This window comes from Rhizobium laguerreae (assembly GCF_002008165.1).
GTDB lineage: Bacteria > Pseudomonadota > Alphaproteobacteria > Rhizobiales > Rhizobiaceae > Rhizobium > Rhizobium laguerreae.
Genome location: NZ_MRDM01000017.1, coordinates 1 through 56,676, shown reverse-complemented (window position 1 = coordinate 56,676; position 56,676 = coordinate 1). Strand labels below are relative to the sequence as shown.

Genomic DNA, 56,676 nt, shown 5'->3' with positions numbered 1-56,676 from the left:
TCAACACACATTTCATGCTCACCAACGAGATGCCGCATGGCGGCCTCAAACAGTCAGGCTACGGCAAGGACATGTCGGTCTACGCTCTGGAAGATTACACCGCCGTACGCCACGTGATGATCAATCACGGCTAACCGGCAAAAGGGCAGAATATTCCGTGGATATAAGGTGCGCCGATAGCAACCAGGCAACTTTTGTTGAAACGGAACATTCAGCCGATAAATATCGCCTGCTATTGTCTTATTTTGTTGTTGCGGCAATACGGGCACTCCATAGTCGACCTCCGGCTCGAAAGCCGGGTCGGCAATAGCTTCGGTCAGGCAGTCTTTGTTCATGGCGACGCGCATCGATATCCCCGAGCTCGAAAAGGCCATGGACGGATTGCTGGAATCCGCCCTCGTCCCGGAAAGATGGGCCGGCACGCTGGAAGCGATCTCTCGGGCGACCGGCTCGGTGGGCGCCCACATCATGCCGGCGGCCGGCAAGTTTTCTCCGGGGTTCCTGACAACGCCAAACCTGCTCGAACCTTTCGACGTCTATTTCGCCGAAGACTGGTACAAGCGGGATTTCCGCGAGCGCGGGATTTCGGTCGCGCTTGCCAAGGGCATCGTCATCGAGCACGACATCGCCTCGGAAGACGAGTTCCGGCGCCAGGAATTCTACACCGAATTCCTCGCTCGCTTCGGTCTGCGTTATTCCGTGATGATCGGCTTTACCTCGGGTGATACGCTGCTCAGCCTCAACCTGCAGCGCCGCGTCGACGATCATCCTTTCGACCGGGAGGAGGAGCGGATCCTACTTGCCATGCGATCGAAGCTGACCGCCTCGGCCGAGATCATCCGCTCGCTGCAAGCTGCAAAGATCGAAAGCATGAGCGAGGCCTTCGAGCTCAGCGGCACCGCCTCGGTCTTCTTCGACCGCACCGGCCGCGTCAGCCATCTGAACAGTCGCGCCGAACGGCTGCTCGACGGCGATATCCGCATCGTCGATCGCGAACTCACGTCCGCCAGCCAGGAGGAGACCGGCCTGCTGCGACGGCATCTGAAGGCGGTCTCGGCGGCGACACCTTCCTCAGTCCTGCCGTGTCGACGCCGGTGCTGTTCTCACGCCCCGGCAAGGCACCGCTCGTCATTCGTGCCCAGCTCCTGCGAGGCCTGCCGGCGGATCTCTTCGCCCATTCGCACGCTGTTGCAATCGTTACCGACCTTTCCGAACGCGCAAGAGCGGACGGCGATCTTCTGCGGCGGCTCTTCGCCCTGACGCCGCAGGAGGCGACCGTCGCACGCCTGCTGATGGAAGGTTCCTCCCCTCGCCAAATCGCCGAGATCTGCGGCCTAACCTATGAAACGGCGCGCGGCTACGTCAAGAAGGTGCTCTCCAAGACCGGAACGCAGCGCCAGTCGCAGTTGATCTCGCTTCTCTTTGGCCTGAAGATCTAATGGGAATATCTCAGACCGTGTGGCCGGAAATCGTATGCTGGTCCAGAAAGGCCAGCATGATGACGGAGCTTTCATCGATGGGGCAAATCGATAGTTCCTTGAAACAGATCATGCGGGTTTTGAAGACCTGCACTTCTTCCGCATTTCTCCGAATTGAACGCCATCCCGTTTCAAACGATCTGGAACAATTTCCCGGTTGCCGCGTCTTTCTCAGGCAACCGCAAAGGATGACGTCATGCTGAAATGGGCTCTGATATTTTTCGTGATTTCGATCATCGCCGGCTTCTTCGGTTTCTCCGGCGTCTCCGCCGCCACCGCGACGATCGCCCGCGTTCTCTTCGGCATCGCCCTGGTGATCTTCCTGATCTTCCTCGTCCTTGCGCTGATGGCCGGCCAGGCGATCTTGTGAACCGTTGCGGACCGCGGCGTGCAGCCTGAAGCATGTCGCGCAAAACTGTGGAGCAGTTTTGCGAACACGACATGTGGAAAGCGAGGACCTGAACGTCGCAAGAGAGTGTAAGAGATCGCGACGCTTTTTCGGCCCTTTGCGACACACGATTCGGAGAGGTTGAGATAGGCGGCGCGGCCCCTCGCCCCTTCTACTCGGCCTTCCGGTAATGGGCGGCGACCCGTTTGATCCCGGATATTCCATATGCCACCGTAATTAGTTCTCTCACCAAGGCAACCTGACCGCGGTGCATATTCACGACAACACCGCCCTGAGCCAGGGAGGCATTTTGTTCGTTCGCTTTCTCAGTAGCTTGTCGATCGATATCGATCCCGCACCCGAAGCAGCCAGGACGAACATGCCGCCGGCAATCGCCAGGTCCTTCTCGAAATGCAGCAGTTCGTTCTGGCTCGCTAAATTTGTGTGAAAGAGCAAGGCGGTCGCCAGGCAGAAGAGTGCCAGCGCCAATGCGCCAAGCCGGCTGAGGAAGCCTGCCGCAACGGAAAGGCCGGCGCCGATCTGAAGGGCAATGGTGGCAAGCGCCACCGGCGCCGATAGCCCCAGTTTTGCGAAAATGTCGACGGTCGCCGTGATATCTGCCGCGAGCGACCAACCTTCGTGCAGGAAGATCAGCGACAGCAGAAGCCTGCCGAGGAGAAGAATGAGATCGGCCAGTCGGGGCCGGCTTGAGGCGCTTTCCATCATATCCTCCGGTTTGAAAAGCAGGCAGTTAGCCGCTCATGGCAAGATGCATTATAGCAGGCTCGCCCCGACATTGATCGCCAGCGCCAGGATCGTCGTATTGAACAGGAACGACAGCACGGCATGCAACAGCGTCAGCTTGCGCATGCTGGTCGAACTGACCGCGACATCCGCCGTCTGCGCGGCAACGCCGATGGTGAAGGAGAAATAGAGGAAATCCCAGTAGCCCGGCTCTTCGATCCCGTCGGGAAACTTCAGCCCGCCCTCCTCTTCCGCCCCGCCGTAGAAATAGTGGGCATAATGTATGGTGAAAAGCGTGTGCAGGAAGATCCAGGAGATCAGGATCGTCAGAACCGCAACACCTGCCCGCGCCAGCGCGACGTCGGGTGCCGCCTCCTTGATCGAATGAAGCTCGAGGCCGATCCCGGCAATGCTGGCAAGTGCCGCACCGATCGAAAGAGCCAGCAGGACGGTGTCGGAGAAATCGAGATCCTCCGAACGTTTCCGGATGCTATCAACCGTCGCCCGCAGCATTTTGCGCCAGCTGAGCGCGACAAAAACGCCGGCGCTGACATTCCAGCCGAACAGGATATTGCCGGCGCTGACTTCGCGCGAGGTCAGCGCCAAGAAGACCACCAGTCCGGCAACAACGGCGAGGATGAAGCTCGCATGCTTGTAGGCAAATGCCGCAAGCGAATTTGCCCGTTCCTCATCCGCCATATCGGTCTCCGACAGCATATGCCCTTGATAACAGCATGAAAAAGGCGCGCCTGCCAGCCGGCAGCCGCGCCTCCGATTGTGGCCGAGCCTTATCAGGCGGCGGCGAGCTGCAGTTCCTTCTGCACCATGGTGCGCAGCGTTCCGAGATCCTTGGCGAAGGCGCGGATGCCTTCGGCGAGTTTTTCCGTCGCCATCGCGTCTTCGTTCATCATCCAGCGGAAGGTCTTCTCGTCGACGGACACCTTCGGATCCGGCTTGCGGCTGTCCGGCGACAACTTGCGCTCCAGCTTGCCTTCATCCTTGGCGAGCTCGTCGAGCAGGTTCGGGCTGATGGTCAGGCGGTCGCAGCCGGCAAGAGCTTCGATTTCTCCGGCGCTGCGGAAGGAGGCGCCCATGACGATCGTCTTGATGTCGTTGGTCTTGTAGTAGTTGTAGATTTCACGGACGGAGATGACGCCCGGATCTTCCTCGGGGGTGAACTCCTTGCCGGTCGACTTCTTATACCAGTCGAGGATGCGGCCGACGAAGGGCGAGATCAGGAAAACCTTGGCGTCGGCGCAGGCGATCGCCTGGGCCTTGCTGAAGAGAAGTGTCAGGTTGCAGTCGATGCCTTCCTTCTGCAGCACTTCCGCGGCGCGGATGCCTTCCCAGGTGGAAGCGAGCTTGATGAGGATGCGGTCCTGGCCGATGCCGCGATCCTTGTAGGCGGCGATGATCGCGCGCGCCTTGGCAAGCGAAGCCTCGGTATCGAAGGAAAGGTCGGCGTCGACTTCGGTCGAGACGCGGCCAGGAACGAGTCTCACCAGCGCTGCACCGACGGAGATGGCGAGGCGATCGGCAACGGCGGGAGCAACGGCTTCGGGATTGCCGCCCTGCTTCTTGCCCCAGGCGACGGCTTCCTTGACTGCGTCGGCAAACATCGGCGTACCGAGAGCCTTGAGCACGATGCTCGGGTTCGTCGTGCAATCGACCGGCTTTAGGCGGGCGACGGCTTCGATATCGCCGGTGTCAGCGACAACAGTGGTAATCTCGCGGAGTTGGTCAAGCTTCGATGTCATGGTCAATAATCCTTGTTGAACTTGGGCTGCGACCGGCGCGAGTTCCGCCGGGCAAAGGTGATCTACCGACAGGTTGTTTGCTGCTGCAGGCGAAAATGCGCCCATCCGTCACGGATGATTCATAAACGTGAAGGACATTGGCCGTGTTCCGGCCGCGAACGAACGGCTGCTCGCACACAAGCGATACCGCTTGCGGCTGGAAGGCCGGTCGTGACTTTCGGCATGCCCGCACTATGTCCTCCTCGGACGGACAAGAACGACGTGTGTCACCCGGACTATCGCCATTCGCCTTGCGAAAAGTCAAGGACATTTGTGCATTTCAATTGACATAAGTGTCACACCCGTCATTATCCCCGGCAACAAAAGTGTCGCTAAGGCCTTCATCCCATGAGGGATCTAGGGCAGGAAATCGTGCGGAGGAGATGTGGTCAAGCTCAAACGCGGCACGCACACGGCCTATTCGGAGGCATCCTCGCTGCGGCTAAGGGCGGCATGGCTCTATTACAACGAGGGCCTGACCCAGAAGGACGTCGCCGAACAGCTCGGCATCAGCCGCACGACGGTGATCCGCCTGCTCGACGAGGCGATGAAACGCAGCGAAGTCCAGATCTGGATCAACGATTCGATCGGCGACTGCGTTGAACTTTCGGTGAAGCTGGAGCGCGCCTATGGCCTCGACGAGGCGATCGTCGTCCCTGCGCCGGTCACTGGCGACGTCAATTCATTGGCTAAAAATGTCGGTCTGGCGCTTGGCCAGTTCCTCTCCGAAGCCATCCCCGACGATTACACCATCGGCGTCGGCTGGGGCCGCACCATGACCGCCTCGCTGTCGAGCTTCCGGCCGCCGCGCCGCGCCAATTGCAAGGTCGTCTCGCTGCTCGGCGGCATCGTTGCCGTGCATCAGACGAACCCGATTGATTACACATGGCGGCTGGCAAACCAGCTTGGCGCCGAATGCTACATGTTCCTGGCGCCGCTTCTCGTCGATTCCATCGAGACCAAGCGCAACCTCATCGAGAAATGCGGGCTGGACACGATTTATCGTCTCGCCGAAAACCTCGATCTGGCGATCGTCAGCTGCGGCGATATCGGCCCGCATTCGACCTCGCTGTCGGAGGGCTGGATCTCGAAGGCCGAGCTGCAGGAACTGATCGATGCCGGCTGCGTCTGCGACACGATGTTCAACTTCCTCGACAAGGACGGCAATTCGGTCGACCACTCGATCAATCGGCGCGTCATGTCCGTCGATCTCGACACGCTGAAGGAGGCAAAACACATCGTGCTCTCCTCCGGCGGCGCCCATCGGGCCGTGGCGATCCGTGCGACGATCAAGCGCATCGGCTGCAACACGCTGATCACCGATGAAAGTGCTGCACGCGCATTGCTGGAATTGGCAGAAGCCTCGCCGCCCGTCTCTTCTCCCCAGCGGGGAGAAGTGCCGGAGCGATGAGCGGCGACCACGCCGCTCCGTCCTGGAAACCCCTCAGGCGTGCGCCGATTCCCAGCCGAGCATCGCCCGCTTGCGGGTGAGGCCCCAATGGTAGCCCGTCAGCGCGCCGTTCTTGCCGAGCGCCCGATGGCAGGGCACCACGAAGGAGATCGGGTTTGCCCCGACCGCCGCACCTACGGCGCGCTGCGCCGTCGGCCGGCCGATATCGTTGGCGATATCGGAATAGGTGACGGCCTTGCCGAACGGGATTTTCAGCAGGCTCTCCCAGACGCGCACCTGGAAGTCCGTGCCGATCAACACGACGCGCAGCGGCTGGTCCGAAGACCACTTGCCGGGCTCGAAGATGCGCGCGGCATAGGGAACCGTCGCCTGCAGGTCTTCGACATAACAGGCGTTCGGCCAGCGGCAGGTCATATCCTCGAGGCAGGCCCTCTCGTCGCCGGAATCGCTGAAGGCAAGGCCGGCAAGGCCGCGGTCGGTCACCATGATCAGGGCCACGCCGAAGGGGCAGATGTGGAAGCCGTAGCGGATGGTGAGGCCGCCGCCCTTCGCCTTCCATTCGCCGGGCGACATCGCCTCATGGGTGACAAAAAGGTCGTGCAGGCGGCTCGGCCCGGAAAGGCCGACCTCGATCGAGGTCTCGAGCAGCGGCATGTCTTCCTTGCGCAGCAGCCGCTTGGCGTGGTCGAGCGTCACCGCTTGCAGGAAGCCCTTGGGCGATAGTCCTGCCCAGCGGGTGAAGGTCTTCTGCAGCTGGGTCGGCGACTGGTTGAGCCGCGCCGCGATCGCCTCCAGCGAAGGCTGGTCGCGGTAATCCTCGGTGATGAGTTCGATCACCCGACGGACAATGTCATAATCAGGGCCGTCAGGCGTGATGTCTGTCTGCAGGTTGGCAATCATATTCATCGTCTTTCTCCTTGTAACAAGGAGATAGTCAATAGGGGGTGAGCAAACCACCCGATTCTTGCGTAGCCGCTGGATAGAGCGATGCCAGGCAAAGCGCGAAGCGCTTTTGCCGGGAATTGCGTAAAAACAAAAGCTGGAGCGGTTCTGCGCTTCCGTTAAAAGCTGAACCGCTCTAGTTCAGATCCGCTGCTTGACCGTCGCCAGCGCCCCCTTGAAGGCCTTGGCGAAGCTTTCGCGATCATCGGGATTGAGGAAGGAGCCGATATCCGTGCGCCGGCCTTCGCCGAAGATATGCATGGAAAGAATACCGATCTCCTGGTGCCGGCGAACAAGGAAGCGCGTCCAGAACGGATTGAAATGATGCTCCACCATCCGTCCCGAGGGCGCAAACTTGCGCACCGACACGTCCGTGCGCGATACCGTCACCTGTTCGCGCGCTTTCCCGGAGCGGTAATTCAGCCAGAAGGCGCCGTAGAGAAGCAGAAAATCCACTCCGAAGAACAAGCCGATCGGCCAGGCCCCCGTCGCGATGAAGAACGTGCCGTAAAGCAAGCAGACGGCACCGGATAGGATAAGCAGCACCTTGAAGCCCCGGCGGCCGAGCGATCGGTGGGGAAAGAGCTCGGCAGCGAAAACAGGCTGCTCGTTGAAGCTGTCGGCGTTGCTTTCCATCATGGCTGCTGAGTATAGAGTTTCCATGGCGAATCCGAAACTCAAATCCGTTACCAAGACGCCGCAGGACGCGAATGTGATCGCCCGCCGCAAACCGGCGGGAGCGGTGCGCACGGCCTATTCGCTGGCCGAGCGCGAGGAGATCTTCCGCCGCTTCTCGGTACAGCGGCCGGAACCGAGAGGCGAACTCGAGCACACCAACCCCTTCACGCTCGTCGTCGCCGTGGCACTTTCGGCGCAAGCGACCGATGTCGGCGTCAACAAGGCGACGCGCGCGCTCTTCAAGGTCGCCGATACGCCGGAAAAGATGCTCGACCTCGGCGAAGAGCGGCTGCGCGATTACATCAGGACGATCGGCCTCTACCGCAACAAGGCGAAAAACGTCATCGCGCTCTCACAGATGCTGGTCGACCAATTCGGCGGCAAGGTGCCGGAGACGCGCGACGAACTGGTGAGGTTGCCGGGCGTCGGCCGCAAGACCGCCAATGTCGTGCTTTCCATGGCCTTCGGCCAGGCGACGATGGCCGTCGACACGCACATCTTCCGAATCGCCAATCGTATCAGGCTTGCCCCCGGCAAGACGCCCGATGAGGTCGAGGCGCGGCTGATGAAGGTGATCCCCAGCCATTACCTCTATCACGCCCATCACTGGCTGATCCTGCATGGCCGCTACACCTGCAAGGCGCGCCGCCCCGAATGCGAGCGCTGTATCATCGCCGACCTCTGCAAATCGCCTGAGAAGAGTTGGGATGTGCCGGCGCCGCTGATCGAGCTACCGCCGCAGGTGATCGGCGAGGCCGTCGAGTAGGACAGCGATCACCTGCTCGTAATGCCGCCTTTCAGCGCCCGCTTCGATCGCGATCGCCGCGCGATCGAAGGCCGCCGATAGCAGCGACGTCAGCGGTTCGAGCATAGCGCCGGCCTCCGGAAGCATCGCTGCAAGCCCTGCCCGCAGCGTCGCTTCCGCATTCTCTGCATCGATCGCCGCACTCGCCAGCGGGCCGAGAACGGCAGGTGCCTCGATCAGCAGCAGCCTCGTGCGCCCTTGCGCCATCATCGCATCGAAATAGGCCGAGGCACCGGCGATCAGCATGGCACGCGCGTCGTAGGATGCCGAGCGCGCCTCGATTGCCGCGGCCACCGCGCGCGCCTCGCATTCGATAACCGCCCGAAAAAGCGCCTTCTTGTCTTCAAAATGATGGTAGAGCGCGCCACGCGTCACTCCCGCCGCCGTGACGATCTCCGGCGTCGCGGTTTCGGCATAGCCTTTCTCGACGAAGAGACGTCGACCGGCATCGATCAATGCCTGTCTCGTCTGCTCCGTTCTCTCGCGATTGCTGCGGCTCATGCACGCCTCTTTACATACAAACAGAATGTATGTTAATAGCCAAAAACATATACATTGTATGTAGACAAAAGGAGGAAAACGAGATGAAATCGACGAGCTATTATCCTGTCATCATGACCGACGACGTTGACGGCACCGCCAGCTTCTATTGCACGCATTTCGGCTTCAAAGCTCTGTTCGAAAGCGACTGGTATGTTCACCTGCAATCGGCAGAGGAAGAGCATATCGCGCTTGCCATCCTTGACGGCAGCCATGAGACCATCCCGGCCATAGCCCGCGGCAGGGTGTCCGGCCTGCTCCTCAATTTCGAGGTCGCCGATGTCGATGCGATCTATGCAGCCTGCCGGAGCGCCGGCTTGCCAATTCTCAGAGAAATCCGCGACGAGGATTTCGGCCAGCGGCATTTCATCACCGCCGATCCGAACGGCGTGCTGATCGACATCATCAAGCCGATCCCGCCGAGCGCCGAATTCGCGGCGATGTATGACGCCTCCGCCCTGCCCGCTTGAGCCTCACAACCCGGGATCCTTGGCGGAGACCAGCTTGTGCAGATGCACCATCATGCCGGCGGCAAAAAGCGGCGTCAGAAGATTGACGATCGGGATCGCCAGGAAAAGGGCGATCATCAGCCCGCCGAGAAAGACGGTGGAGGCATGCTTGGCGCGAAAGAGCCGCGCCTCATCCGGCGAACGGAAGCGCATGGCGGCGAATTCGAAAAATTCCCGTCCGAGCAGATAGCCGTTCACCAGAAAGAACGCGACCAGATTGACGCCGGGGATGAACAGCAACAGCAATGCCACTATATTGCCGAGAATCACCACACCGAGGAACTTGATCGAGCTTGCCATCGCCGGACCGAGCGGCATGGCGGTGCCCGGCGTGTCCTTGGGATAGTCGCGCTTTTCGATGACATCGGCGACGTCGTCGAGAAACAGGCCGGCGATCAGCGCCGTCACCGGCGACAGCAGCAACGCCAGCATGAGGGCAAGGCCGATACCGGCAAGAATTGCGAAGATGAGAGCGAACCACCCCGCCCAATCCGGCATATCGGGAAAGAAGCTCGTGAGCCAGGGAAGGAGAAAGGTCATGAAGGCTCCGCGCAGCGCGAACCAGAGGCCGACAAGCACGAGGATCGTCAGGCCGAGCACCTTCCAGAAGACAGAACGCGTTTCCGATGCGAACAGGTTGGCGAGCGAAAGTCGAGCGGCGTCAAGAATCATGTCTCAGGCGTCTCCGGGTTGCGCCGAAGATGTAGGAAAGATGGAGGCCACCGACAAGAGAGAATAAAATTGCATTCAGTAATAGAAAACTTGTCGAAAACTAAATACTAATATAATATTGTGACATACATGAAATACGCACAGGCCTGAGAAGCAGCTTCCGAAATAGTTGCAAAGACAAGGGGTCGCAACAGCGCATCCACGGAACGCCTCTGAGGAACACGGGGGAGGCTGACGTGGAAGACTTTGTGCAAAAACTCAGGCAATACGCAAAAACCGGCACACCGGCCGAGCGACGTATCGCGAAATATTTTACCGAACATCTGAACGACCTGCCGTTCGAGACGGCTGCGTCCGTTGCCGACAGGCTGGATCTCTCGCCGATGACCGTCGGGCGCTTCCTGCGCTCGCTCGGTTATCAGGGATTGGACAGCGTCAAGGTGGAGATTCGCGAGACCGTGACGACATCGCCGGCGCAATTGCAGAGCGCCATGAGCGAGCTGCATGCCGACGCCGCGGAGGGCAAACCGCTCGCCGTGCTGGTTGCCGAACAGATCCAGGCCCTCCATCATATCTATCATCTGACGGCGCAGCCGCACTGGTCGGAAGCCGTCGGCTTGATCAGCACTGCCCGCGAAGTGTCGATCGCCACTCATGCGCGGCTCGCAAGCCTGGCCAATCATTTCTGCCAGCGGCTGACACAAGCCCGCGACGGCGTGCGCACGCTCGACGCCGCCGACAACCGTTTTGCGGAACTCTTCGCCCGGCTGGCGGTCGACGACGCGCTGCTCGTCATCATCGATTGCCGCCGCTTCGCCAAGGCACGGCTGCTTGCCAGAACGGCGCGGCGCTACGGCTATAAGGTGGTACTCATTTCGCCGCAGCAGGCGGACTGGATGGCGGACCAGTCGAACGTCATGCTGTCCTTGCCGCCCGCGCGCGCCCCCGATCTCGACAATCTTCCGCCGCTGATCGCGCTGCTCGATTGCCTGTCGGAATCCGTCATCCTCCAAGTCGGAGAGGAGGCGGCACTTCGCCGCCGCCGCATGATGGAATTCGCGACCGTCCTCGGCGAGACCGCCAGTCACTAAAGCATGTCGCCCAAAACGGCCGGCGGTTTTGCGACAAGGACATGCGTAAAACCAAAATCTATTGCATCGATTCCAATTCGACGCGGTGCCGGTGCATGGCGAGAAGACGGCGGTAGTCGCGGTCGTAGAGCGCCTGCTTCGCCTTGTCGGGAAGCCGTTCGTCGGCGCCCGGATACATCGCCTCGCCGGCCGCCGCCAGATCCTTGTACAAGCCACAAGCGACGGATGCTGCGATCGCGGTACCGAGCAGCACCGCCTCGTTCATCTTCGGCACCACGACCTTACAGCCGGTCGCATCGCTATAAAGCTCCATCAGTACCGGGTTTTTCACGTGCCCGCCGGCGATATGCAGCGTATCGGTCATGTAGCCGTATTCCTTCATCATTTCCAGGATATGGCGGATGCCGAGCGCAATCCCCACCGCAGAGCGCCAATAAAGCGCGCAGAGCCCGTCGAAGGACGTATCGAGCGTCAGTCCGCTGACGACGCCGACCGCATGCGGATCGGCGAGCGGCGAGCGGTTACCATGGAAATCCGGCAGCACGAAGATCCGCGCACCGAAGGCATCGCCCTCCTCGGCCCGCAATTCGGCGATCCGCGCGACGATCCTCTGATGCAGCGGCGCCGTCGGCTCACCGCCTGCCGCATGCATGCGAACGATGTGGTCGAGTAGCGCGCCGGTCGCCGATTGCCCGGCCTCCACCAGCCAGGATTGCGGGAAGACAGCCTCGTAATAGGGACCCCACATGCCATGGCTCGGCTTGCGCTCCCGCGAGAAGGTAACGATGCAGCTCGATGTGCCGGCAATCAGCGCCAGCTGGTGCTCGCGTTTCACAGGATCAGCGGCATAACCGCCGAGCGCGCCGAGTGCGCCGGCATAGGCGTCGATCATCCCGGCAGCGACGCGGCAGTCCACAGTCAGCCCCAGCGCTTCCGCCGCTTCCTCAGTCAGCCGGCCGACGCTGTCTCCGACAGGCGTGGTCTCATCCGGCAGGTGGCCGCGCGCCTGGAGGTCCTCAAGGCCGATCCGCTCCAGGAAGTCCTGCTGCCAGCCCTTTTCGAGATGGGCGAGATAATTCCACTTCGCCGTCAGCGTGCAGCGCGAACGGGCGGGCGATCCGGTCGATTTCCACGTCATGAAATCGGCGAGATCGAAGAAGAAGCCGGCCTTTTCCCATGTGACGGGCAGCTTTTTCTTCAGCCACATCAGCTTCGGCATTTCCATTTCCGGCGACATCACCTGGCCGGAATGTTCGAGCACCCTGTGCCCGGTCGCCGTGCAGAAATCGGCTTCCTTCAGCGCCCGGTGATCGAGCCAGACGATCGTGTCGAAACGCCTCTCGCCGCCTGTGGAAACGCTGAGCTGCCGACCCTCGAGGTCACGGACGACGAGCGAACATGTGGCGTCGAAGCCGATCGCTCCGACCGAGGCGGCGGCGATGCCGGATTGCTCCAGCGCCCTGCGCACCGCCGTGCAGGCGGCCGACCAGATGTCTTCGGAATCATGCTCGGCATGGTTTTCGCGCGGCCGGTTCATCACGATCGGATGCTCGGCCTTGGCGAGCAGACGGCCGCGTGCATCGAAGACGCCGGCGCGCGCGCTGCCCGTGCCGATATCCACCGCAACCACATGATCACGCATCAAGTCTTGGTCCCGTCCAGCTTATGGTCGCGGACAAGGTGTATCAAATCCGGCATGGCGTCAAACACCACTTCCGGCGAAAGGCGGTCGAGTTCGGCACGATATCCGGCGAAATTCGCGTGTGATCCACCGGTGAAAGCAAAGACCGTCATGCCTGCCGCCTTGGCGGCGGCAATGCCGGCCGGGCTGTCTTCGACGACAAGGCAATGAGCCGGCTCGACTTGCATTTCACGCGCCGCATGCAGGAAGAGATCGGGCGCCGGCTTGCCGCGCTTGACCATCGTTGCGCTGAAGATGTCGGGCAGCCTGTCGAGAAGCCCGGTCACCGACAGCGACAACCGGATTCGCTCCATCTGGCTGGAGGAGGCAACGCAGCAGCGAACGCCCAGCCCGTCGATCGCCGCGGCGATACCGTCGATCGGCTTCAGTTCCGTGCGAAAACGAGCGTAGAGTTCGATGCGGATACGCTCGAGGAATTCCTCGTCGGCATGGACGTTGAATTCGGTTTCCAGCGTATCGATGAGGGTCGACAGGCTGCGGCCGAGAAAACGCTCATAGGCCTGGTCCTCGGTGATCGAGACCCCGAGATCGTTCATTGCCCCGACGAGCACGCTGATTGAGATCGGCTCGCTGTCGACGAGTACGCCATCGCAATCGAAGATCACCAGCCGTGTTTCAGCATCAGCCATGCAAGACCCAACCTGAGTTCAATTCGGACGCTTACCGTCCCGCTCCACTCGCAAGGCCGGATGAATGGCGGCAGTAGAGACCGCCATCCGGATTCCTTACACTGCGAGCTTGCCGTCGAGATAGAGCTGCAGCGTCTCTCGCGTGCCCTTTTCCCACAGGGTTTTGAGAGCATGGGCGAAACGCTTGCGGAAAAGTTCGGATTTTGCCACGTCGCCGAAAATGTCGTCGAAGACGAGGAAGGCCGACGGATCGTCCTTGGCTTTCAGCGCTGCCGCATGCAGGCGCTCTGCGCTCGCGTCGTTGAAGACGATATCCTTGCCGCTGTCGGTCGTGCCGGCGAAATAACGGCACCAGAGTGCTGAAACCAGCGCCAGACCGACCACGTCTCTGCCCTGACGCAGATTGTCGAGCGTCGACGGCAGGATGAATTTCGGTTGGCGGTTCGAGCCGTCCTGCGCCAGCCGCGGAATGGTGTCGGCAATCTTCGGATTGAGCAGGCGATGTTCGATCAGCGCAAAATAATCCGCCAGCGACGTGTTCGGCACCGGCGGCACGATCGGGATGATTTCGTCTTTCTCGAGTTTGGCGAGGAAGGCGCGGATCAACGGGTCTTCCATGGAATCATGAACGTAATGAATGTCCATCAACGCCGCCGGATAGGCGATCGCGGCATGTCCGCCGTTGAGGATGCGGATCTTCATATGCTCGTAAGGCGTGACATCGGCAACGAAGGTGACGCCGACCTTTTCCAGCGCCGGCCGGCCGGCGGTGAACTTATCCTCAAGCACCCATTGCTTGAATTCCTCGCAATAGACCGGCCAACTGTCCTCGATCTGGAAATTGTCCCTGAGGAAATCGATCTCGCGCTGGCTGGTCGCCGGCGTGATGCGGTCGACCATGGCGTTCGGGAAGGCGACATTCACCCGGATCCAGTCGGCAAAGGCGGGGTCCGAAAGTGCCGCCGTGCCGACGACGGCATTGGCGGTGACGATGCCATTATGGGGAATATTGTCGCAGGACATGACGGTGAAGGGGCCGATGCCCTTGTCCTTGCGCGCCTTCAAGCCGGCAACGATCAGGCCGAACACCGTCTTCGGCGCCTTGGGGTTTTCTCCGTCTGCGGCGATCGCCGGATGGGCAGGATTGAACGTGCCTGATGCATCAATGAAATAACCGCCCTCGGTGATCGTCATCGAAACGATGCGGATCTCGGGATCGGCAAGCTTGGCGATGATCGCAACGGCATCGCCGACCGGCAGGATGTCGATCATCGGTGCGGTGACGCGCGCCGCCGTCTTGTTGTTGTCCTGTTCGACCACCGTCGTCAGGAAATCCTGCGCCGCAAGCTTTTCGCGCATCGCGGCATCCGACGGCAGCACGCCGGCGCCGACGATCGCCCAGTCGTGATCCGTGCCGGCGTTGAAGAGATCGTCGAGATAGATCGCCTGATGGGCACGGTGGAAATTGCCGACGCCGAAGTGCACGATGCCGGCTTTCAGCGACGCCCTGTCATATCCAGGGATGGCAGCAGTGCGCGCCACATCCGAAAGCGTTGCCAGCGATAGTTTGCACGTCATGTTTCAGTCCTCTTGAAGGTCTTGCCGAGACGGCCGGGCGATATCGTCCGGCTCGCATGCCTGCCCCCAGCCCGGCCGCCTGCCTCAGATGGCAAGGCCGCCCTCGTTGAATTTGTGAATACGCGAACGGTCCGGCGTCAGGAAGACCGTATCGCCCGCTTTGGCGGCGAAATCGCCGCTTCCGCGCGCCGTCAGCATGCCGATGCCATCAGCATCGATATGCAGGAAGGTGTCGGAACCGAGATGTTCGGCGACCACGACCCTGCCCTTCCAGTCGCCGCTCTCCATCGACAGCAGCACATGTTCTGGCCGGACGCCGATGGTATGAGCGTTGAGCGCGGCGGCGTTTTGGCCGGTGATGAAGTTCATCTTCGGCGATCCGATGAAGCCGGCGACGAAGAGGTTGCGGGGACGGCTGTAGAGTTCGAGCGGCGATCCGACCTGCTCGATATTGCCCCGGTTCAGGACGACGATCTTGTCGGCCATGGTCATCGCCTCGACCTGATCGTGGGTGACGTAGACCATCGTCGTCTTCAGCTGCTGATGCAACTCGCTGATTTCGAGGCGCATGTTGACGCGGAGAGCGGCATCGAGGTTCGACAGCGGTTCGTCGAACAGGAAGGCCGAAGGCTGGCGCACGATGGCGCGGCCGATCGCCACGCGCTGGCGCTGGCCCCCGGACAGCTGGCGCGGCTTGCGCTCGAGATAGTCGGTAAGGTTCAGCACCCGGGCGGCATCGCTCACCTTGCGGTCGATCTCCGCCTTGTCGATGCCCGCCATCTTCAGCGGGAAGGCGATGTTGTTGCGCACGCTCATATGCGGATAAAGCGCATAGGACTGGAACACCATGGCAAGGCCGCGCTCGGACGGCGCCTTTTCGGTGGCGTCCCTGCCGTCGATGACGATCTTGCCGCCGGAGACATCCTCGAGCCCGGCGATCAGCCGGAGCAGCGTGGACTTGCCGCAGCCCGACGGGCCGACGAAGACGACGAACTCGCCGTCCTTGATGTCGAGATCGATCGAAGGGATGACCTTGGCTTCGCCGAAGACCTTGGAAACCTTCTGAAGGGTAATGCTGCCCATGTTTCTCTCCCTTTTATGTTATTTCACAGCGCCGAAGGTCAGGCCGCGGACGAGTTGTTTCTGGCTGAACCAGCCAAGGATCAGGATCGGCGCGATCGCCATCGTCGATGCCGCCGAGAGCTTGGCGTAGAACAGGCCCTCGGGGCTGGAATAGGAGGCGATGAAGGCCGTCAGTGGTGCTGCCTTCGAGGCGGTGAGGTTGAGCGTCCAGAACGCCTCGTTCCAGGCAAGGATGATGTTCAAGAGCAGCGTCGAGGCAATGCCGGGCACCGCCATCGGCGTCAGCACATAGATGATTTCCTTGGCAAGCGACGCCCCGTCCATGCGGGCAGCTTCGAGGATCTCGCCGGGGATTTCCTTGAAGTAGGTGTAGAGCATCCAGACGATGATCGGCAGGTTGATCAGCGTCAGCACGATCACCAGGCCGGTGCGCGTGTCGAGCAGGCCGAAATTGCGGAACATCAGATAGATCGGGATCAATGCGCCGACCGGCGGCATCATCTTGGTCGACAGCATCCACATCAGCACGTCCTTGGTCCGCTTGGTCGGCGAAAACGCCATCGCCCAGGCGGCAGGAATGGCGATGATCAGGCCGATCAGCGTCGAGCCGAAGGAGATGATTACCGAGTTCATGAAGTGGCCGAGATAGTTTGACCGGCTCTGCACCTCCGCGTAGTTCTCCGTCGTCCAGTGGAAGAACAGGAACTGCGGCGGCGAGGCGATGGCGTCGGCTTCCGACTTGAAGCTGGTGAGAAACGTCCAGAGAATCGGGAAGAAGATCAGGATACCGAGCGTCCAGGCGATCGCGGTGACGATGAGCTTGCGCTTGGTTGTGACTTTTCTGGCCATCTCAAGCCTCCAGATTCTTGCCGACGAGGCGCACGAGGAAGATCGCGACGATATTGGCGAGGATAACAGCCACGATCCCACCGGCCGATGCGCCGCCGATATCGAACTGCAGCAGCGCCTGGGCATAAACGAGGTAGGTGAGGTTGGTGCTGTCGGTGCCCGGCCCGCCATTGGTGGTGACGAGGATTTCGGCAAAGACCGAAAGCAGGAAGATCGTCTGGATCAGGATCACCACGGTGATGGCACGGGCCATGTGCGGCAGTATGATGTAGATGAATTTCGAGATCGGCCCGGCGCCGTCCATCTCGGAGGCTTCCTTCTGCTCCTCGTCGAGCGACTGCAGCGCCGTCAGCATGATGAGGGTGGCAAACGGCAGCCACTGCCAGGCGACGATCAGAATGACGGAAAACAGCGGCGCATTGGCCAGCCAGTCGATCGGCTGCAGGCCGAGCGCCTTGGCAAGATGGGCAAACAACCCGTTGACCGGGTTCATGAACATGTTCTTCCAGACGAGTGCTGCCACCGTCGGCATGACGAAGAACGGCGCAATCACCAGGATGCGCACGATGCCCTGGCCGTACATCGGCTGGTCGAGCAGCAGCGCAAAGGCGATGCCGCCGATGACGGTGATCAACAACACGCCGGCGACAAGCAGCAGCGTGTTGATCAGCGCGGCGAAGAAGGCCGGATCCGTCAGGAAGTACTGATAATTCAGAAAACCGACGAAGCTTTCCATGCCGGGGCTGAGCAGATTGTAGTTCAGCAGCGAGAAATAGATCGTCATCGCCAGCGGGACAATCATCCACGCAAAGAGCAGCAGCACGGAGGGCGCAATCATCAGGCGCGCGGAGGAGCGGGTATGTAAGGTTGCCATGGCAATCACCGATCTGGACTGAAGCGGGGAGCGGCCGCAAGGCAGCTTTGTCTGGAAAAAAGCGGCCGCCGATGCAGTTCGGGCAATCGGCGGCCCAGAGGGGCGGATTGTCAAGGATCCGCCTCTTGCTCAGGAGGTTTTATTTAATGTAGCCGGCCTTGGTCATTTCGCGGGTGGCCAGCTGCTGTGCGCTCTGCAACGCCTGATCGACCGAAAGCTGGCCGGCAAGGGCTGCCGAGAACTGCTGACCGATCGCCGTGCCGATACCCTGGAATTCCGGGATCGCCACGAACTGGACGCCGACATAGGGGACCGGCTTGACGGTCGGCTTGCTTGGATCGGCCGAGTTAATCGAGTCGATCGTCGTCTTGGCGAAGGGAGCCGCCTTCTGGTATTCCGCATTCGCATAGAGCGAGGCGCGGGTGCCCGGAGGTGCGTTCAGCCAGCCGTCCTTCTCGGCGACGAGGTTGGTGTAATCCTTGCTCGTGGCCCACGCGACGAACTTCTCGGCGGCTTCGGCCTTCTGCGAACCTGCCGGGATGGCAAGGCTCCAGGCCCACAGCCAGTTGCCGCGTTTGCCGAGACCCTTGTCGGGAGCGAGCGCAAAGCCGACCTTGTCGGCGACGGTCGATTCCTTCGGGTTGCTGACGAAGGATGCGGCAACGGTGGCATCGATCCACATGCCGCACTTGCCGGTCTGGAAGAGCGCCAGGTTCTCGTTGAAGCCGTTGGAGGAAGCGCCCGGAGGGCCGGCATCCTTCATCAGCTTGACGTAGAAGTCGAGCGTGTCCTTCCATTCCGGCTGGTCGAACTGCGGCTTCCAGCTTTCGTCGAACCAGCGGGCGCCGAAGGAGTTGGACATCGCCGTCAGGAATGCCATGTTCTCGCCCCAGCCGGCCTTGCCGCGCAGGCAGATGCCGTAGACTTCCTTGTCCTTGTCGGTGATCTTGCGGGCAGCGTCGGCAATGAAGTCCCAGGTCGGGGCGTCCGGCATCTTCAGGCCGGCAGCGTCGAACAGGTCCTTGCGGTACATGACCATCGAGCTTTCGCCGTAAAACGGCGCCGCATAAAGCTTGCCGTCCATGGTCAGGCCGCTGCGGATCGCCGGCAGCAGGTCGTCGACGTCGTAATTGGCGCCGAGATTGTCGAGCGGCACCAGCCAGCCCTGCTTTGCCCAGATCGGAACTTCATAAGTGCCGATCGTCAAGACGTCGTACTGGCCACCTTTGGTCGCGATGTCGGTCGTGACCTTCTGGCGCAGTACGTTCTCTTCCAGGGTTACCCATTCAAGGTCGATACCGGGATTCTTCGCCTTGAAATCATCCGTCAGCTTCTGCATCCGGATCATGTCGCCGTTATTCACGGTCGCAATCGTCAACGTTTCGGCCGAAGCCATACCGGCAAACGCCATTGCTGAGCAGGCGCCCAGCAGAAAAGTTCTCAATGTCATAATCTTCCTCCCAGAAGATGGGGTGTGAGCATTCGCTTCGCTCATGGGCAATTACTCAACAAACAACAAAGAATGTCAATCGACAATCGTTGCTGCGATGCCGAAGGCGACAGTCATCCATTTGATTTTATTAGAATATTTTTTGCTCAATTCCTGAGCAAAAACTCAGCCGTCTCTTCATCGGTGATCAAAGCATTAATTTGATGGCCGACAACGGCAGCCCTGATCGCTTTGAATTTGCGCTTGCCCTTGGCCAGCCCAATGACCATCGATGCGTCGCGGGACGGGATCGGCGCCGACGCGACGCGCTCGTTGATCGGGTTGTCGATCAACCTGCCGTCGACATCGAAGATCCAGCCGCAGATCTCGCCGACGGCACCCCCGCGCATCAGCTCCATCATCTCGTCCTTCTCCAGAAAACCGTCGACGCAGAGCGGCCCATCGATGCCGAGCTCGCCGATGCCGACGAAGGTGACATCGGCTTGCGCGCTCATATTCAGCGTCGAGCGCACCAGCTGTTGGCCATGCAGCAGCTCCCGTTCCTCGGCCGAGGTGACGAGCACCGGCAACGGCATCGGATAGTGCCGCGCCTTCACGGCGTCGGCCATGCTGAAAATGACGTTGTAATAGGCGGCCGATCCGTCCGGGGCGATATTGCCGGTCAGCGAAACGATGCGGTGATTGGGACATTCGATCGCCGGCAGCTGGTCGACGGCAGCCTTCAGCGTGCGGCCGGTCCCGATGGCAAGCACGATCGGCTCGGCCCGTTTCAGCCATCGCTCGATCTCGGCCGCGGCCGCCTCGGCGATACCGACCGTCGTCGACGACGACGTGGGATCGCTCGGCACCACCTCCACATGTTTCAGCCCGAATTTCCGACGCAGCTGACTGCCGAGCTCCAGGCAGGCGGCGATCGGATGATCGAGCCGCACCTTGATCAGGCGCTCGGCGACCGCCAACGACACCAGCCGCTGCGCCGATTGCCGCGAGATGCCCATCGCAGCGGCGATTTCATCCTGCGTACGCCCGGCGACGTAATAGAGCCAGCCGGCACGCGCCGCGTCGTCGAGCCGTGCAGGGGTCTCGGATCTTTTTACCATCTAATGCCTACCGCGCAAAATGAGCCGGCGTGCCGCCGCCGAACATGATTTGAGTCTGTATCGCGCCAGATCAAAACAAAATTCCGGCAAATGTCGAGCCTGTTGCAAGGAGCCCCGCCAAATAACCGCCGTCACGCAAGCAAATCCCGCTTGGGCAAACCCACTCAGGCAAACCATTGCACGACGAGATAGATCCCCGCCTTCACGAGACCGTAAATCACCCCGCCGGCAACGACGAGCGACACGGCCGTCATCACGAAGCCGATGAGCGCGAAGAGCCCGTCGCGGCCCAAGATCCCGAACGCGAAGACCGAGATCGTGACCGCCGGCAGGATATTGCCGAGCGGGACCGGCAGCAGCAGCACGATCGACAGCAGCAGGCATGCCGCCCCGGCAAGATATTCCGCCGGCGGTTCGGCGAAGATCGCAAGCCTCGGCTTCAACATGCGCTCGGCCCAGGCGAGCCAGCGGTGGATGCGGCCGACAATGGTCTCGAAATCCTCCCGCCGCATCGAACGGTTGGCAATCACCTTCGGTAGCCAGGGTTTCAGCCCGAAGGTCAGCTGCGCTGCCAGGAAGACCAAGGGCGCCCCGAGCACGGCCGAGGTGCCTGGCGGAGTGGGAAAGGCGTTCGGCAACGCGAAGATCAGCATCAACGCGCTGATCGCCCTGTCACCCATCGTGTCGAATATATCGCCGATCGAGATCCGTTCGCGGCTCTGATCGGCGGCCATCTGTCGCAAAATGGATGAGAGGCGGCGGCCTTTGGGACGTGCTCTTCGGATGGTACTGTTTTCTCTCGTATCGATGGTCGTGGGTCCGGCAGTTGATGAAAGTGTAGGGCTGGATTCTGGCGATGCAATATGCCAATTGAATGACTTGCGGGGTTAGAAATTGCGGCTGCGATCGGAGGCTTAAGCTCACCAGATTTCTCCAACGTCTTGCCATGACGGAATGGAAGATGGAAACCCGTCCCGCCTATCCGATCTCCCCACCCGTGCGAGAGATGTCCGGCAGAACAGGGGGCGGCACAGGGCACGACCATAAAGCCGGCGACACCACCGCCGAATGAGCGCTTGAAATTCCACACCAATAATGCAAGCAGACGCGGGAGACCAGAGAAACGGCAGAGTGGCAATGATCATTTCATTCGACATCGGCGGCTCCGCCATCAAAGGCGGCATCGCCCGCTCCGAGACAGACATCCTTCCCCTCGGCCGCCGCCCGACGCCCAGCAATGATTTTGCCGCTTTCGTCGAGACCCTGCGCGGCGTCATAGCCGAGACCGGTGAGCAACCGAGCCGCATCGTCCTTTCCATCGCCGGCGTCGTTGATCCCGATACACAGCGGCTGATCTGCGCCAATATTCCCTGCATCCACAACCGCGCACTCGCAGCCGACCTCGAAGCCGAGCTCGGCGTGCCGGTGCTGATCGCCAACGACGCCGACTGTTTCGCCATGGCCGAAGCCGGTCTCGGCGCCGGCCGCGGGCACCGCATCGTCTTCGGCGCCATCCTCGGCACCGGCGTCGGCGGCGGCTTGGTTGCCGATGGACGCCTCGTCAACGAGGCCGGCGGATTTGCCGGCGAATGGGGTCACGGGCCGATCATCGCATCGGCAGCCGGCAATCCCCCCGTCGCCATTCCCGCCTATGCCTGCGGCTGCGGCCAGAGGGGCTGCGTCGACACCGTGGGCGGCGCCCGCGGCCTGGAGCGCCTACACAAGACGTTGCACGATCTCGACCTTGCCAGCGAGGAGATCATCGCCCAGTGGGGCCATGGAGAGGAGAAGGCGACACGGACGATCGACGTCTATGTCGATCTCGTCGCCTCGCCCTTAGCGCTGACGATCAATATCACCGGCGCGACCATCGTGCCGGTCGGCGGCGGGCTTTCCAATGTCGAGCCGCTGCTTGCTGAGCTCGACCACGCCGTGCGCGCCCGCATCCTGCGCAAGTTCGACCGCCCACTGGTAGTGCGCAGCGAATGCCGCATCGAACCCGGCCTGATCGGCGCGGCACTTTTGGGGCTGAAGGCGGAAGCCGCGGCTCTTTAAAGCACCGGCCACATCCGGACGATCGCGGCGAATCGATCCCAGTCCTTGCGTGCAGAAGGCGTCCAGGCAGCCTCGGCGATTGCCGGGAGCCGCGGAAAAACCAGCCGGTTGAAATAGGCGCGGGAAAGGAAATTTTCGGTCCAGATGCAGGCCTGGATACCGCGGATCTTTTCCTGCAGCGCCTCCGGCAGCTCGCCCTCGGCCTCGTAAGCGTAGGTATATTCCGGCGGCGCGTAGCCCGCCCAGCTGGCGCCGGGCTCGGCCCAGGCCTCGGCCTGCGCCATGTCGAGATAATAGGCTTGCCCCGGCGTCATCACCACGTCGTAACCTTCCTGCGCGAGCTCGATGCCGACGGCGGGCTTTTCCCAGGCCATCAGCAGCGTGCCGTCGCGGTCGACACCGCCGCCGTGCGAGACCTCGTTCCAGCCGACGAGTTTCTTGCCGCGCTCCGACAGCATGGCCTTGATACGTTTCAGGAAATAAGATTGCAGCTCGGCAGTGCCGGCAAGTTTCTCCCGCTCCATCAGTGCCTTGCAGAGCGGCGAGGCAAGCCAGGCGCCATGCGCCACTTCGTCGCCGCCGATATGGAGATATTCGCCGGGAAACAGCGTCACCATCTCGTCGAACACCTTGCCGAGAAATTCATAGGTGAATTCCACCGCCGGATTGAGGGCGTTGTTCGGATAACCCTGCACCGAGCGGTAACTGTCCGGCGCCTCCTGCCCGTCGACAAGCTCGGGCAGTGAGAACAGCGTCGCCATGCTGTGGCCTGGAATATCGATTTCCGGCACCACTTCGATATGCAGCGAGGCTGCATGCGCAACGATCCGGCTGGCGTCCTCCTGCGTGTAGTGGCCGGCGCGCGTTTGCGCTCCGTCGCCAAGCTGCGGCACGAGCACTTCATCCGGCCCGCGCCGGGCGCCGATCTCCGTCAGCGCGGGATAGGCCTTGATCTCCAGCCGCCATGCTTCGTCGTCCGTCAGATGCCAGTGAAAGATGTTGAGCTTGTTCCAGGCGAGAATATCGATCAGCCGCATGACGTCTGTCACTGGATAGAACTGCCTGGACACATCGAGATGGCAGCCGCGCCAGTCATAACGCGGCTGGTCGGCTATCGTGCCGAAATTGGGAAATTTGAAGCGCTCGCGATCGGCGCGGGCACCGTGCAGCAGTTGCGCCAGGCTGATCAGCCCGTAATGCCGCCCGGCGTCACCCGCACTCGAAAGCACGATCTCATGCGCCGTAAAGCGCAATTCGTAGGCAAAGGCGGCGATCGACGATTCGGTGACGAAACGAATGGCCCGCCCACCTTCGACGGCACTGAGGGAAAACGGCATATTGTCGGCCGGGTAGAGCCGCTGGTAAAGCGCAAGAACCAGCGAGAGTGCCTTGACCGCATCGGCCCGCGTCCGCGCAACCGGATAAAGGACGACCGGCAGCTCTCCAGCCTTCAGCCCGAGCGCCAGCGGCCAGGGCAGCAGCGAATAGGGTTCCTCGGCCCGGCCCGGCGGCAGAAGCGCCGGAGCTACGCCACCATCCCGGCCTTCGAGCATGAGATCGCCGAAACCAACAGGAACGTGGCGTCCGTCGCCAAGTGTAAGATAGGCCGATTTGACGCCCGATGTCGTATGTTTCGGCGCCCTGGTCAGCCCCTCGACGGTGAACCGCCAGCGCCCGCCGGGCGGCACGCTCAGCCCCTCGGGCGGCAGGAATTCGTGGAAATGCGCGACCCGCCGCTTCAGGCTGCCGCCGTCGCAGACTTGTTTGTCGGCAACCCGCGTCTCTGACGTATAGGCGAGTGAGAAGCCGGACAGCGGTTCGGTCGAAAGATTGAAAAGCATGAAGGTGAGGCGCCCGAAACTGCCCTCAATCGGGCTCCAGCTTGCGTCCAGATGGTGATCGGCCATGGTCGTGCCCTGCCTCGTCGCTGAGTGGGCCGGGATCGCAGTTGGTCCCCCGGCATTCTTTCGCAGCTTAGCTTTTTCAAGGCGGCATTGAAATCGGCGCCCGGGTGCGGAGCGGACAGCAATGACCCGTTCAAAGGCTGGCTGCCGAGCCGGGGCTAAGCAGAAACGCTCTCTGATGAGGAAGCTGTGGCCTGCAAGGAAAACGGCGCGGCTTGCGCCGCGCCGTCCTCACTCTGCTGCCAACGCCGGCGGATGTCTGTCATCCGCCTCTTCCTGGATGGCGTCGGCATGCTGGCCTGGCTCGTCCTTTTTCTTCGGCTCCCGGCCGAAGAAAAGGGCGTAACCGGCGGGCAGAACCAGAATGGTGAGCACGGTCGCAACCAGGATGCCGCCCATCATGGCGTAGGCGAGCGGACCCCAGAAGACACCGCGCGAGATCGGGATCAGCGCCAGCACGGCGGTCAGCGCCGTCAGCATGATCGGCCGGAAACGCCGCACGGCCGCGCCGACGATCGCCTCCTGCCGGTGCATGCCGGCCTTGATATCCTGGTCGATCTGATCGACCAGGATGATCGAGTTGCGCATGATGATGCCGAGCAGCGCGATGACCCCGAGGATCGCCACGAAGCCGAAGGGCGCGCCGCTGATCAGCAATGCGGCAGCCGCACCGATGATGCCGAGCGGACCGGTGGCGAGCACCAGCATTGCCTTGCCGAAATGCTGCAGCTGCACCATCAGCAGCACGATGATGACGGCGAGCATGATCGGCGCCTTGGCGGCAATCGACATCTGGCTTTCCGCCGCATCCTCGGCGCCGCCCTGGATCTCGACATTGTAGCCGGCAGGCAGGCTGTCGCGCAGGTCCTTCATGTCGGCATACATCTTCATCACCACATCGTTCGCCTGCACATCGTCAGGCAGCGTGGCGCGCACGGTGATCGTCGGCAGGCGGTTGCGCCGCCATTCGATGCCCTGCTCCATGACGGGCACGACCTTGGCGACCTGCGAGACAGGCACGAAGCCGCCGAAATCCGTCGGCACATAGACCGAGTTGACCGCCGACAGCAGCGAGCGGCTGGCATCCGGCTCGCGGGCGACGATCGAGACCGTCTCCTCGCCGTCGCGGAAATCGTCGAGCGCAGCCCCCGACATGGCGGTCTGCAGCATCTGGCGCACGCGCTGCGAGGTGACGCCGAGTGCCCGGGCGCGGTCCTGGTCGATCACCAGCTTCATCCCCGGCACCTCTTCCAGCCAGTCGTCATGGATGGCGCCGAGCATCGGATTGGCCTGGAAGCGCGCCTTTACCTGATCGGCGATCTCCCTGACTTCCTGGCGGTCGGGCCCCATGACGCGCATCTGCACCGGCCAGCCGGTCGGCGGACCGAGGAAGAGGCGGTCGACCTTGCCGCGAATATCGGGGAAGTCTTCCGCAAGGATCGTCCGCAGCCTGACGATCAGCCGCTCGCGTGCCGGTTCGTCATTGGCCATGACGAGCAGCTGAGCGAAGTTCGGATTGCGCAGCTGCTGGTCGAGCGGCAGGAAGAAACGCGGCGCGCCTTCGCCGATATAGGTGGCGATGAACCGCTTGTCGGGATCATCCATCATCTTGGCTTCCAGCGCCTTTGCCTGCACCTCGACTTCCTTGATGCTGGTGCCCTCGGGCAGCCAGAGATCGACGAGAATTTCCGGCCGCGAAGATTGCGGGAAGAAATTCTGCGGAATGAACTGGAAGGCCCAGAGGCTGGTGACGAAGGTGCCAAGCGTCAGCAGCAGCACGATGACGCGGTGGCGCACCGCCCAGCCGACCGTGCTGCGCAGCCGACGGTAGAAGCCGGTGTCGAAGGCGTCGTGATGCTCGCCAGCGTGATGGCGCTGCTTGAGGATCATATAGCCGAGCCACGGCGTGAAGTAGACCGCGACGAACCACGAGGTGACGAGCGCGATGCCGACGACGTAGAACAGAGACCGCACATATTCGCCGGCCGTCGAGGCGGCGAAGCCGACGGGAATGAAGCCGGCCGTGGTGATCAGCGTGCCGGTCAGCATCGGGAAGGCGGTCGAGGAATAGGCAAAGCTTGCCGCCTCGATCTTGACGAGCCCCTCCTCCAGCTTTCGCTCCATCATCTCGACGACGATCATCGCATCGTCGACAAGCAGGCCGAGCGCGATGATCAGCGCGCCGAGCGAGATGCGCTGCAGGTCGATGCCGAGTTCGTACATCAGCGCAAAAGTGGCTGCGAGCACCAGTGGAATGGCGATGGCGATGACGAGACCCGATCGCCAGCCGATCGACACGAACGAGACGACCAGCACGATGATGAGAGCTTCGCCGAGCGCATGCATGAATTCGCGGACCGCATCCGTCACCACGTCGGGCTGGTTGGCGATCTGATCGACGGCGACGCCGTAGGGCAGCGCCTCTTCGAAACGCTGATAGGTCGCCTCTACGCCCTTGCCGACATCGGTCACATTGAAGCCCTTGGCCATCACGACGCCGACCTGAACGCTGTCGTGGCCGTTGAAACGGTACTTGCGCTGGTAGGGATCTTCGAGACCGGGACTGACGGTGGCGATATCGCCGAGGCGCGTCACCTGGCCGCCGGCGCGAAGGCGCAGCTCGCGGATATCGGCCGCCTTCTTCACGTCGCCTTCGACCGAGATGCGCACCGAGCGCAGGCCGGTATCGACCGAGCCGGCCGGATCGACATTGTTTTGGCCCTTGATGGCGTTCTGCAGATCGAGGATCGTCAGGCCGCGCTCGGCGAGCGCCTTGGATGAGACGTCGATATAGATCTTCTCAGGCTGGTCGCCGATGATGACGGCTTTCTCGACGCCCGGCGTCGTCAGCAGCATGTCGCGCGCCTGGATCGCGAATTTCTTCAGTTCCGGATAGGAATAACCGTCGCCGCTGATCGAATGCAGTGTGATGAAGGTGTCGCCGAACTCGTCGTTGAAATAGGGGCCGAGCAGGCCCTGCGGCAGCTCGCTGGATATGTCGCCGACCTTCTTGCGTACCTGGTAGAAGGCATCCGCCACTTCTTCCGAATTCGTGTCGCCCTTGACCTGCAGGGTGATGATCGCGCTGCCTGCACGCGTATAGGACTTGACCCAGTCGATATGCGGTGTTTCCTGCAGCTTGCGCTCGATCTTGTTGACGACCTGATCTTCCATTTCCTGAATGGAAGCGCCCGGCCAGATCGCCTGAACGACCATGACGCGGAAGGTGAATTCGGGGTCCTCGCGCTGGCCCATGCGCATCAGGCCGAGCACGCCGGTGATGATGATCAGTCCGAAGAGGAAGCGGGCGATGCTCGGATGTCCGATCGCCCAGCGCGACAGATTGAAGGGCCGCTTTTCGGTGGTGGCTTCCATGGTCCTGTTCTCTCTTTATCGCGCGTTCAGCGGACGGTCTGGTCCGTGGCAGCCAGGGCCGACTGCTGGTCCGGCACCTTCACCTTCAGGTTTTCGCTCATGAACTGCGTGCCGGCTGAAACGACGAGATCGCCGGTATCGAGACCCTCAGTCACATGCACGCCGTCGCCGGTGAAATCGGCGACCTTGATGTCGCGGCCATGCACGGTCGCCGTGTCGCGGTCGACGGTCCAGACCATCTGCTTGCCGTCCTTTTCAGCCAGTGCGCTGAGCGGGATCGAGACATAGCTGTTGCTATTGCTGACGTCGGCCTCGATCGTCGCCGTCATGCCGAGCAAGACGCGCGGATCGTTCGGCAGGCTCACGCGGACCGCAAAGGTACGCGACTGCTGGTCGGCGCTTCCGGAAACCTCCCGCACCTTGCCGTCGAGCACCAGCCTGTCGTCGGCCCAGAAGCTTGCCTTGACTGTTTTGCCCGGCTTGAATTCGGCAATGTCGTTTTCCGGAACGGCGATCTGCACTTCCTTTTCGCCGTCGACGGCAACGGCGACGACGGGAGTGCCCGACGCAACGACCTGGCCGACATCGGCATTGATCGTCGTGACAATCCCGTTGTGGTCGGCCTTCAGCTCCGCATAACTCACCTGGTTCTTCGCCTGATCGAGCGCCGAGACGGCGGCATCGCGGCTTGAAACGGCCTGATCGTAACTGAGCGACGCTTGCTCCAGCTGGGATTTCGGCGAAACATTCTTGTCGAACAGCTGCTGATTGCGCTTGTTCACGAGATCGGCGGTTTCCACGCCTTTTTCAGCGGCTGCGAGATTGGCTTCCGCCGTCTTGACCGCCAACTGGTAATCGGTGGAGTCCATCCGAGCGAGCACGTCGCCCGGCTTCACCTTGTCGCCGATATCGACGAGGCGTTCGGTGATCTTGCCGGCGACGCGAAATCCGAGGTTCATCTCCGTGCGCGCCTTGACCGAGCCCGAATAGTCGAGCTTGCGGGTGTCGCCGGCCTTGGCGATCTCGACGACCTTCACCGGCCGGATGACTTGCTTGACCTCAGCCTTCTCTTCCGAGCAGGCGGAAACGCCGATGCCGATGGCGCCGACGAGTATGAGACTGGCGACGGACGGCATGCGATGGCTGAGGGTCTTGAGCGAAAACATCTTCCGCACTCCTGGATTGTTTCGGGATTCGACGGCGGCTGCCGCCCATTATTTCTTCAGCGCCCTGATCACATAATTGATCAGTTCGTCGACGCTCGCGCGGTTGGTTTTGGCAAGACATTGCGCCACCATCTGCGGATGGCAGAGATTGATCGTCGCCGCGCCGAAGCAGCGCGAGGCAACGACCGGGTCCTGCTCGGCAAATTCCCCGGCTGCAATGCCTTCGGCGATGATTTCGGCGATCAGGTCATGAACACGATCGATGTGTTTTTCGATGACATGCCAGTCGCGCTCGATGGCGACCACGATCATCTCGTGCACCTTCATCTCGTCAAGCATCAGATCAAGCGTCAACTGATGCTGGGTCTCGACATAGCGGCGCAGCCGCTCGCTGGCGCTGATCGGCTGATGACGGATGTCGTAGGCGATTTGATAGGCAGTCGCGAGCATACGCCCGCAGAGCGCCTGGTGGATTTCCACCTTGGAGGCGAAGAAACGATAGATATTGGCCGGCGACATGCCGAGATCGCGGGCAATATCGGCCACCGTCGTCTTGCTGTAGCCATAGTGCCGAAACAGCCGCTCGGCCGCATCAAGAATGCGCGTGACATTCTCCTGCCGCGCAATGTCCAGCGTATTTTCCGCGATGTCGTTCATAAGCTTCGGGACCTGAATTACGACTGACGATTTTCGAATTTCGTCAGTCGTAAAATATCAGGCGTTATTTGTCAACTGTCGCGCAACATAAGGCTTTGCGAAACGAGGGCAGTCCGGCGGAAGCAACAACTCGAGCTGGAATAAGGGGCGCCGACAATGGGTGCACCAAATACAAAGCGCCGCGGCGACAAGCGCGCGGCACTTCGTTGATGGAGTGACGAGTCAGACGACCTTGACGTCGAGTGTGATCGGAACGGATGCGAGAGCCTTGGAAACCGGGCAGCCGGCTTTCGCCTTGTTGGCAAGTTCGGTGAAGGTCGCTTCATCGGCACCGGGAATACGGCCGGAGAGTGAGAGATGGATGGCGGTGATGGCGAAGCCGCCCTCGACGCTTTCGAGCGTCACCTTGGCGGAGGTTTCCATATGCTCGGCGGTAAAGCCGGCTTCCCCGAGGATCAACGACAGCGCCATCGTGAAGCAGCCGGCATGGGCGGCACCTATCAGCTCTTCCGGGTTGGTGCCGGGGATGCCTTCGAAGCGGCTTGCAAAGCCGTAGGGATAGTCCTTCAGGGCGCCGCTCTGCGTCGAGATCAGGCCTTTGCCGTCCTTGAGGCCACCGGTCCAATGGGCCGAAGCCGTGCGATTGATCTGCATGCCGTCCTCCTGTTTTCGATTGTGCTTTCAGAGCATGATGCCGAAAAGTGTGCGCGGTTTTCGGACAACATCATGCTCCAACTGTTTCCAGAAAGCGGCAGGGCGCCGCTCTGTGCCTGCGGGAGATCAGATAGCCTTCCCGATGGGCAATATAATGCTCTATGCCGAGAAGACGACAGGCATGTAAAAATTGCCGGGGTCGAAGCCCGTTCAAACGGGATGCTGCAGGACGCTGAGGCCGCCGTCGATTGTCAGGCAGGTGGCATTGATGAACGGGCACTCGTCGGAAATCATGAAAACGGCCGCCATGGCGATCTCCTCCGGTGTCGCGATGCGCCCGCCGGGATGCAGTTTCATCGTCTCGGCCTTTGCCGCCTTCGGATCAGGGAAGCCGTTCCAGTAATCGATCACCTTCTGCGTCGAGACGTAGCCCGGCGCCAGCGCATTCACGCGGATATTGCGGGCGGCATATTCGAGCCCCAAGGATTTCGTCATTCCGAGCAGGGCGTGTTTGGCCAGCGGATAGGGAAATGTATGCGGGATGATGGTGAAAGCGTGCGTCGAGGCGATGTTGAGGATGACGCCGCCGCCCTGTTCGATCAGGCCCGGCAGCACCGCCTTGCAGCAGTTCCATGCGCCCTTGAGATTGATGTCGAAGCAGCGGTTCCATTCCTCGTCCGTCGTCTCGAGCGGTTCGGCGAAGACATTGACCCCGGCATTGTTGACGAGCGCGTTCAGCTGTCCGATTTCTTCATTCGCCTGGGCGACCAATGTGGTGATCGTGCCGGTATCGGTAATATCGGCCGGCAGATAACCAAGCCGGCCGCCACCGCTCTGAAGCTCTTTTGCCGCCTGCGCCAGCAGCGCCGCATCGCGATCGACGAGAAAGACGGCGGCATCCTCCCGCAGGAAAGCCTTCGCGATCGCAAGGCCGATACCCTGCGCAGCACCTGTTATCAGGATGTTCTTGCCTTGCAGACGGCCGCCCATCTATCCCTCCTCCGACCGAACCGGCAGCGCCGACATCAGGATCGTCACCGTGCCGGCAAGATCCTCCCCCGGCGCAAGTGGCGCGAGCCCACCGAAATCAGGAAGGTGATGGCCGTTCGGCAGGTGGCTCATCGGCTCGAGGCAGAAGAAGTCGCTCCGGTTGACCGGCATATACAGCATGAAGCGATCGAGCGCACCACCGGCTTCCAGCGCCGTCTGAATTCCAAGTTCCGGCCAGGCGATCGCAGCTCGCCCATTCCAACCCTCGAAGGCATTGTTCATCCATCTCTGCGGCAAAAGCTTTTCGGATCTGAAATCGAAATAACCCGGCACAGGGCCAGGCATCTCCGGCAGGTGGTCCGGCCGCTCGCTCCAATAGCGATCGGCCGCAATCGTCAGCCGCGTCTTTGGCGTGCGCGCAAAGAAGGGATGTTGACCGAGCCCGAAAGGAAGGGCGGCTTCGCCGCGGTTTTCCACGGAAAGTGTCAGCACCAGCGCATCGCCGGCGAGACGGATCTCCTGCCGGGTGAGATAGGCATAAGGTGAAACCCTGTCGGCGCTGCGGGAAAAGCAGAATTGCGCATGCTCCGGGCTGGAGTCTTCAAGCTGCCAGAGGCTGAGCCAGCCGTCGCCGTGCCGATAGAGCGGATCGGAAGTATTCGGCCGGAAGGCATAGTCGCGTCCGGCAAAGGACATGGTATTGCCTTCCACGCGGTTGCCAAACGGCACCATCGCGAAATTCGCCATCGCTCCATCCGGCCCGCCAGCCGCCACGAGAAAGGGCACGCCTCGATAGGTCGCGGCGGTGACGGCCGCACCCCGACGGCTGACCCGAACGGCAAGATCGCCGTGCCTCAGTTCGATGTCATCGCCGGTTTGTTCCTGGTTCATCCGCGCCGTCCCGCAGCCGAAGACCTCAAATTGTCGAGCAACACTGCGATCAACAGGATCAGCCCGCGGACCACATACTGATAGAACGCCTGGATATTCAAGAGGTTCATGACGTTTTCGGCAATGCCCATGATCAGCACGCCGACAATGACGCCGCTCATTGCCGCCCGGCCGCCGGCCAGCGAAACGCCGCCGAGGACGCAGGCAGAAATCACCGAAAGCTCAAGCCCTGTCGCCGCATTCGGCTGGCCGGAGGTGATGCGCGAGGCAAGCAGGATGCCGGCAATGCCGCAGACAAGCCCCTGCAGCGCAAAGATCCAGACCCGCATGTTGACGACATTGACGCCGGCAAGCCGCGAGGCCTCGGGATTGCCGCCGATTGCCAGGGTGTTCTTGCCGAAGACGGTGCGGTTGAGCACGAAACCAAAGAGTATGAAAAGGATCAGCATGATCCAGATGGGCGTCGGCACAGTCAGAAATCGCGACAGGGCAAGCTGGTAGAAATCGGGATCATTGATGCCGACGGCGCGGCCATCGGACGCGATCAGCGCCAGCCCGCGCACAATCTGCATGGTCGCAAGCGTGGTAATCAGCGCATTGATGCGGAACCGCGCAATGACGATACCATTGACGAAACCGACGACGGCGCCGCACAGCAGGGCGGCGAGCAGCCCGACGGGAATGGAGCCTGTCGCATTCGAGACCATCACCGCGATCATGCCGGAGAAGGCGACGATCGATCCAACCGAAAGATCGAAATCGCGCGAGGCCAGGCAGAACATCATCGTGCAGGCGACGATGCCGATCGTGACGACCGACTGTAGCAGCCCCAGCATGTTTCGCTCGGTCAGGAAGTTCGGAACGAAGAGCGAGACGATCACGAAGGCGGCAGCAAAGATCACCACCAGCCCCTGTTCGCCAAGAAGAATTTTTTTCAACGAATTCATCGTCCGTATTCCTGGTCCTAAAGGGTGCCTGCGGCGTTCTTGTCGGGAAGTGCTGCCGTCAGGATGTTGCGCTCGTCGAAATCCTGGCGGGCGACATTGGCCGCCACCCTGCCCTGGCACATCACCATGATGCGATCGGAGATGCCCATGACTTCGGGCAACTCGCTTGATATCACCACGATCGCCATGCCGCCGGCCGCAAGCTCGTAGAGGATTTCATAGATTTCCGATTTCGCTCCGACGTCGATGCCCCGCGTCGGCTCGTCGATGACGAGGACCTTGATCCCCTGCTCGGACAGCCAGCGGCCGAGAATGACCTTCTGCTGGTTGCCGCCCGAAAGGTTGATGATGTCCTGCTTGCGCGACGGCGTCCGCACCCGAAGCTTGGCGATGAACCGATCTGCCAGCGCCGCCTCTCGTCTCGGGCTCAGAATGCCGAAAGGCGAAAAATGCCGGCGCGATGAGATCGCGATATTCTCCTCGATTGATCGCCCTTGGATGATGCCGTCGAACTTGCGGTCCTCGGGGCAGAGCACCATTCCGGCATTGATCGCCGCCTTCGGATTATTCGGCGAAACGGCAACGCCATCGATCGTCACCTGGCCCTGATGCCTGGCATCGGCTCCGTAAAGCAGCCGCGCCATGTCGCTGCGGCCGGCGCCGATCAGGCCGAAGAAGCCGAGGATTTCGCCCTGGCGGACCGAAAAGCTGATCGGATGGCGCAGCCTCGGCCCCGACAGGCCCTTGACCTCCAGCCGGACGTCGCCGAGCGGACGTTCGCGCCATCCCCAGACATTGCTGATCTCGCGTCCGACCATTTCCGAAATGATCTGTTCGCGCGTGGTTTCGGCGATCTGAGGATGGTGGGCGGCGAGCTTGCCGTCGCGTAGCACGGTCAGGCTGTCGCAAAGACGGAAGATCTCGTCGAGACGATGCGAGACGTAGAGAATGACCGTTCCCTGCGCCTTCAGCCTGTCGATGAGCGAAAACAGGATTTCGCTTTCGCGCGAGGAAAGCGAGGAGGTCGGCTCGTCGAGCGCAATCACCCGTGCATCGAGCATGACGGCCTTGGCGATCTCGACCATCTGCCGCGCACCGATCGAAAGCGAGGCGACCTTGGCCGACGAATCGACATCGATGCCGATCTCTTCGAGCTTCGACCGCACCGTCTCGATCAGCGCCTTCGAATGGATGACGCCGCCCTTGGCCGGAAAGCGTCCGAGCCAGAGATTTTCGGCGACGGTCAACTCCGGAACGAGCTGCAGTTCCTGATGGATGACGATGACGCCGGCATGGAAGGCGTCGCGGACGGACGCGTATTTCTGCTCCTTGCCGTCGACGAGGATGTTGCCGGCATCGGCGGCCTGATCGCCTGACAGTACCCGGATCAGCGTCGATTTACCCGCGCCGTTTTCGCCCATCAGGCCGTGGACGGCGCCCTTCTCGACCGTGAAGGAAACATTCGCCAGCGCCTGCACGCCGGGATAACCCTTGGAGATATTGCTGAATTCGAGGAAAGCCATCATCGCTCCGTCGAGAAAGACCCGACGGCACGCTGAGCGGCCGCCGGACGATATCATCTTGGAAGGACGATCACTCGATGCCAAGATCCTTGCGGACCTTTTCGTAATCGTCGCGCAGTGCCAGGGAACCGGAGGTCAGCGTCAGCTTTGCCGGCTCCTTGTCGTTGGCAATCCAGTCGTACATGTTGAGCGCCGTCTCGTAGCCATGACGCTTCGGCGAGATGATGACGGTGCCGAAGAAGCCCGTCGGCGCCGGCTTCTTGAACTCGTTGATTGCCGACTCCGCGCCGCCAATGCCGACGCCGATGACGTTGGCCGCCGGAATGCCGACCGATTCGGAAGCACGGACGGCGCCGAGGACGGCTTCGTCGTTGAGGCCGAAGGCGACCCAGTATTTCACGTCGGCATGCTTGTTGAGAACGGTGGTCGCCGCGTTGAGCGCCGCTTCCGTATCCGTCTTCGCCTGTGGCGCATCATAGATGTTTTCGACCGGGAAGCCGGCGGACTTCAGCACCGACATCGCGCCTTCGACGCGGTCGACGGCCGTCGGCAGCTGGTCATAGGAGACCCGCACGGCGCCGACATTCTTCATGTCCCACCCGCGCTTTTTGATTTCGTCGACGATCGCCTGGCCGACGGTCTCGCCGATCTTGGTGGCTGAAATGCCCATATGTGGCACGTCTTCCAGCGGCTTGCCGTCGGCGCTGACGAGGCGGTCGTCGACCGTCATCAGCTTCAGCTGGTTGGCTTCGGCCTTGGCGACGATGCCGGGGCCGAGCTTGACGTCGGGCGTGCAGATGATGAAGCCCTGCGCACCCTGGGCGCCGAGATTATCGATCGCCGACTGGACCTTCTCGCCGTCTTCGGCGCCGATCTTAACGACGGTGAAGCCTTTTTCCTTGGCGGCTTGGTCGGCGAATTTCCATTCGTCCTGGAACCAAGGCTCCTCGGGCTGCTTGACGATGAACCCTATCTTGACGTCCGCGGAAAATGCCGAGCCGGCTGCCAGAATGGCGAAAGTGCCAGCCAAAATGGCTGCTTTGAACAAGCGCATGTCTCTCTCCCTAACTCTCAAAAACCGAGCCGCTGCCTCCCAGGCAACGTCCACTGAATTATGACAAATCATCATACCAGTCAATTGCCAATGTATGATGATTGGAATAATAGGATTATTGACGGAGTGCCGGGAGGAAGCGTCGCAAAGCGGATCGAATTCGGATAATCAGGTTTGGTTGCCTAGCACGCGAGACAGAGCGGAGAGGTGAGTTGGAAACAATCGAGCGACAGAGCGGGGCCGAAAGCCGCCGCATCGAGCGCCGCCCGCGCGTACGCCGGAACGTCACGGCGGCGATCGCTCAGGATATCTGTGCGGACCGCTATCCCGCGAGCTCGCCGCTGCCCCGCGAGAACGATCTCTGCGAGCTCTACGGCGTCAGCCGCACCGTCATTCGCGAATCGCTGAAAGTGCTGGAATCCAAAGGCCTTGTCCGCGGCAAGCCGCGCATCGGAACCACCGTCTGCGACAAGGACGACTGGAATATCCTGGACGCCGACGTGCTTGAATGGATGGGTCCCTATATCAAGGATTTCGACCTGCTCGGCTGCATTCTCGAAGCCCGCCGCACCATCGAGCCGGCAGCCGCCGAATATGCCGCCGAGCGCGCCAGCGCCCAGGAGATCGCCGATCTCGACAATGCCTGGCGGCAGATGCGCGACAGCGCCCGCGACCCGGAAAGCTTCACCGATGCCGATGTCATGTTCCACACGGTGCTGCTCACCGCCAGCCACAACCAGGTCTTCCGCCGCCTGTCGAGCGCCATTCACGCGGCGCTGAAATATGCCTTGCATGCCTCCAATATCGGCGTCGAGAATCGCGAGGATGCGGTGCTCGTTCACGGCCAGCTGGTCGAGGCCCTGCGCATGCGCGACAAGGCGGGCGCCCGCGAATGCGCCAACCGCATGCTTGATCTTGCGGTGCGCGATCTTGCCGCCGCCGAAAAAGCGATCGGCAGAACGAAATGAACTATCACGACAAATCTGCGGACGCGCCGCCGATCGCAAACCCGGGAAGAGACTGAAAGAGCAGCGATGAAGATCACCAAACTCACCACCTATATCGTTCCCCCGCGCTGGCTGTTTTTGAAGGTCGAGACCGACGAGGGCATTATCGGCTGGGGCGAACCGGTCGTCGAAGGCCGTGCGCTCACCGTTCAGGCCGCCGTCCATGAGCTGGAAGACTACCTGATCGGCAAGGATCCTTTCCTGATCGAAGACCACTGGACCGTGATGTATCGTGGCGGCTTCTATCGCGGCGGCGCCGTCCACATGAGCGCGATCTCGGGCATCGACCAGGCGCTGTGGGATATCAAGGGCAAAGCGCTCGGCCAGCCGATCCATTCTCTGCTCGGCGGCCAGCTCCGTGATCGCATCAAGGTCTATTCCTGGATCGGCGGCGATCGGCCCGCGGATGTCGCCAACAATGCCAAGGAAGTGGTTGCCCGCGGCTTCAAGGCGATCAAGCTCAATGGCTGCGAGGAAATGCAGATCGTTGACACCAATGAGAAGGTGGAAAAGGCGGTCGAGACCATCGCCATCATCCGCGAGGCGATCGGCCCACATATTGGCATCGGCGTCGATTTCCACGGCCGCGTGCACAAGCCGATGGCCAAGGTTCTCGCCAAGGAGCTCGATCCCTACAAGCTGATGTTCATCGAAGAGCCGGTGCTGTCCGAAAACAAGGAAGCGCTACGCGATATCGTCAATCATACCTCGACGCCGATTGCACTCGGTGAACGCCTCTTTTCGCGCTGGGACTTCAAGCAGGTCCTTTCGGACGGCTACGTCGACATCATCCAGCCGGATCTCTCCCATGCCGGCGGCATCACGGAATGCCGCAAGATCGCGGCGATGGCCGAAGCCTATGACGTGGCGCTGGCACCGCATTGCCCGCTGGGTCCGATCGCGCTTGCCGCCTGCCTGCAGGTCGATGCCGTCAGCTACAACGCCTTCATCCAGGAACAGAGCCTCGGCATCCATTACAACAAGGGCAACGACATCCTCGACTACATCTCCAACAAGGAGGTGTTCCAATATGCCGATGGTTTCGTCTCGATCCCGCAGGGTCCAGGGCTCGGCATTGAGGTGGACGAGGCCTATGTCATCGAGCGCGCCAAAGAGGGCCACCGCTGGCGCAACCCGATCTGGCGGCATGCCGACGGCAGCTTCGCCGAATGGTGAGAGCGCATAACCCCGAAAATCGAAGCCGATTTTTCGGAAAGGATTGTGCGCAATTCAAAGTGATAGGGCCGCGCAAGCGGCCCTTTTCATTCACCGTGTAGGATATCGGGGGTCTCGTCCGTCATAGTGGAACTCAAGAGGAGATTTCAGGATGGCCAAAGCAATCGCGATCATCGTCGCCCGCATCATCTTCAGCTTCGTCTTCTTCATGGCCGCCGGCTTCAAGTTCGCCGATATCGGCGCAACAGCGGGCTATATCACCGCTGCCGGCTTTCCGATGGCGACATTCCTTACCTGGATCGCCGCCTTCTTCGAGATCGCGCTGGCGCTCGCTTTCATATCAGGGGCCTTCTTCACCGAGGCCAGCCTGCTCGCAGCCGTCTATGTGATCTTCCTCGCTTTTGCCTTCCACGGTCCGTCCCATTGGCAGCAGAACCAGGCCGAGTTCGGCTTCTTCGTCGATCACTTTACCTTCCTCGCCGGTCTGCTCTTTGCCGCCGTCCACGGGCCGGAGAGATGGGCGTTGCAACACCGCCTGCTCAGGAGGCTCTAACGATCCGCTCTCCTTTCGGAACCAACAGCCCGTTTCGAACATTGGCTTAGCGGCAAAACGGCAAGGAGAGCCTGCCCATGGAGCTGAAGGGAAAGATCGCACTGGTAACAGGCGCAGGTTCCGGCATCGGCAAAGCGGCCGCGTTGCGCCTCGCCGCCGAAGGTGCAAAGGTCGCAGCATTGAGCCGCACCGCCGACGAGGTCGAAACGACCTGCGCCGAAATCAAGGCCGCCGGCGGCCAGTCGATCGCGTTGACCGCAGATACCAGCGACGAAGCTCAAATGCGGAACGCGGTCGCGCAACTGACCGACACCTTCGGCGGCCTCGACATCGTTGTCGCCAATGCTGGGATCAACGGCGTCTGGGCGCCGATCGACGATCTGAAACCGGAAGAATGGGACAAGACCATCGCCGTCAATCTGCGCGGCACCTACCTGACCCTGCATCTCACTGTTCCGCATTTGAAGCGTCGCGGCGGTTCGATCGTCGTCGTCTCGTCGATCAACGGCACCCGTACCTTCACCACGCCGGGCGCCACCGCCTATACCGCAACCAAGGCGGGCCAGGTCGCCATGGTCCAGCAGCTCGCCCTTGAACTCGGCCGACACGGCATCCGCGTCAATGCCGTCTGCCCTGGCGAGATCGAGACCAATATCAGCGCCAATACCGACAGCCGCCGCCGCGAGGAGACGGAGGTTCCGGTCATCTGGCCTGAGGGCGATATCCCGATTGCCGGCGGCAAGGCAGGCAAGAGCGAGGATGTCGCCGAAACAATCCTTTTCCTCGCCTCCGACCGCGCACGGCACATCACCGGTACGCCGATCTGGATCGACGGCGGCCAGGGCCTGTTGCGATAGCCCTTGCAGTCAAGAACTCAGCCGTTCAGCTGGGCACTGTCGAGGGTATACAGTTCCTGCGCCCGCTGCACGCCGCGCAACGCATAGCGTCCGACGCAGGCGAGGGCGGTACGCTGCTGCTCCGGAATCGCCGCGGCGAAATCGGAGGAGATCAACAGGTTGAGATCAACGGAACGACACATCGAGGCGATCCGGCTGACCTCGTTGACAGCAGGCCCGATGACGGTGAAGTCCAACCGATCCTGGCTCCCGATATTGCCGTAGAAGACATCACCGATATGCAGGCCGATATAGACGTCGGTCGTCGCCCGGCCGTCAGCCGCACGCGCGGCATTCAGCGTAGTGAGCTTTTCCCGCAGCAGCGATTCGGCGCTCAGCGCCGCACGACAGGTCTCCGCCGGCACCTCGCCCTTGAAGATGGCGAGCACACCGTCGCCGATCAGCTTCAGCACGTTGCCGCCGGACTCGTGGATCGCCGTGATCACCGCCTCGCTATAGTCGTTAAGCAGGGGGATGATCTCCTCCGGCGGCACGCTGTCGGAGATCTTCGTGTAGTTCAGCAGGTCGGAAAACCAGAGTGCCGCGGAAATCCGCTCCGATTTGCCGCGGCTGATCTTGCCTTCCATCACCTGGCGCGCGGCGTCCTCGCCGAGATAGACCTCAGCGATGGTGCGGGCGATACGCCCGAGCGCGATGCATTTGATCGCCAGCCCCAGCACCGGCACCAGCTTGCGCAGGATGGCGAGGTCGTGGTCGGAAAAGCCCTCAGAATGTTTCGTCGCGAAATGCGAGAAGAAACAATCCATCTCGCCGATCGTGCCGGCCTCGGAAAAACGATGCATCATCGCCACGAAATCCGTGTGACCGGCTTCAGCGATCGTATCGAGCATGGAGAAATCGATCGGATCGCCGAAGCCGAGACGCCGGCGTATCTCCCGCTCGTTGCGAGACCAAAGATGAAAGAAAGCCGAACGCTGCCAGTTCGACGCCGCCTCCCCCGAGATCGTCGGACCATATTCGAACTCGGTCTGGATTTCCTCGATGCTGTCCCAGCGGAAGGCGCGGCCCTCATGCACCGGATGCAGCGTATCCATCAGCGCCAGACCGCGGTCGAGCGGCAGGCCGGCATCCCGGCAAGCCGAGCAGAAACCGGTCATGAGTTCGGCCTCCGAAACGCCTTTCAGTCCCTGCTCCGTAATCCAGGCTGCAATCGTGCTGACGTCGCTGTAATCCATGTCGCTCACCTAAACTCGTGCCAAAGCTGTAGCGCGAATTCGACATCGAAGGAAAGCCAATTGGCTCAATCGGCCGCGGGCATATTGTAGGGCGTGACGATTTCGACTGATGAAAGCGAGGGCGTAACCGCGCGCGGCAAGGCAGTCGCCCGGCTGATGATCGCCCGGAAGGCCGAACGCGCATCGGTTCTGAGATCATGATGCAGCACGAAGCCGATCCGACGCGCCGCAAGCAGGGCGCGATTATCTGCATCGAGATCATGGGCGACGAAAACACGGACGGGGCGCTTGGCCGCGTCGAAGGCCGCAAGCACCGCCCGGTTGCCGCCGCCGATCGAATAGACGGCGTTAATGGCAGGATCTGCCGCAAGCGCTACCGCGGCAAGCGTTCCCGTCGCCGCATCGGTGCCGTGGCCCTCGCTGATCTCGGTAATGCCGATATCGGGATAGCGGGCGCGGATGACGCGGCGAAAGCCGATTTCGCGCTCCTCCTCGCCGCGAAACCGGCCGCTCGACAGCGTCACCAGCACCTTGCCACCATCACTGCCGAGGAATTCGCCGATCAGATAGGCGGCGGTCTCTCCCGCCGCCCGGTTGTCGGCGCCGGCATAGGCGATGCGGGCCGAATTCGGCAGGTCGGTCACCAGCGTCACGACAGGAATACCGGCCGCATCCGCCCGCGCGACGGCGGCCGCCACCTCGGCGACGTCAGGCGCCTTGAGCACGATGCCGTGCGTGCCGCGCAGCCGGATGCGATCGAGAAGCTGCACCAGCTCGGCCGGCTTCATCACCTCGGCAAAATGGAACCGGCAGCGGAAAACGCCTGGCAGGAAGGTCGCCATCTCGGCCTCGAAGGCTGCCCGCACCGCATCGCTGAAACGCTGCGGCGTCTCCATGACGATATCGATCGCCAGCATGCGGCCGCTGCCCATCGCCCCGGCCTGCTGCTTCTCAAGCTCCGCGATCGCCGCCTTCACCCGCATCTCGGTCTGCCGGCGCACACCCGGTCTGCCGTTCAGCACCCGGTCGACGGTCGCGGTGCTGAGCCCTGCCTGGAAGGCGATATCCTTGACGAGAAAGAGATGTGCCATATGACCGGCCTGATGGTTTTTTGATGGATTTCTGATCTATAACACCTGGCATCGCGGCGTATAGTGCCTCCATTGGAAAGAGGGAGGAGCCCGCCATGAAAACCGACAACCAGCAGAAACTGCGCGCTGACCGCGTCTGGCTGAGCGAAGACGCCTGCGATCTCGATGAGTTTCGCGCCCTTGCGGAAAAGACGACGGCACTTACCGATTACCCCTCGGCGTCTGCGGTCGAAAAAAACGTGCTGATCTATGACAGCCGCAAGGTGATGACGGCGGCCGCAACGCCAGAAGGCCGACGCGCCGTGCTGGCGGAAATCTGTGACGCCTTCGGCGAGGGTCCTGGTGTCGTCGTGTTCAAGCGCGCTTCCGAAGACACCGGCATCATCGACCGCGCCAGCACGATCTTCGATGCGATCATCGAGGAACAGCACCGCACCTCGACCGGGGGCGGCGATCACTTCGCCAAGCCCGGTGCCAACGACCGTATCTGGAACTCGCTGGAAAAACATTGCCTCGCCGATCCGACAAATTTCGCCGAATATTACGGCAACACCATCGTCGCTCTGGCCAGCGAAGCATGGCTCGGTCCGAGCTACCAGATGACGGCGCAGGTCAACCGCGTCAATCCGGGCGGTTCGGCGCAGTCGGCGCATCGCGACTACCATCTCGGCTTTCAGTCCTCAAAGGTAATCGAGCAGTTCCCGGCACATGTACATCGGCTCTCGCCGGTACTGACATTGCAGGGTGCGGTTGCCCATTGCGATATGCCGCTCGAAAGTGGCCCGACGCTCTTCCTGCCGTACAGCCAGACCTATGTACCGGGCTATCTCGCGCTGAAGCGGCAGGAGTTCCGGGACTATTTCGAGACCAACCATGTCCAGCTGCCACTCGAAAAGGGTGACGTCGTCTTCTTCAATCCCGCCCTCTTCCACGCCGCCGGCACCAACCGCTCGGCCGACATCAAACGTGTCGCCAACCTCCTGCAGGTCTCCTCCGCCTTCGGCCGGGCAATGGAAACCGTCAATCGCGAGAGGATGACCGCCAGGCTGTTTCCCGCCTTGAAGGCCTTGCAGGGCAGGCTCTCGCCTGACGAAATCGCCAACGCCGTCGCCGCCTGTGCCGAGGGCTACTCCTTCCCGACCAACCTCGACCGCGACCCGCCGCTCGGCGGACTGGCGCCGAAGACACAGGCGCAGCTGATGCATGAGGCGCTGAAGGAAGGCTGGAGCGATGCAGCCTTTACGGCAGCACTTGCCGAGCAGGCGGGCAAGAAGTTGAGCTAACTTGGAGGCTGGAGCCCCCTCATCCGCCCTACGGGCACCTTCTCCCCGAGGGGAGAAGGGAAATCGAGACGTTGCTGCGAATCTCTTCTCCCCAGCGGGGAGAAGGTGCCGGCAGGCGGATGAGGGGGCATCCGCACTGACATAAAAAACTTCCGCACCCGCGGGAGGCCATTCGTATGTCATCGCAAATGGAGGAACCACATGAGCACAGACCACGGCCGCCTCGACGGCAAGATCGCCATCGTCACCGGCGGCACGCAAGGGTTGGGCGCGACCATTGCCCGCCTCTTCGCCGAACGCGGCGCGGAAGGCATCATCATCTGCGGCCGCAATGAAACCAAGGGCAATGCGAAGGCGGCGGAGATTTCGGCTGCGACCGGCGCCAGGATCGTCTACGTCAAGGCCGACCTCGGCAAGGTCGAGGATGCACAGAATGTCGTGCGCGCCTGTGACGAGACCTTCGGCCGCGTCGACGCGCTGGTCAATGCCGCCGCCATCACCGATCGCGGCACCATCCTCGACACCAGCCCGGAGCTCTTCGACGCCATGTTCGCCGTCAATGTTCGCGCGCCGTTTTTCCTGATGCAGGAGGCGGTGAAGGTCATGCGCCGCGAAAAAATCGAGGGTACGGTCGTCAATATTGGCTCGATGTCAGCCAAAGCCGGCCAGCCCTTCATCGCCGCCTATTGCGCCTCCAAGGGCGCGCTGGAAACTTTGACAAAGAACACAGCCTACGCGCTCCTGCGCAACCGCATCCGCGTCAATGGTCTGAACATCGGCTGGATGGCCTCCGAGGGCGAAGACCGGATCCAGCGCGAATATCACGATGCCCCCGCCGACTGGCTGGAGAAGGCGGCGGCAAGCCAGCCCTTCGGCCGCCTCGTCGATCCGCACGAGGTGGCGCGCGCCTGCGCTTACCTATCGTCGTCCGAATCCGGCCTGATGAGCGGCTCGGTCATCTGCTTCGACCAGTCGATCTGGGGCGCTTACGACGGCTCGCCGCATCCAGAGGCCGCCCTTTGAAGAAACCGGAACCCGGCATTTCCATCGCCGGGCTCTGGCACCTCTCAGGAATTATCGCTAGGAAGAGGCGGCAGCATTCAGGGAGGAAACTGGCATGGGCGACAATCCGATTTATGAGATCCGCGACGAACGCTTCGGTGCAATGGTCATCGGCAGCGCCGGCCTCGAGGAGCTTTATTCCGGCTGCCGCTGGACGGAAGGCCCGGTCTGGTTTTCCGATCTGAACTGCCTTCTGTGGAGCGATATCCCGAATGAACGCATGATGCGCTGGACACCGGATGGGACCGTCTCCGTCTTCCGCTCGCCCTCCAACTACGTCAATGGCAACACCCGCGACCGGCAGGGACGGCTGGTCTCCTGCGAACATGGCGGCCGCCGTGTCACCCGCACCGAGACGGACGGCACCATCACCATTCTCGCCGACAGCTACCAAGGCAAGCGGCTGAACTCGCCGAACGACGTCGTCGTGCACTCCGACGGCGGGGTCTGGTTCACCGATCCGACCTACGGCATCCTGTCGGATTACGAGGGCCACAAGGCCGAGCCCGAGCAGCCCACGCGCAACGTCTACCGGATCGACCCGGCAAGCGGAGCGATCGACGCCGTCGTCGAGGATTTCATCCAGCCGAACGGCCTTGCCTTCTCGCCCGATGAGACGAAGCTTTATATTGCCGATTCAGGCTCCGCAAAACATGAAGTGCCGCGCCATATCCGCGTTTTCGACGTCACCGACGGCAGGGCGCTTGCCAACAGCCGCTATTTCTGCAGCCTCGATGTCGGCCATCCCGACGGTTTTCGTTTCGATGTCGCCGGCAATCTCTGGACGAGTGCCTCAGACGGTGTGCACTGCTTTTCGCCCGACGGCACCCTGCTCGGCAAGATCAGGGTGCCGCAGACGGTGTCCAACCTCACCTTCGGCGGCCTCAAGAAAAACCGGCTCTTCATCACCGCGACGCGTTCGGTCTATTCGATCTATATCAAGACGACCGGCGCGCAATATCCATAGATCAGACCTTCACCTTGTCGGGGCGGCCGTGCAGCGGCTCGGCGCGGTGCCAGTTCTCCAGGACGCGGCCATCGGTGTGTTTCTGCCGCGCCCAGCGGATGCCGTTCGAGATCACCTTATGCACGGTCTTGTCGTGATAGATCGGGTAGGTCTCGTGGCCGGGGCTGAAAAAGAAGATGCGCCCGCGGCCGCGCTGAAAGGTGCAGCCGCTGCGGAACACTTCGCCGCCGGAATACCAGGAAATGAACACCAGCTCGTCCGGCTGCGGAATATCGAAGGGCTCGCCATACATTTCCGAGGCATTGACCTCGAAATAGGGCGGCAGCCCCTCGGCGATCGGATGCGAGGGATTGACCACCCAGACGCGCTCCAGGTCGCCTTCCGGCGTCTCGCGCCAGGAAAGGTTGGCATTGGTCCCCATCAGCCGGCGGAAGAGCTTGGAATGATGGCCGGAATGCAGGACCAGCAGGCCCATGCCCTTCAGAACGCGCTGCTGCACGCGATCGATCAGCCCGTCGCTGACCTCCTCATGCGCCATATGCCCCCACCAGAGCAGCACGTCGGTATCATCGAGCATGCTGTCCGGCAGGCCTTCGTCAGGATCATCCAGCGTGCCGCGGCGGATTTCGAAATCCGGATGGGCGATGCCGGCGGCGATCGCTCCGTCGATACGATCAGGATAGATATCCTGAACTTCCTTGTGGACCTGCTCGTGGCGCCCTTCGTTCCAGATCGTGACCTTGATTGTCATGTCATTCCTCGATGTGTTTCAAGCGGTTGCCGAACGGATTACCCGGCCGGCGGAATCAAACAGATGGCAACCGGCGCGCTCGGCAGTCAGCGACACGCGATCGCCGGGGCGAATGGTCATGTCGCCTTCCGTGCGTACGACGATCGGCTGCTGCTGCGAACCGACTGTCAGATAGGTCTCCACCCCCAAACGCTCGACGATGACGACCTCGGCCGAAAAATCGCCCTGCCCTTGGGGTGCGAGCTTCAGATGTTCCGGCCGGATGCCGAGCTTCGCATCGCCCTGCTGCACGGCGCCATTGGCGTCTGAAAGGTCGATGGAAAGGCCGAGCGGGCTTTCCAGATGCACCTTGCCCGCATCCCGGCGCGTCGCCGTCATCGGCAGCACGTTCATCTTTGGCGAGCCGATGAAGGTTGCGACAAACTCGTTATTGGGCTGATGGTAGAGATCCATCGGCGCGCCCTGCTGAGCGACGACGCCCTTGTTCAGCACGACGATACGGTCCGCCATCGTCATCGCCTCCACCTGGTCGTGGGTGACGTAGACGACGGTCGCCTTCAGCTCGCGGTGCAGGCGCTGCAACTCGGCGCGCATCTGCACGCGTAACGCCGAATCGAGGTTCGACAGCGGCTCGTCGAACAGGATCAGCGCCGGTTTCTTGATGATGGCGCGGCCGATCGCCACGCGCTGGCGCTGGCCACCGGAAAGAGCGGCCGGGCGGCGGTCGAGATAGTCGGTGAGCTGCAGGATCTCGGCTACACCTTCCACCTGGCGGCGGATCTCCACCTCCGGCACCTTCTTCAGGCTGAGCGAGAAGCCGATGTTTTCGGCAACGCTCATATGCGGATAGAGCGCATAGGACTGGAACACCATAGCGATACCGCGCTTATCGGGCGGCACGTCGTTGATGCGCTTGCCGTTAAGGATGAGGTCGCCCTTGTCGATGCCTTCGAGGCCGGCGATCATCCGCAGCAGCGTGGACTTGCCGCAGCCGGACGGGCCGACGAAAACTGCGAACTCGCCGTCTTCCACGGTGATGTCGACGCCCTTGATGACCTCGAGCGCGCCGTAGAATTTGCGAACGTTTCTGAGATTGATCATCTGTTTCTCTTTCTTGATCTCAGCCCTTCACGCCGCCCGAGAATGTCTGGACGAGGAAGCGCCGCGCAAAACCGAAGGCGACGACGGCAGGCAGCAGATAGATGAATGCCAGCGCGGTCAGCAGGCCGTAATCGATCTCGTTGATGCGCAGGAAGGCGCGGAAAAGACCGAGCGGCAGTGTCTGCAGCTCCGGCGACGACAGGAAGATCAGCGGCAGCAGGAAATCGCCCCAGGCCGACATGAAGGCGAAAAGCCCGGCCGCAGCCAGCCCCGGCAGCGCCAGCGGGATCAGCACCCGGCGGATGCGCTGTATCAGTGTTGCCCCGTCCATCAGCGCCGCTTCCTCGTAGTCCTTCGGCAGCCCGTCGAAGAAGGTCTTCATGATCCAGAGCGCCAGCGGCAATTGCATCGTCGCAAGCACCAAGATCAGCCCCAGATAACCGTCGATGAAGCCGGTCCAGCGCATGATGTCGCGCGCATAGCTGCCGAAGATCGGCCTGAGCACTGCCGCTTCCGCATTGTTCAACGTCAGCAGAAACTTGTAGAGCGGCACGACGAGCGCCGTCGGCGGCAGCACCCGGATGAGCAGGATCGCGTAGAGGAAGGGCAGCTTCCACCAAGCGCGGGTGCGCGACAGCGCATAACCGCCGAGCCCGGAAAGCACCATGACGAGCAGCGTCGCGCTAGCGACCACGAAGAGCGAGTTGAACAGCCACTTCGCCCCGTCCTCCTTGGTGAAGACCCTGATATAGTTGGCGAAAGTCCACTGCTCCGGCCAATGCAGGAAAAGCTGGGCATTGCCGTCGAGCGAGGCAAGCAGCACCCAGAAGAACGGCACCGCGCAGAAGATCGAGATCAGCGACAGCGTCGCATAGGCAACGAGGTCGGAGCGACCCTTGTTTGCAGTTTCGCTCGGGGAAACGACGGCCATGTCAGACCTCCACCTTCATGGCTCGGACATAGGCAATACCTAATACCAGCGAGATGGCGAGCGCGACGACGGCGACCGCAGCACCATAGCCCAGCTGGAACGACGTAAAGGACTGGTTGTAGATATAGATGCTGACGACCTCGGTTGCTCCGCCTGGTCCGCCGCGCGTCAGCGCATAGACGAGGCCGAAAACGGCGATGGTTGAGACGGCCGAGATCAGCATATAGAGCAGGATCGTCGGCATCATCAGCGGCAGGGTGATGCGGCGGAACATCTGCGATGGAGTGGCGCCGTCCATGCGGGCCGCCTCGTAGATCTCCGCCGGAATGGTACTGAGGCCGGCCGTCAACAGGATCATCGCCGTGGCGATGCCGCGCCAGGTGTTGACGACGATGATCATCGACAGCGGGAAGACCTGCAGCCAGTCGGCCGGCGTGATGCCGAAGAAGCTGACGATGCGGCTGAGTGTGGCATTGTCGCCGCCCGCCAGCATCGAGATCCACATGAAACCGGCGACGACTTCAGGGGCCGCGTTCGGCAACAGGATGATCGACGAGAACACCCGCCGAAAGCGGATCGGCCGGCGCAGCGCAATTGCCGAGATCAGGCCGAGCACGAACTGGCCGATCACCGCCGAACCGATGACGAAGACGAAGGTGACGAACAGCGAATTCCAGAACTTCGCGTCGTTGAAAAGCCGCGTGTAATTCCTGAATCCGACGAAACGGGGCCGAAGGGCTGCGGCCCCGGTCAGCGCCTCATTGGTGAAGCTCAGATAGATGGAATAGAGGGCCGGGTAGATGACGAAGGCCAGAAGCAGCACCAGCGAGGGCAACAGGATCAGCAGCCATTGCCGCTCGGCGCGCTTTTCATGAGAGTTTCGGGCCATGGAAGCTCACAAACCTTATCGATGGAACCGGCTTATCGAATGAAAGCGGGAAGACGCGGGCGTTGGCGCCGCGTCTTCCGTCGTGGCGGAAGACAGGGTGCCGGAGCTTACTTGACCATGTCGTCGCCGAGCGTTTCCTTGACGTAGTCGACAAGGATCTTTTGGGCGCCGGCGGCATCGGTTTCCTTGCGCAGCAGCGCTTCGGTGGCGCGCGCCACACCTTCCGAGACCGTACCGAAACCGGAGGCCTGTTTCAGGAACACGCCATTTCCTGCCGCGGCATGGATCGGAACCAGTTCCGTCAGCTTCTGAAACTCGGCATTGTCAGCCGCATCCTTGCTGGCCGGGATGTTGCCGATGCGGGCGGCGTAGGAAACCTGCGTCTCGATCGAGCCGATCTCCATCAGCGCCTTGATCGCCAGTTCCGTATTGGCCGACTTGGAATTGACCGCCCACGGCGCAGCAAGATTGGCAAGCACATACTGGCCGCTGGTCTGGCCGGGAACAGTCCAGGTGCCGACCACCTTCGTCACGTCAGGGATCGGGTTTTTGCTTTCGCGACCCCAGTCGAAAATATAGCACCAGGAGCCGCAGGTGGTCGCGGCGAGCTTGCCGGCCGGGAACATCTGATACTTCGGCACGACCCAGGGCTCGGGTCCGAGCAGCGGCTGCGTCGGCATCAGATCCTTGTCGATCAGTTCCTTGTAGACGTTGAAGACATCCTTGATGCCTTCGCCATTCAGATCGAGCTTGCCGTCGGCATCGACCAGCTGCGGCGTCTTGGAACCGACGAGCAGATGCTGGAAACCTTCGTCGAAGGCGCCGCTTCCCCAGGAGACTCCGGCCGGGAAGAGCAAGCCGTAGGCGCCGGTCTTCTGCTTGATTTCGGCCGCGCGGTCGAGAAGCTCCTGCCAGGTCTTCGGCTGTTCGGTGGAGATACCGGCCTTTTCGAGAACGTCCTTGCGGTAATAGATTTCCTGGATACCGAGCATGAACGGCATCACATAGGTTTCACCATCCGGGCTGACGGCAAGCTCCTTGGCGACGTCATAGAGGTTGGCGTAGCCGTCCCAGGCCTTGAACTCCTTGGTAACAGGCGCGAGGTAACCGGCTTCCACCATGTCGGCGACGGCAGCCGTCGTCGGGATGGAGAATAGGTCGGGCGCGTTGCCGGCGCCGAGCTCGGTCAGGAGCTTGGTAAGATAATCCTTGTCGGGTGCCGGATATTCGATGACCTCGACGGTGACGCCATATTTCTTTTCGATCCGCTCGACCGTCGACTTCATCGCATCGATGCCGGCCTGACCGTGATTTGCAATTCGGATTGTTTCAGCCTGCGCCAGCGTCGAAACCGCGCTCAGCAGAACGGCGCACAGGCCGCCAAGAACCATCTTCTTCAATGGAAGTCCTCCCTTTTTAGAGACACGGCGCCCTCCAGCACCGGTTGCGAAAATGTACACGTATTCCAAATACTGACAAGATGGTTTTTGAAAAGATTCGAATGCGAGTTTTAATATACTGATATTACTGACATATTTAGATATTGCCATCACTATACCGTTTGTGTAATCGTGTGCACAATGCATTCAGGGAGGAATTTTCATGACTAGGAAATTACGCCTCGGCGTCATCGGCGCCGGCTTGAAGGCGGCGGAATATGCCGAGAGCTGGGTCAAGATGCCGGAGATCGAATTTGCTGCACTCGCCGACACCACGGCGGCTTCGCGCCAGCGCCTGATCGACGTCTGCCTCGCCGCTGGCGCACCAGAACCGAAGAGCTTCGAGGATTATCGCCAGATGCTTGCCGAATGCCGGGGCGAACTCGACATCGTCTACGTCTCCACCCCGCATGCCTTCCATGCCGAGCAGGCAACCGCCGTCGCCGAGGCCGGCCTCGACCTCTTCCTGGAAAAGCCGATGGTGACGACAGTCACTGAAGCCGAGAGGCTGATCGCCGCGCAGAAAAAGAGTGGCGTCACCATCGTCACCGCCTTTCAGGGCGGCCTGTCGCCGCTGGTGCTCGACACGCGCCGGCGGGCTCTCACCGGCGAATTCGGCGAGCTGATCGCCATTTCGGGCATGATCTGGGAAAGCTGGTCGTCCAACTACGACGGCCACTGGAAGCAGCAGCCTGACATCTCCGGCGGCGGCTTCATGTTCGATACCGGCGCCCACATGATGAACACCGTCTGCCTACTCGCCAATTCGGATTTCGACAGCGTGTCGGCCTACATGAACAACCATGGCAGACGGGTCGATATCGCCACCGCCGTCTCCGCGCGGCTGAAAAACGGTGCGCTGGCGACACTGACGGCCGCCGGCGAAGGCCCTCCGGGCTGCGCCTCCTACATCACCTTCTTCTATTCGAAGGCGATCGTGCGCATCGACGCCTGGGGTGGCTGGCGCGAGATCAGTATCGGGCGGACCGCCGAGCCGCGCGAGGAAGCCGAGATTCTCGGCAACCCGATGAAGAATTTCCTCGCCATTCGCGAGGGAAAGATGGAAAACTCCGGCTCCGTTGAAATGGGCCTCAGATTCGCTAGGCTATGGGATGCAATCAAGGAATCGGCAGCGGCCGACGGCGCTTCCGTCAGGATCGTCGCCCAATAGGCGCTGAAGATGAGCGGTATGAGCAGACGGCGGATCACCTCGAAGGAACTGGCGAAACTCGCCGGCGTCTCCTCCGCCACCATTTCCCGCGCCTTCTCGCCGGATTCGCGCATTGGCAGCGCCACGCGCGACCGCATCCTCGCCGTCGCGCGTGAACATGGCTACCAGCCGAACGCGATCGCCCGCTCGCTGAACAACCAGCGTTCGCGGCTCGTCGCCCTGGTCGTCAATGCGATCGGCAACCCTTGCGAGGCCGAGGAGCAGCAGCTTCTCGTCCACCGCCTGCAGGCGAGACAATTGCTGCCGATCATCCTCTGCTGCGCCGATCATTCCGACCGGCTGCAGCTGATGCGCCTTGCCTCGACTTATCAGGTCGATCACGTCGTCGTCTTCTCCGACATGGTGTCGATGCAGGATGCCGTCGATATCTTCCATACGACGAAGCCGATCATCGTCTCCTTCGAGCCGCTCGAAAACGAAAACGTCTCCAGCATTCGCATCGACGGCGCTGAGGCCGCCGACGAGATCATCGACAAGATCGTCCGCGACGGCAAAAAGCGTTTCGCCTACCTCTCCGGCACCAATTCAAGCTGGATCGACAAGCTCAGGCGAAAATGGTTCGCCGATGCGCTGGCCAAGCGCGGCCTTGCCTTCGAGGTCCAGGCCTTCGGTGACTACTCCTATGATTCCGGCTTCAAGGAAGCCGTGCTCCTGCTGCACAGGGATAAGGTCGACGCCATCATCTGCGGCAACGATGTCATGGCGATCGGTGCGCGCGATGCAGCCCGCCGGGTGCTCGGCAAGAACACGCCTGATGATATCGCCATCGTCGGCCAGGACGGCATTGCCATGGCCGCCTGGGATTGCAACGACCTGACCACGCTGAGCCTCGACCACGTCGCCTTCATCGATGCCGTCGTCGAATTGATCGAACGGCATGACGCCGAGATCGAAGGTCCGCACAGCATCACGCTCACCTGCACCGCCCGCTGGGGCTCGACCGCCTGAAGCATGTTGCCTGGAATTGTACAGCGGTTGCGGGGTGACGACATGCATGAAAAAAGCTAAAGCGCGTCGCATGAATCGAATTCGCTGTGACGTACTTTAGCTGCTCGCTCATCCATTGCGTCCAGGAGGAATACCGATGACCAGATTTTCACGCGCCGAGAGGCGCCGCAATGTCCCTGATGCCGTAACCTGGAGAGCCTGAAATGCGTTCCGTCGTTTCTTTCAACGAAGGCTGGAGTTTCCATGAGGGCTTCGGCCAGCGTTTGCTCGAAGCTTTTGATGCTGCTAGGTCGGTCAGCCTGCCGCATACCGCCGTCGAACTGCCCTTCAGCTATTTCGACGAGACCAGCTATCAGCGCGCCTTCACCTATCAGAAGGTGTTGCGCTGGCTGCCGGAATTCGAGGGCCGCGAGGTTTCGCTCGTCTTCGATGCCGCCATGGCCGACAGCGTCGTCTATCTGAACGGCGAAGAAATCATTGCCCATAAGGACGGCTACACGCCCTTCGAGGCCCGCCTCACCGGCAAGCTCGTCAAGGGCGAGAACCTCGTCACCGTCAAGATCGACGGCAGCGAGAACCCTGACATTCCGCCTTTCGGCGGCCGCATCGATTATCTGACCTATGCCGGCATCTACCGCGACGTCTGGCTGAAGGTCACCGACCCGGTCTCGATCCGCAATCTCAAGATCGAAACCACCGACGTTCTGCGCCCGGAGAAATCGGCGACCATCCGCGTCGACATCGCCAATCCCGAGGGCCGCAGCTTCTCGGCGACCGTCACCGCCACGCTGAAACAGGCCGATGGCACGGTGGTCGCCACTGCCGCGACCGAAACGATCGGCAGCCGCACCACGCTCTCCTTTGGCGGCCTCACCGGCATCGCCCTCTGGGACATCACCGATCCCACGCTCTATGACGTCACCGTCGAGCTCAGGACCGAACACGGCTCCGACCGTATTTCCACCCGGTTCGGCTTCCGCACCGCCGAATTCACGCCGGAAGGTTTCCTCCTGAACGGCAAGCCATTGAAGCTGCGCGGCCTCAATCGCCACCAGGCCTTCCCCTATGTCGGTTATGCCGCCGGCCGCTCCGCCCAGGAGCGCGACGCCGACATCATGAAGACGGTGCTGAAGTGCAATATCGTCCGCACTTCGCATTATCCGCAGTCGAAATGGTTCCTCGATCGATGCGACGCGATCGGCCTGCTGGTTTTCGAGGAGATCCCCGGCTGGCAGCATATCGGCGACGCCGACTGGCAGCAGGAATCGATCGAGAACGTCCGCCGCATGATCGAGCGCGACTGGAACCATCCCTCGATCATCATCTGGGGCGTGCGCATCAACGAATCGCAGGATGATCACGATTTCTACGCCGAGACCAATCGCCTCGCCCGTGAACTCGACAGCACCCGCCAGACCGGCGGCGTGCGTTATCTCACCGAGAGCGAGCTACTCGAAGACGTCTACACGATGAACGACTTCATCCTCGGCAATGAAGAGCTGCCGGGCGCCAACCGCCCGCGCACAGCGCTACGCGCCCAGCAGGAAAATACCGGACTATCGCACAAGGTGCCGTACCTCATCACCGAGTTCAACGGCCACATGCACCCGACGAAGATCTATGACCAGGAGCAGCGCCAGGCCGAGCATGTGCGCCGGCACCTGGAAGTGCTGAATGCCGCCTATGGCGATCCCCATATCTCCGGCGCCATCGGCTGGTGCATGTTCGATTACAACACCCACAACGATTTCGGCTCCGGCGACCGCATCTGCTATCACGGCGTGATGGACATGTTCCGCGAGCCGAAATTCGCGGCCTATGCCTATATCAGCCAGTGCGACCCTTCCGAGGAGATCGTCATGAAGCCGGTGACCTTCTGGGCGCGCGGCGAACGCAATATCGGCGGCGTGCTGCCGCTGATCATCCTGACCAACTGCGACGAGGTGGAGCTGCAATATGGCTCGCTTAGCAAACGCATCGGTCCGGACCGCGAGAACTACCCGCATCTGCCGCATCCGCCGGTCGTGCTCGACCATCGGCACTTTACCGCCGATGAGCTTGGCACCTGGGGTCTCGAATGGATCGACGGCACCTTCACCGGTTATATCGGCGGCGAGCCGGTGGCCAGCCTGACGCTGGTGGCCGATCCGTTGCCGACGACGCTGGAAGTGGTTGCCGATAGCCCCACGCTGAAAGCCCGCGAACGCGACAGCACACGCGTCATCATCCGCGCCCTCGACCAGCGCGGCCAGCGCCTGCCCTTCATGAACGATAGCATTTCGCTGAAGGTTCACGGCCCGGCAAGGATCGTCGGCCCGACCAATGTGCCACTCCAGGGCGGCACCGCCGGTTTCTGGCTGGAGGCCACGGGGTTTACTGGCGAAATCACCGTCGAAGCGATCTCCTCGCGGTTCGCGCCGGTGACGCTCGGCGTGACGGCAGGCTAGCGCATAGTCTCCCGAAAATCGAAATCGATTTTCGGAATTATGCGCAAGCTCAAAGTCTTAGAGCGTCCTTAGCGCGTCTTTCGAGACGCACGGCGCTCTAATGGCCCTCACCCGATCCGCGCCTGTGTTTCGGGATCGAAGAACACGGCCTTGTCGAGATTGAAGGCCAGGCGAGTGTTTTGTCCTGGGGCGATGCCGGTATCGGCGCGCAGGCGGGCGACGACGGATTTGCCGCCGAGCTTGGTGACGGCGAAGGTATCGGAGCCGGCCGGCTCCACCACCTCGATCAGGCAATCGCCCTCGGTCAGCGAGCGCGCCTTGCGGTCGGCGCCATCGGGATCTGTCAAGGCCTCCGGGCGGATGCCGAAGATCACCTGTCTGCCGGTATAGGCGGCCAGGCCATTGTTGCCTGATATGACCGGCAATCTCAGCGGGGCGGCATTCGGCCGCTCCAGCGAGACTTCGAGGCCGCCGGCGCCGTTTTCGACGGTGGCGTTGAGCAGGTTCATCGCCGGCGATCCCATGAAGTCGGCGACGAAGATGTTGGACGGGCTGTTATAGATCTCGGCCGGCGTGCCGAACTGCTGCAGCACGCCATCCTTCAGCACGGCGATCTTGGTCGCCAGCGTCATCGCCTCGATCTGGTCGTGGGTGACATAGACGAAGGTGGTGCCCATGCGCTGATGCAGCCGCTTGATCTCGGTGCGCATGTCGACGCGCAGCTTGGCGTCGAGATTGGAGAGCGGCTCGTCGAACAGGAAGACCTGCGGATTGCGCACCAGCGCCCGGCCCATGGCGACACGCTGGCGCTGGCCGCCGGACAGCTGGCTCGGCTTGCGGTCGAGCAGATGCCCGATCTGCAGCATGTCGGAGACCTGGGCGATCGCCCTAGCACGCTCCTCCTTGGGTACGCCGCGGATCTCCATGCCGAAGGCGATGTTGCCCGATACCGTCATGTTTGGATAGAGCGCATAGGACTGGAACACCATGGCGATGTCGCGCTTCGAAGGATGCAGGCCGCTGATATCGCGCCCGTCGATCCGGATATCGCCCGACGTGATCGTCTCCAGCCCGGCAATGGTGTTGAGCAGGGTGGACTTGCCGCAGCCGGAGGGGCCGACCAGCACGAGAAAGCCGCCCTTTTCGAGTTCGAGGTCGATCCCCTTGAGAATATCGACGGCGCCGAAGCGCTTTTTGAGACCGGAGATTTCGAGGAAGGCCATGGATTACCCTTTGACAGCGCCCGCCATCAGACCGCGCACGAAGTAGCGGCCGGCGAGGATATAGACGATGAGCGTCGGAACGGCGGCGATCATCGCCGCCGCCATGTTGACATTGTATTCGACGACGCCGGTCGAGGTGTTGACGACATTGTTCAACGCCACCGTCATCGGCATGGTGTCACCGGTGCCGGCATAGGCAGACNCATCGCCGCCGCCATGTTGACATTGTATTCGACGACGCCGGTCGAGGTGTTGACGACATTGTTCAACGCCACCGTCATCGGCATGGTGTCACCGGTGCCGGCATAGGCAGACGCAAACAGGAAGTCGTTCCAGATATTGGTGAACTGGTAGATCACCGTGACGACGATGATCGGCAGCGAGTTCGGCAGCATGATGCGGCGGAAGATCTGGAAGAAGCTGGCGCCATCGACCTGGGCGGCCCTGACAAGCTCGGTCGGAAAGGCCTCGTAGAAATTGCGGAAGAACAGCGTCGTGAAGCCCAAGCCATAGACGACATGCACGAAGACCAGATTGACGGTCGGATTGCCGAAGCCGAAGTTGAAGCCCGTGGCATTCTGCAGCGTCATGCCGAAGCGGCCGAGACTGCCGAGGATCGTCGCCATCGGCAACAGCACCGACTGGAACGGGATGAAGCAGGCAAACAGCATCAGCCCGAACACCAGCGTATGGCCGGGAAAGCGCCATTTGGTCAGGACATAACCGTTCAGCGCCCCCATGATGGTGGAGATCGCGACGGCCGGCACCACCATCTTGATCGAGTTCCAGAAGTAGCCCTTGATGCCGGCGCAGGTCAGACCGACACAGGTCTCGCCCCAGGCCTTGATCCAGGGATCGAAGGTCGGCGCTTGCGGCAGCGCCAGCATGTTGCCGTTCTGGATCTCGTCCATGGTCTTGAACGAGGTCGTCAGCATGACGAAGAGCGGCAT

General features: G+C 61.5%; 53 protein-coding genes and 3 pseudogenes (1 of these 56 only partly in view). 19 read left to right on the top strand and 37 right to left on the bottom strand.

The features are described from left to right. From BS630_RS24320 to BS630_RS24310, 4 genes are all read left to right on the top strand, one after another. Positions 1-134: the 3' end of a gamma-aminobutyraldehyde dehydrogenase gene (locus BS630_RS24320; protein WP_077979432.1), read on the top strand. Its footprint begins 1,294 nt before the window's first position; 134 of the gene's 1,428 nt are visible here — the last part of the coding sequence; the start codon falls outside the window, past its left edge; it ends in the stop codon at positions 132-134. Positions 135-333: 199 nt separating this feature from the next. Further along, positions 334-1,260 (top strand): hypothetical protein, encoded by a 927-nt coding sequence (locus BS630_RS24315; protein WP_231284957.1) that lies wholly within the window; start codon positions 334-336, stop codon positions 1,258-1,260. A gap of 32 nt (positions 1,261-1,292) precedes the next feature. Further along, positions 1,293-1,439, top strand: coding sequence for a helix-turn-helix transcriptional regulator (locus BS630_RS38150; protein WP_231284958.1), 147 nt, complete (start codon positions 1,293-1,295; stop codon positions 1,437-1,439). Between the two features lie 235 nt (positions 1,440-1,674). Continuing rightward, positions 1,675-1,848, top strand: coding sequence for a DUF1328 domain-containing protein (locus BS630_RS24310; protein WP_003552965.1), 174 nt, complete (start codon positions 1,675-1,677; stop codon positions 1,846-1,848). Positions 1,849-2,142: 294 nt separating this feature from the next. Here the strand turns inward: BS630_RS24310 and BS630_RS24305 are convergent, their stop codons facing one another. From BS630_RS24305 to tal, 3 genes are all read right to left on the bottom strand, one after another. Further along, positions 2,143-2,592, bottom strand: a complete 450-nt coding sequence (locus BS630_RS24305) for a DoxX family protein (protein ID WP_077979431.1) — start codon at positions 2,590-2,592, stop codon at positions 2,143-2,145. A gap of 48 nt (positions 2,593-2,640) precedes the next feature. Next, complete coding sequence (locus BS630_RS24300) at positions 2,641-3,309, bottom strand: DUF1345 domain-containing protein (RefSeq protein WP_077979430.1); 669 nt, start codon at positions 3,307-3,309, stop codon at positions 2,641-2,643. Between the two features lie 92 nt (positions 3,310-3,401). Then, a complete protein-coding gene (gene tal, locus BS630_RS24295; RefSeq protein ID WP_077979429.1) occupies positions 3,402-4,367 on the bottom strand; it encodes a transaldolase in 966 nt (321 codons plus the stop codon). Between the two features lie 424 nt (positions 4,368-4,791). Here tal and BS630_RS24290 point away from each other — a divergent pair, with 424 nt between their 5' ends. Then, positions 4,792-5,817 carry a sugar-binding transcriptional regulator gene (locus BS630_RS24290; RefSeq protein ID WP_003543076.1) on the top strand — a complete coding sequence of 342 codons (1,026 nt, stop codon included), beginning with the start codon at positions 4,792-4,794 and terminating at the stop codon, positions 5,815-5,817. A 33-nt stretch (positions 5,818-5,850) separates the two neighbouring features. Here the strand turns inward: BS630_RS24290 and BS630_RS24285 are convergent, their stop codons facing one another. Together BS630_RS24285 and BS630_RS24280 are read right to left on the bottom strand one after the other, a co-directional pair. Then, entirely contained in the window at positions 5,851-6,723 is an 873-nt protein-coding gene (locus BS630_RS24285; RefSeq protein ID WP_026158894.1) for a methylated-DNA--[protein]-cysteine S-methyltransferase, read from the bottom strand. 177 nt (positions 6,724-6,900) lie between these two features. Next, on the bottom strand, positions 6,901-7,398 hold the full coding sequence (locus tag BS630_RS24280) for a DUF2244 domain-containing protein (protein ID WP_077979428.1): 498 nt from the start codon (positions 7,396-7,398) through the stop codon (positions 6,901-6,903). Here BS630_RS24280 and nth point away from each other — a divergent pair. After that, positions 7,397-8,203: an endonuclease III gene (gene nth, locus BS630_RS24275; protein ID WP_183594575.1), complete on the top strand. Its 807-nt coding sequence runs from the start codon at positions 7,397-7,399 to the stop codon at positions 8,201-8,203. The two genes, BS630_RS24280 and nth, sit on opposite strands and share 2 nt — an antisense overlap. Here the strand turns inward: nth and BS630_RS24270 are convergent. Continuing rightward, positions 8,168-8,743 (bottom strand): TetR/AcrR family transcriptional regulator, encoded by a 576-nt coding sequence (locus tag BS630_RS24270; protein ID WP_077979426.1) that lies wholly within the window; start codon positions 8,741-8,743, stop codon positions 8,168-8,170. The two genes, nth and BS630_RS24270, sit on opposite strands and share 36 nt — an antisense overlap. A gap of 83 nt (positions 8,744-8,826) precedes the next feature. On the opposite strand from BS630_RS24270, the gene BS630_RS24265 reads away from it, so the two are divergent. Next, positions 8,827-9,252, top strand: a complete 426-nt coding sequence (locus BS630_RS24265; RefSeq protein WP_077979425.1) for a VOC family protein — start codon at positions 8,827-8,829, stop codon at positions 9,250-9,252. Positions 9,253-9,255: 3 nt separating this feature from the next. Here the strand turns inward: BS630_RS24265 and BS630_RS24260 are convergent, their stop codons facing one another. Next, positions 9,256-9,963: a sulfate transporter family protein gene (locus BS630_RS24260; protein WP_077979424.1), complete on the bottom strand. Its 708-nt coding sequence runs from the start codon at positions 9,961-9,963 to the stop codon at positions 9,256-9,258. Positions 9,964-10,199: 236 nt separating this feature from the next. On the opposite strand from BS630_RS24260, the gene BS630_RS24255 reads away from it, so the two are divergent. Beyond that, entirely contained in the window at positions 10,200-11,054 is an 855-nt protein-coding gene (locus tag BS630_RS24255; RefSeq protein ID WP_025396105.1) for a MurR/RpiR family transcriptional regulator, read from the top strand. A 58-nt stretch (positions 11,055-11,112) separates the two neighbouring features. Here the strand turns inward: BS630_RS24255 and BS630_RS24250 are convergent, their stop codons facing one another. The 9 genes from BS630_RS24250 to BS630_RS24210 form a co-directional block, all read right to left on the bottom strand. After that, on the bottom strand, positions 11,113-12,696 hold the full coding sequence (locus tag BS630_RS24250) for an FGGY-family carbohydrate kinase (RefSeq protein ID WP_077979423.1): 1,584 nt from the start codon (positions 12,694-12,696) through the stop codon (positions 11,113-11,115). Beyond that, a complete protein-coding gene (locus tag BS630_RS24245; RefSeq protein ID WP_077979422.1) occupies positions 12,696-13,385 on the bottom strand; it encodes an HAD family hydrolase in 690 nt (229 codons plus the stop codon). The genes BS630_RS24250 and BS630_RS24245 overlap by 1 nt, the downstream gene beginning before the upstream one ends. Positions 13,386-13,481: 96 nt before the next feature. Next, complete coding sequence (locus BS630_RS24240; RefSeq protein ID WP_077979421.1) at positions 13,482-14,963, bottom strand: mannitol dehydrogenase family protein; 1,482 nt, start codon at positions 14,961-14,963, stop codon at positions 13,482-13,484. Positions 14,964-15,047: 84 nt separating this feature from the next. Continuing rightward, positions 15,048-16,046, bottom strand: a complete 999-nt coding sequence (locus BS630_RS24235; RefSeq protein WP_064650896.1) for an ABC transporter ATP-binding protein — start codon at positions 16,044-16,046, stop codon at positions 15,048-15,050. Positions 16,047-16,064: 18 nt separating this feature from the next. Beyond that, positions 16,065-16,895: a carbohydrate ABC transporter permease gene (locus BS630_RS24230; protein ID WP_017962194.1), complete on the bottom strand. Its 831-nt coding sequence runs from the start codon at positions 16,893-16,895 to the stop codon at positions 16,065-16,067. 1 nt (position 16,896) lies between these two features. Further along, on the bottom strand, positions 16,897-17,769 hold the full coding sequence (locus tag BS630_RS24225) for a carbohydrate ABC transporter permease (RefSeq protein WP_017989489.1): 873 nt from the start codon (positions 17,767-17,769) through the stop codon (positions 16,897-16,899). Between the two features lie 139 nt (positions 17,770-17,908). Continuing rightward, positions 17,909-19,219, bottom strand: a complete 1,311-nt coding sequence (locus BS630_RS24220; RefSeq protein WP_077979420.1) for an ABC transporter substrate-binding protein — start codon at positions 19,217-19,219, stop codon at positions 17,909-17,911. 146 nt (positions 19,220-19,365) lie between these two features. Further along, positions 19,366-20,319 carry a sugar-binding transcriptional regulator gene (locus BS630_RS24215; protein WP_077979419.1) on the bottom strand — a complete coding sequence of 318 codons (954 nt, stop codon included), beginning with the start codon at positions 20,317-20,319 and terminating at the stop codon, positions 19,366-19,368. A 164-nt stretch (positions 20,320-20,483) separates the two neighbouring features. Continuing rightward, a complete protein-coding gene (locus tag BS630_RS24210; protein ID WP_244735656.1) occupies positions 20,484-21,053 on the bottom strand; it encodes an exopolysaccharide biosynthesis protein in 570 nt (189 codons plus the stop codon). A 403-nt stretch (positions 21,054-21,456) separates the two neighbouring features. On the opposite strand from BS630_RS24210, the gene BS630_RS24205 reads away from it, so the two are divergent. Further along, a complete protein-coding gene (locus BS630_RS24205; protein ID WP_077979418.1) occupies positions 21,457-22,374 on the top strand; it encodes an ROK family protein in 918 nt (305 codons plus the stop codon). Here the strand turns inward: BS630_RS24205 and BS630_RS24200 are convergent. From BS630_RS24200 to BS630_RS24150, 10 genes are all read right to left on the bottom strand, one after another. Further along, complete coding sequence (locus BS630_RS24200; RefSeq protein ID WP_077979417.1) at positions 22,371-24,281, bottom strand: beta-N-acetylhexosaminidase; 1,911 nt, start codon at positions 24,279-24,281, stop codon at positions 22,371-22,373. The two genes, BS630_RS24205 and BS630_RS24200, sit on opposite strands and share 4 nt — an antisense overlap. Positions 24,282-24,509: 228 nt before the next feature. Beyond that, on the bottom strand, positions 24,510-27,653 hold the full coding sequence (locus BS630_RS24195) for an efflux RND transporter permease subunit (protein WP_077979416.1): 3,144 nt from the start codon (positions 27,651-27,653) through the stop codon (positions 24,510-24,512). A 26-nt stretch (positions 27,654-27,679) separates the two neighbouring features. Beyond that, positions 27,680-28,819 (bottom strand): efflux RND transporter periplasmic adaptor subunit, encoded by a 1,140-nt coding sequence (locus BS630_RS24190; RefSeq protein ID WP_077979415.1) that lies wholly within the window; start codon positions 28,817-28,819, stop codon positions 27,680-27,682. Positions 28,820-28,867: 48 nt separating this feature from the next. After that, positions 28,868-29,476 (bottom strand): TetR/AcrR family transcriptional regulator, encoded by a 609-nt coding sequence (locus tag BS630_RS24185; RefSeq protein WP_025396116.1) that lies wholly within the window; start codon positions 29,474-29,476, stop codon positions 28,868-28,870. Positions 29,477-29,698: 222 nt separating this feature from the next. Continuing rightward, complete coding sequence (locus BS630_RS24180) at positions 29,699-30,130, bottom strand: OsmC family protein (RefSeq protein WP_017962203.1); 432 nt, start codon at positions 30,128-30,130, stop codon at positions 29,699-29,701. A gap of 210 nt (positions 30,131-30,340) precedes the next feature. After that, positions 30,341-31,120 carry an SDR family oxidoreductase gene (locus BS630_RS24170; RefSeq protein ID WP_077979414.1) on the bottom strand — a complete coding sequence of 260 codons (780 nt, stop codon included), beginning with the start codon at positions 31,118-31,120 and terminating at the stop codon, positions 30,341-30,343. Next, positions 31,121-32,011, bottom strand: coding sequence for an aldose 1-epimerase (locus tag BS630_RS24165; protein ID WP_077979413.1), 891 nt, complete (start codon positions 32,009-32,011; stop codon positions 31,121-31,123). It lies immediately after the preceding gene. Further along, positions 32,008-32,958, bottom strand: a complete 951-nt coding sequence (gene araH, locus BS630_RS24160) for an L-arabinose ABC transporter permease AraH (RefSeq protein WP_077979412.1) — start codon at positions 32,956-32,958, stop codon at positions 32,008-32,010. The genes BS630_RS24165 and araH overlap by 4 nt, the downstream gene beginning before the upstream one ends. A 17-nt stretch (positions 32,959-32,975) precedes the next feature. Next, the gene (araG, locus tag BS630_RS24155) at positions 32,976-34,481 is read right to left on the bottom strand and encodes an L-arabinose ABC transporter ATP-binding protein AraG (RefSeq protein ID WP_077979411.1); all 1,506 of its coding nucleotides are present in this window, start codon (positions 34,479-34,481) and stop codon (positions 32,976-32,978) included. 70 nt (positions 34,482-34,551) lie between these two features. Further along, positions 34,552-35,535 carry an arabinose ABC transporter substrate-binding protein gene (locus BS630_RS24150; protein WP_077979410.1) on the bottom strand — a complete coding sequence of 328 codons (984 nt, stop codon included), beginning with the start codon at positions 35,533-35,535 and terminating at the stop codon, positions 34,552-34,554. Positions 35,536-35,747: 212 nt separating this feature from the next. Between BS630_RS24150 and BS630_RS24145 the strand changes: the two genes are divergently transcribed. From BS630_RS24145 to BS630_RS24130, 4 genes are all read left to right on the top strand, one after another. After that, positions 35,748-36,503 carry a FadR/GntR family transcriptional regulator gene (locus tag BS630_RS24145; protein ID WP_077979409.1) on the top strand — a complete coding sequence of 252 codons (756 nt, stop codon included), beginning with the start codon at positions 35,748-35,750 and terminating at the stop codon, positions 36,501-36,503. A 66-nt stretch (positions 36,504-36,569) separates the two neighbouring features. Continuing rightward, positions 36,570-37,718, top strand: a complete 1,149-nt coding sequence (dgoD, locus tag BS630_RS24140) for a galactonate dehydratase (RefSeq protein ID WP_077979408.1) — start codon at positions 36,570-36,572, stop codon at positions 37,716-37,718. Positions 37,719-37,869: 151 nt separating this feature from the next. Next, positions 37,870-38,271, top strand: a complete 402-nt coding sequence (locus BS630_RS24135) for a DoxX family protein (RefSeq protein ID WP_077979407.1) — start codon at positions 37,870-37,872, stop codon at positions 38,269-38,271. 77 nt (positions 38,272-38,348) lie between these two features. Continuing rightward, on the top strand, positions 38,349-39,128 hold the full coding sequence (locus BS630_RS24130) for an SDR family oxidoreductase (RefSeq protein ID WP_077979406.1): 780 nt from the start codon (positions 38,349-38,351) through the stop codon (positions 39,126-39,128). A 17-nt stretch (positions 39,129-39,145) separates the two neighbouring features. Here BS630_RS24130 and BS630_RS24125 read toward each other — a convergent pair whose 3' ends face one another. Both BS630_RS24125 and BS630_RS24120 read right to left on the bottom strand, forming a co-directional pair. Continuing rightward, complete coding sequence (locus BS630_RS24125) at positions 39,146-40,363, bottom strand: adenylate/guanylate cyclase domain-containing protein (protein ID WP_077979405.1); 1,218 nt, start codon at positions 40,361-40,363, stop codon at positions 39,146-39,148. 65 nt (positions 40,364-40,428) lie between these two features. After that, entirely contained in the window at positions 40,429-41,454 is a 1,026-nt protein-coding gene (locus tag BS630_RS24120) for a LacI family DNA-binding transcriptional regulator (RefSeq protein WP_077979404.1), read from the bottom strand. Between the two features lie 95 nt (positions 41,455-41,549). Between BS630_RS24120 and BS630_RS24115 the strand changes: the two genes are divergently transcribed. Beyond that, complete coding sequence (locus tag BS630_RS24115) at positions 41,550-42,737, top strand: phytanoyl-CoA dioxygenase family protein (RefSeq protein WP_077979403.1); 1,188 nt, start codon at positions 41,550-41,552, stop codon at positions 42,735-42,737. Positions 42,738-42,740: 3 nt separating this feature from the next. Here the strand turns inward: BS630_RS24115 and BS630_RS38145 are convergent. After that, positions 42,741-42,920: pseudogene (locus BS630_RS38145) on the bottom strand (hypothetical protein); the annotation flags it as partial. 18 nt (positions 42,921-42,938) lie between these two features. On the opposite strand from BS630_RS38145, the gene BS630_RS24110 reads away from it, so the two are divergent. Both BS630_RS24110 and BS630_RS24105 read left to right on the top strand, forming a co-directional pair. Continuing rightward, complete coding sequence (locus BS630_RS24110; RefSeq protein WP_025396129.1) at positions 42,939-43,760, top strand: SDR family oxidoreductase; 822 nt, start codon at positions 42,939-42,941, stop codon at positions 43,758-43,760. A 94-nt stretch (positions 43,761-43,854) separates the two neighbouring features. Then, positions 43,855-44,766: an SMP-30/gluconolactonase/LRE family protein gene (locus BS630_RS24105; RefSeq protein ID WP_077979402.1), complete on the top strand. Its 912-nt coding sequence runs from the start codon at positions 43,855-43,857 to the stop codon at positions 44,764-44,766. Position 44,767: 1 nt separating this feature from the next. Here the strand turns inward: BS630_RS24105 and BS630_RS24100 are convergent, their stop codons facing one another. The 5 genes from BS630_RS24100 to BS630_RS24080 form a co-directional block, all read right to left on the bottom strand. Continuing rightward, the gene (locus tag BS630_RS24100; RefSeq protein ID WP_077979401.1) at positions 44,768-45,517 is read right to left on the bottom strand and encodes a ThuA domain-containing protein; all 750 of its coding nucleotides are present in this window, start codon (positions 45,515-45,517) and stop codon (positions 44,768-44,770) included. 18 nt (positions 45,518-45,535) lie between these two features. After that, the gene (locus tag BS630_RS24095; protein WP_077979398.1) at positions 45,536-46,618 is read right to left on the bottom strand and encodes an ABC transporter ATP-binding protein; all 1,083 of its coding nucleotides are present in this window, start codon (positions 46,616-46,618) and stop codon (positions 45,536-45,538) included. 19 nt (positions 46,619-46,637) lie between these two features. Further along, positions 46,638-47,549 carry a carbohydrate ABC transporter permease gene (locus BS630_RS24090; RefSeq protein WP_077979394.1) on the bottom strand — a complete coding sequence of 304 codons (912 nt, stop codon included), beginning with the start codon at positions 47,547-47,549 and terminating at the stop codon, positions 46,638-46,640. A gap of 1 nt (position 47,550) precedes the next feature. After that, the gene (locus BS630_RS24085) at positions 47,551-48,438 is read right to left on the bottom strand and encodes a carbohydrate ABC transporter permease (RefSeq protein WP_025396134.1); all 888 of its coding nucleotides are present in this window, start codon (positions 48,436-48,438) and stop codon (positions 47,551-47,553) included. Positions 48,439-48,545: 107 nt separating this feature from the next. Continuing rightward, positions 48,546-49,838: an ABC transporter substrate-binding protein gene (locus BS630_RS24080; protein ID WP_025396135.1), complete on the bottom strand. Its 1,293-nt coding sequence runs from the start codon at positions 49,836-49,838 to the stop codon at positions 48,546-48,548. Positions 49,839-50,040: 202 nt separating this feature from the next. Between BS630_RS24080 and BS630_RS24075 the strand changes: the two genes are divergently transcribed. From BS630_RS24075 to BS630_RS24065, 3 genes are all read left to right on the top strand, one after another. Then, a complete protein-coding gene (locus tag BS630_RS24075; protein WP_025396136.1) occupies positions 50,041-51,048 on the top strand; it encodes a Gfo/Idh/MocA family protein in 1,008 nt (335 codons plus the stop codon). 9 nt (positions 51,049-51,057) lie between these two features. Then, positions 51,058-52,056 (top strand): LacI family DNA-binding transcriptional regulator, encoded by a 999-nt coding sequence (locus BS630_RS24070; protein WP_025396137.1) that lies wholly within the window; start codon positions 51,058-51,060, stop codon positions 52,054-52,056. Between the two features lie 203 nt (positions 52,057-52,259). Continuing rightward, positions 52,260-54,503, top strand: coding sequence for a glycoside hydrolase family 2 protein (locus tag BS630_RS24065; protein ID WP_077979393.1), 2,244 nt, complete (start codon positions 52,260-52,262; stop codon positions 54,501-54,503). Between the two features lie 107 nt (positions 54,504-54,610). On the opposite strand, the gene BS630_RS24060 is transcribed toward BS630_RS24065, so the two are convergent. The 3 genes and pseudogenes from BS630_RS24060 to BS630_RS24050 form a co-directional block, all read right to left on the bottom strand. Beyond that, the gene (locus BS630_RS24060) at positions 54,611-55,726 is read right to left on the bottom strand and encodes an ABC transporter ATP-binding protein (protein WP_077979390.1); all 1,116 of its coding nucleotides are present in this window, start codon (positions 55,724-55,726) and stop codon (positions 54,611-54,613) included. A 3-nt stretch (positions 55,727-55,729) separates the two neighbouring features. Further along, positions 55,730-55,828, bottom strand: a pseudogene (locus BS630_RS38730) (carbohydrate ABC transporter permease); the annotation flags it as partial. A gap of 86 nt (positions 55,829-55,914) precedes the next feature. Continuing rightward, positions 55,915-56,676 (bottom strand): annotated as a pseudogene (locus BS630_RS24050) (carbohydrate ABC transporter permease); the annotation flags it as partial.

Excerpts from the sequence above, each read along its gene's own strand:
- BS630_RS24315 (WP_231284957.1), top strand. The coding sequence starts at position 334 with ATGGCGACGCGCATCGATATCCCCGAGCTCGAAAAGGCCATGGACGGA.
- BS630_RS38150 (WP_231284958.1), top strand. The coding sequence starts at position 1,293 with ATGGAAGGTTCCTCCCCTCGCCAAATCGCCGAGATCTGCGGCCTAACC.
- BS630_RS24310 (WP_003552965.1), top strand. The coding sequence starts at position 1,675 with ATGCTGAAATGGGCTCTGATATTTTTCGTGATTTCGATCATCGCCGGC.
- BS630_RS24305 (WP_077979431.1), bottom strand. The coding sequence starts at position 2,592 with ATGATGGAAAGCGCCTCAAGCCGGCCCCGACTGGCCGATCTCATTCTT.
- BS630_RS24300 (WP_077979430.1), bottom strand. The coding sequence starts at position 3,309 with ATGGCGGATGAGGAACGGGCAAATTCGCTTGCGGCATTTGCCTACAAG.
- tal (WP_077979429.1), bottom strand. The coding sequence starts at position 4,367 with ATGACATCGAAGCTTGACCAACTCCGCGAGATTACCACTGTTGTCGCT.
- BS630_RS24285 (WP_026158894.1), bottom strand. The coding sequence starts at position 6,723 with ATGAATATGATTGCCAACCTGCAGACAGACATCACGCCTGACGGCCCT.
- nth (WP_183594575.1), top strand. The coding sequence starts at position 7,397 with ATGGCTGCTGAGTATAGAGTTTCCATGGCGAATCCGAAACTCAAATCC.
- BS630_RS24280 (WP_077979428.1), bottom strand. The coding sequence starts at position 7,398 with ATGATGGAAAGCAACGCCGACAGCTTCAACGAGCAGCCTGTTTTCGCT.
- BS630_RS24270 (WP_077979426.1), bottom strand. The coding sequence starts at position 8,743 with ATGAGCCGCAGCAATCGCGAGAGAACGGAGCAGACGAGACAGGCATTG.
- BS630_RS24265 (WP_077979425.1), top strand. The coding sequence starts at position 8,827 with ATGAAATCGACGAGCTATTATCCTGTCATCATGACCGACGACGTTGAC.
- BS630_RS24260 (WP_077979424.1), bottom strand. The coding sequence starts at position 9,963 with ATGATTCTTGACGCCGCTCGACTTTCGCTCGCCAACCTGTTCGCATCG.
- BS630_RS24250 (WP_077979423.1), bottom strand. The coding sequence starts at position 12,696 with ATGCGTGATCATGTGGTTGCGGTGGATATCGGCACGGGCAGCGCGCGC.
- BS630_RS24245 (WP_077979422.1), bottom strand. The coding sequence starts at position 13,385 with ATGGCTGATGCTGAAACACGGCTGGTGATCTTCGATTGCGATGGCGTA.
- BS630_RS24240 (WP_077979421.1), bottom strand. The coding sequence starts at position 14,963 with ATGACGTGCAAACTATCGCTGGCAACGCTTTCGGATGTGGCGCGCACT.
- BS630_RS24235 (WP_064650896.1), bottom strand. The coding sequence starts at position 16,046 with ATGGGCAGCATTACCCTTCAGAAGGTTTCCAAGGTCTTCGGCGAAGCC.
- BS630_RS24230 (WP_017962194.1), bottom strand. The coding sequence starts at position 16,895 with ATGGCCAGAAAAGTCACAACCAAGCGCAAGCTCATCGTCACCGCGATC.
- BS630_RS24225 (WP_017989489.1), bottom strand. The coding sequence starts at position 17,769 with ATGGCAACCTTACATACCCGCTCCTCCGCGCGCCTGATGATTGCGCCC.
- BS630_RS24220 (WP_077979420.1), bottom strand. The coding sequence starts at position 19,219 with ATGACATTGAGAACTTTTCTGCTGGGCGCCTGCTCAGCAATGGCGTTT.
- BS630_RS24215 (WP_077979419.1), bottom strand. The coding sequence starts at position 20,319 with ATGGTAAAAAGATCCGAGACCCCTGCACGGCTCGACGACGCGGCGCGT.
- BS630_RS24210 (WP_244735656.1), bottom strand. The coding sequence starts at position 21,053 with ATGGCCGCCGATCAGAGCCGCGAACGGATCTCGATCGGCGATATATTC.
- BS630_RS24205 (WP_077979418.1), top strand. The coding sequence starts at position 21,457 with ATGATCATTTCATTCGACATCGGCGGCTCCGCCATCAAAGGCGGCATC.
- BS630_RS24200 (WP_077979417.1), bottom strand. The coding sequence starts at position 24,281 with ATGGCCGATCACCATCTGGACGCAAGCTGGAGCCCGATTGAGGGCAGT.
- BS630_RS24195 (WP_077979416.1), bottom strand. The coding sequence starts at position 27,653 with ATGGAAGCCACCACCGAAAAGCGGCCCTTCAATCTGTCGCGCTGGGCG.
- BS630_RS24190 (WP_077979415.1), bottom strand. The coding sequence starts at position 28,819 with ATGTTTTCGCTCAAGACCCTCAGCCATCGCATGCCGTCCGTCGCCAGT.
- BS630_RS24185 (WP_025396116.1), bottom strand. The coding sequence starts at position 29,476 with ATGAACGACATCGCGGAAAATACGCTGGACATTGCGCGGCAGGAGAAT.
- BS630_RS24180 (WP_017962203.1), bottom strand. The coding sequence starts at position 30,130 with ATGCAGATCAATCGCACGGCTTCGGCCCATTGGACCGGTGGCCTCAAG.
- BS630_RS24170 (WP_077979414.1), bottom strand. The coding sequence starts at position 31,120 with ATGGGCGGCCGTCTGCAAGGCAAGAACATCCTGATAACAGGTGCTGCG.
- BS630_RS24165 (WP_077979413.1), bottom strand. The coding sequence starts at position 32,011 with ATGAACCAGGAACAAACCGGCGATGACATCGAACTGAGGCACGGCGAT.
- araH (WP_077979412.1), bottom strand. The coding sequence starts at position 32,958 with ATGAATTCGTTGAAAAAAATTCTTCTTGGCGAACAGGGGCTGGTGGTG.
- araG (WP_077979411.1), bottom strand. The coding sequence starts at position 34,481 with ATGGCTTTCCTCGAATTCAGCAATATCTCCAAGGGTTATCCCGGCGTG.
- BS630_RS24150 (WP_077979410.1), bottom strand. The coding sequence starts at position 35,535 with ATGCGCTTGTTCAAAGCAGCCATTTTGGCTGGCACTTTCGCCATTCTG.
- dgoD (WP_077979408.1), top strand. The coding sequence starts at position 36,570 with ATGAAGATCACCAAACTCACCACCTATATCGTTCCCCCGCGCTGGCTG.
- BS630_RS24135 (WP_077979407.1), top strand. The coding sequence starts at position 37,870 with ATGGCCAAAGCAATCGCGATCATCGTCGCCCGCATCATCTTCAGCTTC.
- BS630_RS24130 (WP_077979406.1), top strand. The coding sequence starts at position 38,349 with ATGGAGCTGAAGGGAAAGATCGCACTGGTAACAGGCGCAGGTTCCGGC.
- BS630_RS24125 (WP_077979405.1), bottom strand. The coding sequence starts at position 40,363 with ATGGATTACAGCGACGTCAGCACGATTGCAGCCTGGATTACGGAGCAG.
- BS630_RS24120 (WP_077979404.1), bottom strand. The coding sequence starts at position 41,454 with ATGGCACATCTCTTTCTCGTCAAGGATATCGCCTTCCAGGCAGGGCTC.
- BS630_RS24115 (WP_077979403.1), top strand. The coding sequence starts at position 41,550 with ATGAAAACCGACAACCAGCAGAAACTGCGCGCTGACCGCGTCTGGCTG.
- BS630_RS24110 (WP_025396129.1), top strand. The coding sequence starts at position 42,939 with ATGAGCACAGACCACGGCCGCCTCGACGGCAAGATCGCCATCGTCACC.
- BS630_RS24105 (WP_077979402.1), top strand. The coding sequence starts at position 43,855 with ATGGGCGACAATCCGATTTATGAGATCCGCGACGAACGCTTCGGTGCA.
- BS630_RS24100 (WP_077979401.1), bottom strand. The coding sequence starts at position 45,517 with ATGACAATCAAGGTCACGATCTGGAACGAAGGGCGCCACGAGCAGGTC.
- BS630_RS24095 (WP_077979398.1), bottom strand. The coding sequence starts at position 46,618 with ATGATCAATCTCAGAAACGTTCGCAAATTCTACGGCGCGCTCGAGGTC.
- BS630_RS24090 (WP_077979394.1), bottom strand. The coding sequence starts at position 47,549 with ATGGCCGTCGTTTCCCCGAGCGAAACTGCAAACAAGGGTCGCTCCGAC.
- BS630_RS24085 (WP_025396134.1), bottom strand. The coding sequence starts at position 48,438 with ATGGCCCGAAACTCTCATGAAAAGCGCGCCGAGCGGCAATGGCTGCTG.
- BS630_RS24075 (WP_025396136.1), top strand. The coding sequence starts at position 50,041 with ATGACTAGGAAATTACGCCTCGGCGTCATCGGCGCCGGCTTGAAGGCG.
- BS630_RS24070 (WP_025396137.1), top strand. The coding sequence starts at position 51,058 with ATGAGCGGTATGAGCAGACGGCGGATCACCTCGAAGGAACTGGCGAAA.
- BS630_RS24065 (WP_077979393.1), top strand. The coding sequence starts at position 52,260 with ATGCGTTCCGTCGTTTCTTTCAACGAAGGCTGGAGTTTCCATGAGGGC.
- BS630_RS24060 (WP_077979390.1), bottom strand. The coding sequence starts at position 55,726 with ATGGCCTTCCTCGAAATCTCCGGTCTCAAAAAGCGCTTCGGCGCCGTC.